This is a genomic window from Streptomyces sp. NPDC041200 (genome assembly GCF_055591805.1).
Genome location: NZ_JBVIZF010000003.1, coordinates 697,114 through 752,001, shown reverse-complemented (window position 1 = coordinate 752,001; position 54,888 = coordinate 697,114). Strand labels below are relative to the sequence as shown.

Annotated in this window: 58 protein-coding genes and 3 pseudogenes (2 of these 61 cut by a window edge); 37 read left to right on the top strand and 24 right to left on the bottom strand. The window is 70.9% G+C overall.

All coding sequences use genetic code 11. The features are described 5' to 3' along the window. The 11 genes from ACZ6CL_RS13200 to era all read left to right on the top strand — a co-directional run. On the top strand, positions 1-718 hold the 3' portion of the coding sequence (locus tag ACZ6CL_RS13200) for a 16S rRNA (uracil(1498)-N(3))-methyltransferase (protein ID WP_468935036.1). It extends 26 nt beyond the left edge of the window; the window shows 718 of its 744 coding nt (coding positions 27-744); its start codon lies beyond the left edge, outside the window; it ends in the stop codon at positions 716-718. Between the two features lie 59 nt (positions 719-777). Continuing rightward, positions 778-1,320 carry a hypothetical protein gene (locus ACZ6CL_RS13195; RefSeq protein WP_468935033.1) on the top strand — a complete coding sequence of 181 codons (543 nt, stop codon included), beginning with the start codon at positions 778-780 and terminating at the stop codon, positions 1,318-1,320. A gap of 169 nt (positions 1,321-1,489) precedes the next feature. After that, on the top strand, positions 1,490-1,849 hold the full coding sequence (locus tag ACZ6CL_RS13190; RefSeq protein WP_468935031.1) for a histidine triad nucleotide-binding protein: 360 nt from the start codon (positions 1,490-1,492) through the stop codon (positions 1,847-1,849). A gap of 5 nt (positions 1,850-1,854) precedes the next feature. Then, positions 1,855-2,775 carry a ribonuclease Z gene (locus ACZ6CL_RS13185; RefSeq protein WP_468935028.1) on the top strand — a complete coding sequence of 307 codons (921 nt, stop codon included), beginning with the start codon at positions 1,855-1,857 and terminating at the stop codon, positions 2,773-2,775. Positions 2,776-2,870: 95 nt separating this feature from the next. Beyond that, positions 2,871-3,983 carry a PfkB family carbohydrate kinase gene (locus tag ACZ6CL_RS13180; protein ID WP_468935025.1) on the top strand — a complete coding sequence of 371 codons (1,113 nt, stop codon included), beginning with the start codon at positions 2,871-2,873 and terminating at the stop codon, positions 3,981-3,983. A 171-nt stretch (positions 3,984-4,154) separates the two neighbouring features. Beyond that, positions 4,155-5,159, top strand: a complete 1,005-nt coding sequence (locus ACZ6CL_RS13175; protein WP_468935023.1) for a PhoH family protein — start codon at positions 4,155-4,157, stop codon at positions 5,157-5,159. A 38-nt stretch (positions 5,160-5,197) separates the two neighbouring features. Further along, positions 5,198-5,695 (top strand): rRNA maturation RNase YbeY, encoded by a 498-nt coding sequence (ybeY, locus tag ACZ6CL_RS13170; protein ID WP_123104078.1) that lies wholly within the window; start codon positions 5,198-5,200, stop codon positions 5,693-5,695. Then, entirely contained in the window at positions 5,692-6,999 is a 1,308-nt protein-coding gene (locus ACZ6CL_RS13165) for a hemolysin family protein (RefSeq protein WP_468935020.1), read from the top strand. Before ybeY ends, ACZ6CL_RS13165 begins: the two co-directional genes overlap by 4 nt. A 342-nt stretch (positions 7,000-7,341) precedes the next feature. Next, positions 7,342-10,305, top strand: a complete 2,964-nt coding sequence (locus ACZ6CL_RS13160; RefSeq protein WP_468935017.1) for a beta strand repeat-containing protein — start codon at positions 7,342-7,344, stop codon at positions 10,303-10,305. Positions 10,306-10,434: 129 nt separating this feature from the next. After that, positions 10,435-10,785 carry a cytidine deaminase gene (locus tag ACZ6CL_RS13155; protein ID WP_468935014.1) on the top strand — a complete coding sequence of 117 codons (351 nt, stop codon included), beginning with the start codon at positions 10,435-10,437 and terminating at the stop codon, positions 10,783-10,785. 59 nt (positions 10,786-10,844) lie between these two features. Next, positions 10,845-11,810 carry a GTPase Era gene (era, locus tag ACZ6CL_RS13150; protein WP_385436056.1) on the top strand — a complete coding sequence of 322 codons (966 nt, stop codon included), beginning with the start codon at positions 10,845-10,847 and terminating at the stop codon, positions 11,808-11,810. 51 nt (positions 11,811-11,861) lie between these two features. Here the strand turns inward: era and ACZ6CL_RS13145 are convergent, their stop codons facing one another. Together ACZ6CL_RS13145 and ACZ6CL_RS13140 are read right to left on the bottom strand one after the other, a co-directional pair. Beyond that, entirely contained in the window at positions 11,862-12,128 is a 267-nt protein-coding gene (locus ACZ6CL_RS13145; RefSeq protein WP_385436055.1) for a protealysin inhibitor emfourin, read from the bottom strand. A 27-nt stretch (positions 12,129-12,155) separates the two neighbouring features. Further along, complete coding sequence (locus ACZ6CL_RS13140; protein ID WP_468935011.1) at positions 12,156-13,238, bottom strand: M4 family metallopeptidase; 1,083 nt, start codon at positions 13,236-13,238, stop codon at positions 12,156-12,158. A 326-nt stretch (positions 13,239-13,564) separates the two neighbouring features. On the opposite strand from ACZ6CL_RS13140, the gene leuA reads away from it, so the two are divergent. Then, positions 13,565-15,343, top strand: coding sequence for a 2-isopropylmalate synthase (leuA, locus tag ACZ6CL_RS13135; RefSeq protein ID WP_468935009.1), 1,779 nt, complete (start codon positions 13,565-13,567; stop codon positions 15,341-15,343). Positions 15,344-15,509: 166 nt separating this feature from the next. Continuing rightward, positions 15,510-16,223: a TerB family tellurite resistance protein gene (locus ACZ6CL_RS13130; protein ID WP_468935007.1), complete on the top strand. Its 714-nt coding sequence runs from the start codon at positions 15,510-15,512 to the stop codon at positions 16,221-16,223. On the opposite strand, the gene ACZ6CL_RS13125 is transcribed toward ACZ6CL_RS13130, so the two are convergent. Beyond that, positions 16,220-16,720, bottom strand: coding sequence for a carboxymuconolactone decarboxylase family protein (locus ACZ6CL_RS13125; protein WP_468935005.1), 501 nt, complete (start codon positions 16,718-16,720; stop codon positions 16,220-16,222). The two genes, ACZ6CL_RS13130 and ACZ6CL_RS13125, sit on opposite strands and share 4 nt — an antisense overlap. Positions 16,721-16,756: 36 nt before the next feature. On the opposite strand from ACZ6CL_RS13125, the gene ACZ6CL_RS13120 reads away from it, so the two are divergent. Next, the gene (locus ACZ6CL_RS13120; protein ID WP_468935002.1) at positions 16,757-16,999 is read left to right on the top strand and encodes a MarR family winged helix-turn-helix transcriptional regulator; all 243 of its coding nucleotides are present in this window, start codon (positions 16,757-16,759) and stop codon (positions 16,997-16,999) included. Positions 17,000-17,018: 19 nt separating this feature from the next. Here ACZ6CL_RS13120 and ACZ6CL_RS13115 read toward each other — a convergent pair whose 3' ends face one another. The 3 genes from ACZ6CL_RS13115 to ACZ6CL_RS13105 all read right to left on the bottom strand — a co-directional run bounded on the left by ACZ6CL_RS13115 (position 17,019) and on the right by ACZ6CL_RS13105 (position 19,149). Beyond that, positions 17,019-18,125 (bottom strand): glycoside hydrolase family 18 protein, encoded by a 1,107-nt coding sequence (locus ACZ6CL_RS13115; protein WP_468934999.1) that lies wholly within the window; start codon positions 18,123-18,125, stop codon positions 17,019-17,021. 82 nt (positions 18,126-18,207) lie between these two features. Then, entirely contained in the window at positions 18,208-18,399 is a 192-nt protein-coding gene (locus tag ACZ6CL_RS13110) for a YegP family protein (protein WP_468934996.1), read from the bottom strand. A gap of 78 nt (positions 18,400-18,477) precedes the next feature. After that, entirely contained in the window at positions 18,478-19,149 is a 672-nt protein-coding gene (locus ACZ6CL_RS13105) for a GNAT family N-acetyltransferase (protein WP_468934994.1), read from the bottom strand. A 107-nt stretch (positions 19,150-19,256) separates the two neighbouring features. Between ACZ6CL_RS13105 and ACZ6CL_RS13100 the strand changes: the two genes are divergently transcribed. The 3 genes from ACZ6CL_RS13100 to ACZ6CL_RS13090 all read left to right on the top strand — a co-directional run bounded on the left by ACZ6CL_RS13100 (position 19,257) and on the right by ACZ6CL_RS13090 (position 20,596). Further along, positions 19,257-19,466 (top strand): helix-turn-helix domain-containing protein, encoded by a 210-nt coding sequence (locus ACZ6CL_RS13100; RefSeq protein WP_009718008.1) that lies wholly within the window; start codon positions 19,257-19,259, stop codon positions 19,464-19,466. After that, complete coding sequence (locus ACZ6CL_RS13095) at positions 19,466-20,014, top strand: Clp protease N-terminal domain-containing protein (protein ID WP_468934990.1); 549 nt, start codon at positions 19,466-19,468, stop codon at positions 20,012-20,014. The genes ACZ6CL_RS13100 and ACZ6CL_RS13095 overlap by 1 nt, the downstream gene beginning before the upstream one ends. A gap of 66 nt (positions 20,015-20,080) precedes the next feature. Continuing rightward, the gene (locus ACZ6CL_RS13090) at positions 20,081-20,596 is read left to right on the top strand and encodes a GNAT family N-acetyltransferase (protein ID WP_468934987.1); all 516 of its coding nucleotides are present in this window, start codon (positions 20,081-20,083) and stop codon (positions 20,594-20,596) included. Here the strand turns inward: ACZ6CL_RS13090 and ACZ6CL_RS13085 are convergent. Further along, positions 20,569-21,939, bottom strand: a complete 1,371-nt coding sequence (locus ACZ6CL_RS13085; protein WP_468934985.1) for a serine hydrolase domain-containing protein — start codon at positions 21,937-21,939, stop codon at positions 20,569-20,571. The two genes, ACZ6CL_RS13090 and ACZ6CL_RS13085, sit on opposite strands and share 28 nt — an antisense overlap. Here ACZ6CL_RS13085 and ACZ6CL_RS13080 point away from each other — a divergent pair. Both ACZ6CL_RS13080 and ACZ6CL_RS13075 read left to right on the top strand, forming a co-directional pair. Then, the gene (locus ACZ6CL_RS13080) at positions 21,928-23,256 is read left to right on the top strand and encodes a M20 metallopeptidase family protein (RefSeq protein ID WP_468934982.1); all 1,329 of its coding nucleotides are present in this window, start codon (positions 21,928-21,930) and stop codon (positions 23,254-23,256) included. The two genes, ACZ6CL_RS13085 and ACZ6CL_RS13080, sit on opposite strands and share 12 nt — an antisense overlap. Positions 23,257-23,418: 162 nt before the next feature. Continuing rightward, a complete protein-coding gene (locus ACZ6CL_RS13075; RefSeq protein ID WP_468934979.1) occupies positions 23,419-23,952 on the top strand; it encodes a hypothetical protein in 534 nt (177 codons plus the stop codon). A 132-nt stretch (positions 23,953-24,084) separates the two neighbouring features. On the opposite strand, the gene ACZ6CL_RS13070 is transcribed toward ACZ6CL_RS13075, so the two are convergent. Then, a complete protein-coding gene (locus ACZ6CL_RS13070; RefSeq protein ID WP_468934976.1) occupies positions 24,085-24,261 on the bottom strand; it encodes a hypothetical protein in 177 nt (58 codons plus the stop codon). Positions 24,262-24,634: 373 nt separating this feature from the next. On the opposite strand from ACZ6CL_RS13070, the gene ACZ6CL_RS13065 reads away from it, so the two are divergent. Continuing rightward, positions 24,635-25,375: a class I SAM-dependent methyltransferase gene (locus tag ACZ6CL_RS13065; protein WP_468934973.1), complete on the top strand. Its 741-nt coding sequence runs from the start codon at positions 24,635-24,637 to the stop codon at positions 25,373-25,375. A gap of 117 nt (positions 25,376-25,492) precedes the next feature. Continuing rightward, the gene (locus ACZ6CL_RS13060) at positions 25,493-26,278 is read left to right on the top strand and encodes a DJ-1/PfpI family protein (RefSeq protein ID WP_468934971.1); all 786 of its coding nucleotides are present in this window, start codon (positions 25,493-25,495) and stop codon (positions 26,276-26,278) included. A 33-nt stretch (positions 26,279-26,311) separates the two neighbouring features. Here the strand turns inward: ACZ6CL_RS13060 and ACZ6CL_RS13055 are convergent, their stop codons facing one another. Continuing rightward, positions 26,312-27,445 carry an FAD-dependent oxidoreductase gene (locus tag ACZ6CL_RS13055; protein WP_468934968.1) on the bottom strand — a complete coding sequence of 378 codons (1,134 nt, stop codon included), beginning with the start codon at positions 27,443-27,445 and terminating at the stop codon, positions 26,312-26,314. 187 nt (positions 27,446-27,632) lie between these two features. On the opposite strand from ACZ6CL_RS13055, the gene recO reads away from it, so the two are divergent. The 5 genes and pseudogenes from recO (at position 27,633) to ACZ6CL_RS13030 (ending at position 31,022) form a co-directional block, all read left to right on the top strand. Then, positions 27,633-28,379, top strand: a complete 747-nt coding sequence (recO, locus tag ACZ6CL_RS13050) for a DNA repair protein RecO (protein ID WP_063734250.1) — start codon at positions 27,633-27,635, stop codon at positions 28,377-28,379. Between the two features lie 83 nt (positions 28,380-28,462). Further along, positions 28,463-29,299: an isoprenyl transferase gene (locus tag ACZ6CL_RS13045; protein WP_468934966.1), complete on the top strand. Its 837-nt coding sequence runs from the start codon at positions 28,463-28,465 to the stop codon at positions 29,297-29,299. Positions 29,300-29,610: 311 nt separating this feature from the next. Then, a pseudogene (locus ACZ6CL_RS13040) lies at positions 29,611-29,931 on the top strand (DUF6531 domain-containing protein); the annotation flags it as partial. 194 nt (positions 29,932-30,125) lie between these two features. Beyond that, on the top strand, positions 30,126-30,344 hold the full coding sequence (locus tag ACZ6CL_RS13035; protein WP_468935241.1) for a hypothetical protein: 219 nt from the start codon (positions 30,126-30,128) through the stop codon (positions 30,342-30,344). 129 nt (positions 30,345-30,473) lie between these two features. Further along, the gene (locus tag ACZ6CL_RS13030) at positions 30,474-31,022 is read left to right on the top strand and encodes a hypothetical protein (protein ID WP_468934964.1); all 549 of its coding nucleotides are present in this window, start codon (positions 30,474-30,476) and stop codon (positions 31,020-31,022) included. A gap of 135 nt (positions 31,023-31,157) precedes the next feature. On the opposite strand, the gene ACZ6CL_RS13025 is transcribed toward ACZ6CL_RS13030, so the two are convergent. After that, positions 31,158-31,592, bottom strand: a complete 435-nt coding sequence (locus tag ACZ6CL_RS13025; protein WP_468934963.1) for a hypothetical protein — start codon at positions 31,590-31,592, stop codon at positions 31,158-31,160. A gap of 47 nt (positions 31,593-31,639) precedes the next feature. Here ACZ6CL_RS13025 and ACZ6CL_RS13020 point away from each other — a divergent pair, with 47 nt between their 5' ends. Next, a complete protein-coding gene (locus ACZ6CL_RS13020; RefSeq protein WP_468934960.1) occupies positions 31,640-31,906 on the top strand; it encodes a hypothetical protein in 267 nt (88 codons plus the stop codon). 128 nt (positions 31,907-32,034) lie between these two features. Next, positions 32,035-32,301 (top strand): hypothetical protein, encoded by a 267-nt coding sequence (locus ACZ6CL_RS13015; protein ID WP_468934957.1) that lies wholly within the window; start codon positions 32,035-32,037, stop codon positions 32,299-32,301. A 10-nt stretch (positions 32,302-32,311) separates the two neighbouring features. Here the strand turns inward: ACZ6CL_RS13015 and ACZ6CL_RS13010 are convergent, their stop codons facing one another. Next, a complete protein-coding gene (locus ACZ6CL_RS13010) occupies positions 32,312-33,139 on the bottom strand; it encodes a helix-turn-helix transcriptional regulator (protein WP_468934954.1) in 828 nt (275 codons plus the stop codon). A gap of 49 nt (positions 33,140-33,188) precedes the next feature. Between ACZ6CL_RS13010 and ACZ6CL_RS13005 the strand changes: the two genes are divergently transcribed. From ACZ6CL_RS13005 to ACZ6CL_RS12990, 4 genes are read left to right on the top strand one after another with little or no spacing between them, the layout of a single operon-like run. Continuing rightward, the gene (locus ACZ6CL_RS13005; protein ID WP_468934952.1) at positions 33,189-33,632 is read left to right on the top strand and encodes a DUF2000 family protein; all 444 of its coding nucleotides are present in this window, start codon (positions 33,189-33,191) and stop codon (positions 33,630-33,632) included. Between the two features lie 30 nt (positions 33,633-33,662). After that, positions 33,663-34,124 (top strand): hypothetical protein, encoded by a 462-nt coding sequence (locus ACZ6CL_RS13000; protein WP_468934949.1) that lies wholly within the window; start codon positions 33,663-33,665, stop codon positions 34,122-34,124. 10 nt (positions 34,125-34,134) lie between these two features. After that, complete coding sequence (locus ACZ6CL_RS12995) at positions 34,135-34,590, top strand: helix-turn-helix transcriptional regulator (RefSeq protein ID WP_468934946.1); 456 nt, start codon at positions 34,135-34,137, stop codon at positions 34,588-34,590. A 10-nt stretch (positions 34,591-34,600) separates the two neighbouring features. Next, positions 34,601-35,020, top strand: a complete 420-nt coding sequence (locus ACZ6CL_RS12990) for a VOC family protein (protein ID WP_385436033.1) — start codon at positions 34,601-34,603, stop codon at positions 35,018-35,020. On the opposite strand, the pseudogene ACZ6CL_RS12985 reads toward ACZ6CL_RS12990, so the two are convergent. The 7 genes and pseudogenes from ACZ6CL_RS12985 to ACZ6CL_RS12955 form a co-directional block, all read right to left on the bottom strand. Continuing rightward, positions 35,017-35,616 (bottom strand): annotated as a pseudogene (locus ACZ6CL_RS12985) (glycoside hydrolase family 18 protein); the annotation flags it as partial. The gene ACZ6CL_RS12990 and the pseudogene ACZ6CL_RS12985 sit on opposite strands and share 4 nt — an antisense overlap. 86 nt (positions 35,617-35,702) lie before the next feature. Next, positions 35,703-35,987 (bottom strand): hypothetical protein, encoded by a 285-nt coding sequence (locus ACZ6CL_RS12980; protein WP_468934944.1) that lies wholly within the window; start codon positions 35,985-35,987, stop codon positions 35,703-35,705. Then, positions 35,987-36,295: a hypothetical protein gene (locus ACZ6CL_RS12975; RefSeq protein WP_468934941.1), complete on the bottom strand. Its 309-nt coding sequence runs from the start codon at positions 36,293-36,295 to the stop codon at positions 35,987-35,989. Before ACZ6CL_RS12975 ends, ACZ6CL_RS12980 begins: the two co-directional genes overlap by 1 nt. Positions 36,296-36,502: 207 nt before the next feature. Further along, positions 36,503-36,931, bottom strand: a complete 429-nt coding sequence (locus tag ACZ6CL_RS12970; RefSeq protein WP_468934939.1) for a Fur family transcriptional regulator — start codon at positions 36,929-36,931, stop codon at positions 36,503-36,505. 98 nt (positions 36,932-37,029) lie between these two features. Then, entirely contained in the window at positions 37,030-37,917 is an 888-nt protein-coding gene (locus ACZ6CL_RS12965; RefSeq protein ID WP_468934937.1) for a metal ABC transporter permease, read from the bottom strand. 1 nt (position 37,918) lies between these two features. Further along, positions 37,919-38,785, bottom strand: a complete 867-nt coding sequence (locus tag ACZ6CL_RS12960; RefSeq protein ID WP_468934934.1) for a metal ABC transporter ATP-binding protein — start codon at positions 38,783-38,785, stop codon at positions 37,919-37,921. Between the two features lie 50 nt (positions 38,786-38,835). Beyond that, a complete protein-coding gene (locus tag ACZ6CL_RS12955; RefSeq protein WP_468934931.1) occupies positions 38,836-39,831 on the bottom strand; it encodes a metal ABC transporter substrate-binding protein in 996 nt (331 codons plus the stop codon). Positions 39,832-39,984: 153 nt separating this feature from the next. Here ACZ6CL_RS12955 and ACZ6CL_RS12950 point away from each other — a divergent pair, with 153 nt between their 5' ends. Continuing rightward, complete coding sequence (locus tag ACZ6CL_RS12950; RefSeq protein ID WP_063734267.1) at positions 39,985-41,367, top strand: glycine--tRNA ligase; 1,383 nt, start codon at positions 39,985-39,987, stop codon at positions 41,365-41,367. Positions 41,368-41,503: 136 nt separating this feature from the next. Further along, positions 41,504-41,806, top strand: a complete 303-nt coding sequence (locus tag ACZ6CL_RS12945) for a hypothetical protein (protein ID WP_468934926.1) — start codon at positions 41,504-41,506, stop codon at positions 41,804-41,806. Between the two features lie 161 nt (positions 41,807-41,967). On the opposite strand, the pseudogene ACZ6CL_RS12940 reads toward ACZ6CL_RS12945, so the two are convergent. The 4 genes and pseudogenes from ACZ6CL_RS12940 to ACZ6CL_RS12925 all read right to left on the bottom strand — a co-directional run. Next, positions 41,968-43,245: pseudogene (locus ACZ6CL_RS12940) on the bottom strand (IS200/IS605 family accessory protein TnpB-related protein); the annotation flags it as partial. 211 nt (positions 43,246-43,456) lie between these two features. Beyond that, on the bottom strand, positions 43,457-44,044 hold the full coding sequence (locus ACZ6CL_RS12935) for a TetR/AcrR family transcriptional regulator (RefSeq protein ID WP_468934923.1): 588 nt from the start codon (positions 44,042-44,044) through the stop codon (positions 43,457-43,459). A 7-nt stretch (positions 44,045-44,051) separates the two neighbouring features. Next, the gene (locus tag ACZ6CL_RS12930; RefSeq protein ID WP_468934921.1) at positions 44,052-45,074 is read right to left on the bottom strand and encodes an aldo/keto reductase; all 1,023 of its coding nucleotides are present in this window, start codon (positions 45,072-45,074) and stop codon (positions 44,052-44,054) included. Positions 45,075-45,233: 159 nt separating this feature from the next. Beyond that, complete coding sequence (locus tag ACZ6CL_RS12925) at positions 45,234-46,721, bottom strand: MFS transporter (RefSeq protein WP_468934917.1); 1,488 nt, start codon at positions 46,719-46,721, stop codon at positions 45,234-45,236. A 102-nt stretch (positions 46,722-46,823) separates the two neighbouring features. Here ACZ6CL_RS12925 and ACZ6CL_RS12920 point away from each other — a divergent pair, with 102 nt between their 5' ends. Continuing rightward, positions 46,824-47,738, top strand: coding sequence for a helix-turn-helix transcriptional regulator (locus ACZ6CL_RS12920; protein ID WP_468934914.1), 915 nt, complete (start codon positions 46,824-46,826; stop codon positions 47,736-47,738). On the opposite strand, the gene ACZ6CL_RS12915 is transcribed toward ACZ6CL_RS12920, so the two are convergent. After that, positions 47,705-49,204, bottom strand: a complete 1,500-nt coding sequence (locus ACZ6CL_RS12915; protein ID WP_468934911.1) for an MFS transporter — start codon at positions 49,202-49,204, stop codon at positions 47,705-47,707. The genes ACZ6CL_RS12920 and ACZ6CL_RS12915 overlap by 34 nt on opposite strands. Before the next feature lie 190 nt (positions 49,205-49,394). Between ACZ6CL_RS12915 and dusB the strand changes: the two genes are divergently transcribed. Continuing rightward, the gene (dusB, locus tag ACZ6CL_RS12910; RefSeq protein ID WP_468934908.1) at positions 49,395-50,534 is read left to right on the top strand and encodes a tRNA dihydrouridine synthase DusB; all 1,140 of its coding nucleotides are present in this window, start codon (positions 49,395-49,397) and stop codon (positions 50,532-50,534) included. A gap of 36 nt (positions 50,535-50,570) precedes the next feature. On the opposite strand, the gene ACZ6CL_RS12905 is transcribed toward dusB, so the two are convergent. Next, on the bottom strand, positions 50,571-51,890 hold the full coding sequence (locus ACZ6CL_RS12905) for an MGH1-like glycoside hydrolase domain-containing protein (RefSeq protein WP_468934905.1): 1,320 nt from the start codon (positions 51,888-51,890) through the stop codon (positions 50,571-50,573). A 491-nt stretch (positions 51,891-52,381) separates the two neighbouring features. Here ACZ6CL_RS12905 and ppdK point away from each other — a divergent pair, with 491 nt between their 5' ends. Continuing rightward, a protein-coding gene (gene ppdK, locus ACZ6CL_RS12900; RefSeq protein ID WP_468934903.1) for a pyruvate, phosphate dikinase crosses the window boundary here: on the top strand, positions 52,382-54,888 show its 5' portion. The gene runs 220 nt beyond the window's last position; only the first 2,507 of its 2,727 coding nucleotides appear in the window; it begins with the start codon at positions 52,382-52,384; its stop codon lies off the right edge, out of view.

Here is a 54,888-nt window from a genome sequence, read left to right as displayed (position 1 = left end):
CGACCTCGCGGGAGCGGCCACAGGGGCCCGTATCGCGCTCGACGGCCCCGAGGGGCGCCACGCGGTGTCGGTGAAGCGGCTGCGGGTCGGTGAGGCCGTCGTCCTCACGGACGGCGCCGGTACGGGCGTATCGGGCACCGTGGCGGCCGTCGAGGGCAAGGACCGGCTGCTGGTCGAGGTCGACGGCGTACGCCGGGAGGCGGCGCCGAGCCCGCGGATCACCGTCGTCCAGGCGCTGCCCAAGGGCGACCGCGGCGAGGTGGCCGTGGAGACCATGACCGAGACGGGCGTCGACGCGATCGTCCCGTGGGCGGCCGCCCGCTGCATCACCCAATGGAAGGGCGAACGCGGGCAGAAGGCGCTCGGCAAGTGGCGGTCGACCGCGCGCGAGGCGGGCAAGCAGTCCCGTCGGCTGACCTTCCCGGAGGTCGCGGACGCGATGACGACCAAGGAGGTTGCCCGGCTTCTCGCCGAAGCCGACCTCGCGGCCGTGCTCCACGAGGAGGGCAGCGTCCCCCTGGCGACGGCCCAACTGCCCCACGAGGGGCATATCGTGCTCGTCGTGGGCCCCGAAGGGGGCGTCTCGCCGGAGGAGTTGGCGGCCTTCGCCGCGGCGGGCGCGGGCCCGTACCGGCTGGGCCCCAGCGTGCTGCGTACCTCCACGGCCGGAACCGCCGCCGCCGCGCTGCTGTTGGGACGCACCGGCCGCTGGGGCTGAGGCCCGGGTGGCCGACGAAGGTCTTCCGGTTCGCCGTGGGTGATGGGAACCTGTCCTCTATGGGGGTATTAAGCCATCATGTACGGCACGGACGGCCGCTGCTGGCGGCCGTGGCCGCGGTCGTCGCGGCCATCGCGGTGACGGGCTGTGAGCCGAGGGACGGCGCGGTCACCGCGGTCGCCGTCTCGATCACCACGGACAAGGTCGGCACCTCCGCCCTGGAGCGGGGCGGCATCGGGGTGCGCTGGCTGACGTGCAACGCGGATCTGAAGCGCGGCCCCACGGCCGGGGCCTCGGCCTCGAGCACGGGTGACGCGGGCACCACGGACGCCTCGGTGGACTGCCGGGGCAGGACCGAGGACGACCAGGCCATCGGGATCAGGGGCAAGGTCACCTATGTGCGGGAGAACCACTGTGTGCGCGGCGATCTGACCGGCACGGTGGAGGGCCAGCGGGTCTTCCAGGCCAATGTGATCGGCGAGTGCGACGGCGACGGCGACACCGACGGCGCCCAGAGCCCCGCACCGACCCGCACTCATCCCTGGGACGAGGCCACCACCACCCACCCGTGGGACCAGAGGACCACGGCGCCCGGGAAATAGGCTCCCGCGGACGTTCCTCCAAGTCCTCACGACCGCGGGCCGTGTGCTTGTCTTGGTCACCATCTGGTTCGGGCCCACCGCCCGCGGGAGGCCCGGTAGCATCCCGTGCGGAAGCCTTGATGATCCAGAAGTGCCGATGATCCAGCCGACGATCCGTAAGGAGCCACCGGTGGCGGGAGAACCGCAGGCCGACTGCCTGTTCTGCAAGATTGTCTCGGGGGAGGTCCCGGCGACCGTCGTCCGTGAGACGGACACCACCGTCGCCTTCCGCGACATCAACCCCCAGGCGCCGACGCATGTCCTGGTGATCCCCAAGGTGCACTATCCGGACGCGGCGTCCCTGGCGGCCGCCGAGCCGCAGATCGCCGCGGACGTGCTGTGCGAGACGGCCACGGTCGCCGCCGACGAGAAGATCGACGGCACCGGCTACCGGGTGGTGCTCAACACGGGCTCCGGGGCCGGGCAGACCGTCTTCCACGCGCATGCCCACGTCCTCGGCGGCCGCGGCCTCAACTGGCCCCCCGGGTAGTCCCGTTGTCCGCACGTGAAGTGGTCGTCCTCGGCACCGCCAGCCAGGTGCCCACCCGGCACCGCAACCACAACGGCTATCTGCTGCGCTGGGACGGCGAGGGCGTGCTGTTCGACCCCGGTGAGGGCACGCAGCGGCAGATGCTGCGGGCCGGGGTCGCCGCCCATGACATCAACCGGATCTGCGTCACCCACTTCCACGGGGACCATTCGCTGGGGCTGTCCGGAGTCATCCAGCGGATCAACCTCGACCGCGTCCCGCACCCGGTGACCGCGCACTACCCGGCGAGCGGTCAGCGCTTCTTCGACCGGCTGCGGTACGCCACGGCCTACCGCGAGACGGTGCAGCTGACCGAGCAGCCGGTCAGCGGTGACGGCGGGGTGATCGCCCGTACCCCCGCGTACACCCTGGAGGCGGTCCGGCTCTCGCACCCGGTCGAGTCGTACGGCTACCGCCTCGTCGAGCCGGACGGACGCCGGATGCTGCCGGAGCGGCTCGCGGCGCACGGGGTGCGCGGGCCCGAGATCGGCCGGCTCCAGCGGGAGGGCGCGATCGAGCGGGACGGGCGCACGGTCACGCTGGAGGAGGTCAGCGAGGCCCGGCGCGGCCAGCGGTTCGCCTTCATCATGGACACCCGGCTGTGCGAGGGCGCGCACGCGCTGGCGGAGGGCTGCGATCTGCTGGTGATCGAGTCGACGTTCCTGGACGAGGACGAGCCGCTGGCGACCGAGCACGGCCATCTGACGGCCGGGCAGGCGGCCCGGATCGCGGCCGGGGCGGGCGTACGCCACCTGGTGCTGACGCACTTCTCGCAGCGGTACGGCGATCCGGCCGAGTTCGAGCGCCAGGCACGCGCGGCGGGCTTCGACGGGGAGCTGACCGTCGCCCAGGACCTGATGAGCGTCGCCGTACCGAAGCGGCGCTAGCGCTCTCCGGCCGCGCTCCGCCGCCATCGGGCACACTGGCCGCATCCGCCCCGCCCGCAGCAACAGAACAGAACGGTCCGACCTGGGAGCACACGGTGACGACACACGACGGTGACCAGCCCTCGGCGAGCTGCCCCCTGCTCGATCCGCTCGCGGGCGTCCGCGGCCCCGGAGACACGGGCTGTGACGTCTATCTCACCGGCACCGTCTTCCTCGACATCATCTTCACCGGCCTGGACTCCGCGCCCGTCCGCGGCACCGAGTCCTGGGCCCGCGGCATGGGTTCCAGCCCCGGCGGCGTCGCCAACATGGCCACCGCGCTGGCCCGGCTGGGGCTGCGCACCTCGCTCGCCGCCGCCTTCGGTGACGACCACTACGGCGACTACTGCCGTGACGCGCTGGAGCGCGGCGAGGGCATCGATCTGGCGCTCTCCCGCACCATTCCCGGCTGGCACTCCCCGGTGACCGTCTCCATGGCGTACGAGGGCGAGCGCACGATGGTCAGCCACGGCCACGAGGCGCCGCCGCCCGAGGAGGCCGCGCCCAGCAGCCCGCCCCCGGCCCGGGCCGCCATCGCCTCCCTGGTGCCCGGCCGCCGGGAGGAGTGGGTGGCCGAGGCCGCCCGGCGCGGCAGCCGGATCTTCGCGGACGTCGGCTGGGACGACACCGGCCGCTGGGACCCGGCGGACCTCGCCGACCTGGAGCACTGCGAGGCGTTCCTGCCCAACGCGGCCGAGGCGATGAGCTACACCCGCACCGAGTGCCCGCGGGCCGCCGCCCGCGCGCTCGCCGACCGGGTGCCGCTCGCCGTGGTCACCCTGGGCTCGGAAGGGGCGTACGCGGTGGACGGCCGCACCGGCGAGACCGCCGAGGTGCCCGCGATCGCCGTGGAGGCGCTGGATCCGACCGGCGCGGGGGACGTGTTCGTCGCGGGCTTCGTCACCGGCACGCTCGCCGACTGGCCGCTCGCCGACCGGCTCGCGTTCGCCGGGCTGACCGCCGCGCTGTCGGTCCAGGAGTTCGGCGGCTCGCTGTCCGCGCCCGGCTGGTGCGAGATCGGCGCCTGGTGGCAGCACGCCCGCTCGTACGACGACCAGTCCCCGAGCGCGCTGCGGCGGTACGCCTTCCTCGATCGTCTGCTGCCGACCGCCGCGCGCCCGGGCCTTTTGCGCCGGGCCGTCCCCACGATCGGTTTCCGCCGGGCGTGAACACCGGTGCCCGGTACCAGGCACGGAGCGCTGACGGGCCGGCGTGATGAATGGGAGGGAGTAAAAGCGCTCGGGGGTTGTCGGTGCCCCGTCGTACCCTGGTATCTCAAGGTTGTCGAGCAGCGAGAACCCTTGTCGCAGGAGGTAGGAGCAGGCCGCAGAGCCGAGCCCATGACGCAACCAACCACAGCACCGCAGGCGCACGCGCAGTTCACGGTTCCGACCAAGCACCCGATGGTCATGGTCCTGGGATCCGGTGACTCGTTGCTGCGTGTGATCGAAAAGGCGTTCCCGAAGACCGATATCCATGTCCGGGGCAATGAAGTCAGCGCGACCGGGGACCCTGAGGAAGTCGCCCTGGTCCAGCGTCTGTTCGATGAGATGATGCTGGTGCTCCGCACCGGTCAACCGATGACGGAGGACGCGGTGGAGCGCTCCATCTCCATGCTGCGCGCAGCCGAGAACGGCGAGGGCGAGGCGGCCGAGACGCCCGCCGAGGTGCTCACGCAGAACATCCTGTCCAACCGCGGCCGCACCATCCGCCCCAAGACGCTCAACCAGAAGCGCTATGTCGACGCGATAGACAAGCACACCGTCGTCTTCGGCATCGGCCCGGCCGGTACCGGCAAGACGTATCTCGCGATGGCCAAGGCGGTCCAGGCCCTGCAGTCCAAGCAGGTCAACCGGATCATCCTGACCCGGCCGGCGGTCGAGGCGGGGGAGCGGCTCGGCTTCCTGCCCGGCACGCTCTACGAGAAGATCGACCCGTATCTGCGGCCCCTGTACGACGCGCTGCACGACATGCTCGACCCCGACTCCATCCCGCGCCTGATGGCCGCGGGCACGATCGAGGTCGCCCCGCTGGCGTACATGCGCGGCCGGACGCTCAACGACGCGTTCATCATCCTCGACGAGGCGCAGAACACGAACCCCGAGCAGATGAAGATGTTCCTCACCCGGCTCGGCTTCGAATCCAAGATCGTGATCACGGGTGACATCACCCAGGTCGACCTCCCGGGCGGGACCAAGAGCGGTCTGCGCCAGGTGCGGGAGATCCTGGACGGCGTCGACGACGTCCACTTCTCCATGCTCACCAGTAAGGACGTCGTCCGGCACAAGCTCGTCGGCCGTATCGTCGACGCGTACGAGCAGTACGACAGCCGCAACGGCAAGTGACCGTCCCCGAAGAGACCCGAGAAAAGACGAACCACCCCATGGCGATCGACGTCAACAACGAATCCGGCACGGACATCGACGAGCGCGCGATCCTGGACGTCGCCCGCTACGCGCTGGCCCGGATGCGTATCCACCCGCTCTCCGAGCTGTCGCTGATCGTCGTCGACGCCGACGCCATGGAGCAGCTCCACATCCAGTGGATGGACCTGCCGGGGCCGACCGATGTCATGTCCTTCCCGATGGACGAGCTGCGGCCGCCCGCCAAGGACGACGAGGAGCCCCCGCAGGGCCTCCTCGGTGACATCGTGCTCTGCCCCGACGTGGCCAAGAAGCAGGGGGAGGAGGCGCCGACCGGGCACTCCATGGACGAGGAGCTGCAGCTGCTCACCGTCCACGGCGTCCTCCACCTCCTCGGCTACGACCACGAGGAGCCGGACGAGCGCGCCGAGATGTTCGGCCTCCAGGCGGCGATCATCGACGGCTGGCGGGCCGAGTACGGTCTGACCGGGCCCTCCCCGGCCCCCACCACGCGATGAACGGGCAGCTCCTCACGGCGGCGGTCCTGCTGGTGGTGGTCGCCTGGCTGGCGGCCTGCGCCGAGGCGGGCCTCGCCCGCACCACCCGGTTCCGCGCCGAGGAATCGGTACGGAACGGGCGGCGGGGCAGCGCCAAGCTGATGCTGGTCGCCGAGGACCCCACCCGCTACCTCAACGTGGCGCTGCTGGTGCGCGTCGCGTGCGAGGTGGCGGCGGGGGCCGTCGTCACGTACGGCTGTCTGCACGCGTTCCCGGAGACCTGGAAGGCGCTGACCGTCGCGATCGGCGTGATGGTCCTCGTGTCGTACGTGGCCGTCGGCGTTTCGCCGCGCACCATCGGCGCCCAGCATCCGCTCAACACCGCGACGGTCGCCGCCTATGTGCTGATCCCGCTGGCCCGGATCATGGGCCCCATCCCGCCGCTGCTGATCCTCCTCGGTAACGCGCTCACCCCCGGAAAGGGCTTCCGGAAGGGCCCGTTCGCCTCCGAGGCCGAGCTGCGCGCGCTGGTCGACCTCGCCGAGCAGGAGTCGCTGATCGAGGACGACGAGCGGCGCATGGTGCACTCCGTCTTCGAACTGGGCGACACCCTGGTGCGCGAGGTGATGGTGCCGCGCACCGATCTGGTGGCCATCGAGCGCTTCAAGACCATCCGGCAGGCCCTCACCCTCGCGCTGCGCTCCGGCTTCTCCAGGATCCCGGTCACCGGGGAGAACGAGGACGACATCGTCGGGATCGTCTACCTCAAGGACCTGGTCCGCAAGACGCACATCAACCGCGAGTCCGAGTCCGAGCTGGTCTCCACCGCCATGCGGCCCGCCGCCTTCGTCCCCGACACCAAGAACGCGGGCGACCTGCTGCGCGAGATGCAGCAGGAGCGCAACCACGTCGCCGTGGTGATCGACGAGTACGGCGGCACGGCCGGGATCGTCACCATCGAGGACATCCTCGAGGAGATCGTCGGCGAGATCACCGACGAGTACGACCGCGAACTGCCGCCCATCGAGGACCTCGGCGACGGCACCCACCGGGTCACCGCCCGGCTCGGCCTCGGCGACCTCGGCGAGCTGTACGGCACGGCCTTGGAGGACGAGGACGTCGAGACGGTGGGCGGGCTGCTCGCCAAGTCGCTGGGCCGGGTGCCCATCGCGGGCGCCACGGCCGAGGTCGACATCCCCGAAGGCGGCACCGACCCGGCCCTGAAGGCGTTGCGGCTGACCGCCGAATCCCCGGCGGGGCGGCGCAACCGCATCGTCACGGTGCTGGTGGAGCCGGTGCGGGAGACGGCGGCGGCCGAGTCGTAAGCCCTCTCCCCGGGACGGGCCGGAGGTGCTGGGGGCGTGGGGGCGCCCCGTATCACGCCCGCGCGGGGAGGCGCACGGACGCGGGGGGTCGCGCTGCGCCATACGGATGCATTCACCCTCTGCGGTCTGGCCCATCTGGCGTAGGCAACGGCTTACTTGCAGATACCGACCGGTGGGCCGCCCATACCCCTGGCGGGGGACAGTCGGCTTGTCGTTCTGACGTAGACAGGTCGGCCGTATGGGCACCCCCACGCAGGGCGAACAGGGTCTCCGTGGCACTCGGCGCGCAGACCCGGGCGGTCCACCCCTCCCCATACCGCACCCCGGGAAGGGGCCGCTCCCATGGCTTCCTCGACCACCACGGTCACCTCCACCCCGAACCCCTCCGTCCCCGGCCAGACCGTCACCTACACCGCGACCGTCGCCTCCGTCCCGCCGGGCGCGTTCACCCCGACCGGTACGGTCACCTTCACCCTGGACGCGGGTACGCCGGTGACCGTCCCGGTCGATGCCAGCGGGCAGGCCGTCTTCACCGACAGCACCCTCGCGGTGGGCTCCCACACGGTGACGGCCACCTACAGCGGCGACGCCAACCTGGACCCCTCGACGGGCACCAGCATCCAGCAGGTCAACCAGGGGGCGACGACCACCTCCCTGACGGTCTCGCCCAACCCCGCCGTCTGCGGCGAAGCGGTGACCCTGACCGCGACCGTGGCGGCCGTCCCGCCCGCCACGGGGGTCCCGACCGGCACGGTGACGTTCATCATCAGCGCCGACGGACCGGCCCCCACCGCGCCCCTCGACGCCACCGGCCAGGCGTCCGTCACGGTCGCCGATCTGGATGTGGGCCTCCATCTGGCGGTGGCCTTCTACGGCGGGGACACCGAGTTCTCCTCGTCCAACTCGCCCCTGGTCCCGCTCACGGTGAACCAGGCGTCCTCGACCACCGTCGTCACCGCCACCCCCGACCCGTCGGTGTGCGGCCAGTCGGTGACGCTGTGCGCGACGGTGACCGTGGACGAGCCGGGGACCTGTACGCCCACCGGGACGGTGACCTTCGCCGTCACCGGCGGCCCGACGCTCACCGCGCCGCTCGACGCGACCGGTCAGGCCTGTGTGACCAGCGACGAACTGCCCGGCGGCACCAGCACGGTGACCGCCACCTACTCCGGTGACACCGGTGTCGCGGGCTCCACGGGCACGTCGACGGTCACCGTCGACCCGGGCACGTCCACCACCACGGTCACGGCGACGCCGACCTCGTCCGTCTGCGGCGAGGCGGTCACCCTGTGCGCCCAGGTGACGGTGGGCGCGCCCAGTACCTGCGCCGCGACCGGTGACGTGACGTTCGTGATCACCGGCGGTCCGACGCTCACGGCGACCCTCGATGCCACCGGCCAGGCGTGCGTGACCACCACCGCCATCCCCGTGGGCACGCAGACGGTGACCGCCACCTACGCGGGCAACGCCGGGGTCGCGGGCTCCACGGGCACCACGGGCGTGACCGTGAATCAGGCGGCCTCGACCACCACCGTCAACTCCCCCGACCCCGGCGCCTGCGGCGAGCCGGTGACGCTCTGCGCCCAGGTGACGACCGTGCCGCCCGGCACCTGCCCCCCGACCGGCACGGTGACCTTCGTGGTCACGGGCGGACCCACGCTCACGGCCACGGTGGACGGCACCGGCCTGGCCTGTGTGACCACCGGCGCCATCCCCGTCGGCACCCACGTCGTGACCGCCACCTACGCGGGCGACACCGGCGTCGCGGGCTCCACGGGCACCGGGACGGTCACCGTCAGCCAGGGCACGTCCACGCTGACGGTCACGGCGACGCCGAGCCCGTCCGTCTGCGGTGAGGCGGTCACCATCTGCGCCCAGGTGACGGTCGCTCCGCCCAGCACCTGCTTCCCGACCGGCGACGTGACGTTCGTGATCTCGGGCGGTCCGACGCTCACGGCGACACTGGACGCCACCGGCCAGGCGTGCGTGACCACCACGGCGGTGCCGGTCGGCACGTCCACGATCACCGCCACCTACGCGGGCGACTCCGGCGTCGGGGGCTCGATGGGCACGACCTCGCTGACGGTGAACCCGGCGTCGTCCACGACCACGGTCTCGGTCACGCCTTCCCCGTCGGTCTGCGGCCAGACGGTCCTGCTGTGCGCCCAGGTGACCACGGTGCCGCCCGGCACCTGCGTCCCGACCGGCACGGTGACCTTCGTGGTCACGGGCGGTCCGACGCTCACGGCCACGGTGGACGCCACCGGTCAGGCCTGTGTCTCCACCACCGCCATCCCGATCGGCAACCACACGGTGACGGCGACCTTCGGGGGAGGCGGCGGCGTCGCGCCCTCCACGGGCAGCGCCTCGGTCACCGTCAACCAGGCCAGCTCCACGACGGCGGTGACGGTCTCGCCCACCCCGTCCGTGTGCGGCCAGCCGGTGACGATCTGCGCGCAGGTGACGGCCACGGCCCCGGGCACCTGCACCCCGACCGGCACGGTCACCTTTGTGATCAGCGGCGGTCCGACCCTGACCGGAACGCTCAACGCCAGCGGTCAGGCCTGCGTCACCACCAGTGCGCTGGCGGTGGGCTCGCACACCGTCACGGCCACCTACGGGGGCAGCACGGGCGTCGCGGGGTCGGCGGGCACCGCCACCGCCACGGTGAACACGGCCAGCACCACCACCACGCTCACCTCCACCCCCAACCCCTCCGCCCCCGGCCAGACGGTGACCTTCACCGCCACCGTGGCCCCGGTGGCCCCCGCGACCGGCACCCCGACCGGCACCGTCACGTTCGTGATCAGCGGCGGTCCGACCCTCACCGGAACGCTCAACGCGGCCGGACAGACGGCCGTGACCACCAACGCGCTCACCACCGGCTCCCACACGGTCACCGCCACCTACAGCGGCGACACCTGCTACGGCCCGTCGACCGCGTCGCTCACCCAGACCGTGTCCGGCTCGACGACCACCACGCTGACCGCCACCCCGGCCGTCATCCGGCTGCGGCTCAACGGGCAGCTCATCATCCCGACCCTCAGCGCCACCCTCAAGGACCAGGCCAACAACCCCGTCCCCGGCCGGTCGATCGCCTTCACGGCCAACACCGTGCTGGGCCCGATCGCCCTGGGCAGCGCGGTCACCAACGCGTCCGGCACGGCGACGCTGACCAACGTCACCGTCCCGGCCACCGTGCTGACCGCCAGCACCTACACCGCCGCCTTCGCGGGTGCCCCGGGTCTCAGCCCGGCCACGGCGTCGGCCTCGCTGACGTTCCAGCCGCTGCCGCTGCTCCCGTAGCGGAACCCGTAGCACCCCTCCCACACCCGCGCCGGGCCGTTGCCACTGCGGCCCGGCGCGGGCCCATGCGTACAACCGGTGTCACGCCCGGTCAGTGCCCCGTCAGTGCCCCGTCCTATGCTCATCCGTATGAGCGAAGCAGCACAGCTGGACCCCGAAGACCGCAAGATCATCACGCTGGCCCGCTCCGCGCGGGCCCGCAACGGCGTCGTGGAGGGCGCCGCCGTACGGGATGAGACGGGCCGTACGTATGTCGCCGGTACCGTCGCCCTCGACTCGCTCCAGCTCAGCGCGGTGCGTACCGCCGTCGCGATGGCCGTCGCCAGTGGCGCGAAGTCGCTGGAGGCCGTGGCCGTGGTGACCGACGCCGAGACCGCCACCGACGAGGACCGTGCGGCCGTACGGGACCTGGGCGGTGCCGGGACCCCGATCCTGCTGGCGGACACGGACGGCACCCTGCGCGCCACGCTGCCCGTCTGACCACGGCCGGAAACAGGGCGATGGGCGGCTGGTCGGAGCGGGCCGGGGCATCGGGGAGAATGGTGGCCATGACTGCCGGTACCCCCTCGTCCCCGACCGAGCAGCGGGAGACCCCGCACCGCTCGGGTTTCGCCTGCTTTGTCGGTCGCCCGAACGCGGGCAAGTCGACCCTGACCAACGCGCTGGTGGGGACGAAGGTCGCGATCACCTCCAACCGCCCGCAGACCACCCGGCACACGGTGCGCGGCATCGTGCACCGCCCCGACGCACAGCTGGTGCTCGTCGACACCCCCGGTCTGCACAAGCCGCGCACCCTGCTCGGCGAGCGGCTGAACGACGTCGTACGGACCACCTGGGCCGAGGTCGACGTCATCGGCTTCTGCCTGCCCGCCGACCAGAAGCTGGGCCCCGGCGACCGCTTCATCGCGGGCGAGCTGGCCGGGATCAAGAAGACGCCCAAGGTCGCGATCGTCACCAAGACCGACCTGGTCGAATCCGAGCAACTCGCCCAGCAGCTCCTGGCCATCGACCGGCTCGGCAAGGAACTGGGCATCGAGTGGGCCGAGATCGTCCCGGTCTCGGCTGTAGGTGACCAGCAGGTGGGCCTGTTGGCCGATCTGCTCGTCCCGCTGCTCCCCGAAGGCCCGACCCTCTACCCCGAGGGCGACCTCACCGACGAGCCGGAGCAGGTGATGGTCGCCGAGCTGATCCGCGAGGCGGCGCTGGAGGGCGTGCGGGACGAGCTGCCGCACTCCATCGCGGTGGTCGTGGAGGAGATGCTGCCGCGCGAGGACCGCCCGGCGGACAAGCCGCTGCTGGACATCCACGCGAACCTCTACATCGAGCGCCCCAGCCAGAAGGGCATCGTCATCGGCCCGAAGGGCCGCCGCCTGAAGGACGTCGGCTCCAAGTCCCGCAAGCACATCGAGGCGCTGCTCGGTACGCCGGTCTACCTCGATCTGCACGTGAAGGTGGCCAAGGACTGGCAGCGCGACCCGAAGCAGCTGCGTCGGCTGGGCTTCTGAGGGCGGGCCGCGTCGCCGGTCGTCGGCTGGGCTTCTGAGGGCGCTGGGGCGCTACGTGCCCTCCTTGAGCACCGTGCGCACCAGCTCGCGCTGGGCGTCGCTGAGGTGCGGGTCCGCGGCGTGGACCGTGCGGCCCTCCACCGTGATCTCGTAGTGGAAGCCGTCCGGGACGCCGCGGGTGGCCGCCGGGGCGCCGGATTCGACGGCCTGGTGGGCCAGGGCGGCCAGATGGGTGGCGTCGGGCCGTCCGGAGGTGTCCAGATCGGCCCGGCGCTCGATTCCGGCGAATCCGCCGGAGCGGGTCACGGAGATACGCATAGGTCCATCAGTACCCGAGGGTGAGGCTCATCGCGCGTCCAGATCGGTGATTCCCACGCCCTCCCAGGCGCCCCGCACCGCGTCCCGCTCCTCGCCCTCGCCGTAGCGGGCCTGCGCCGCGGCGACCGTGAGCCGGGCGAAGTCGTCGAACTGCGCCTCCGGGGACAGCTCGCCGCCGGTCAGCACGTCGTACCAGACCCGCCCGGCCTTCTCCCACGCGTTGCCGCCGAGCGCCGTGGCGGCCAGGTAGAAGGCGTGGTTGGGGATGCCGGAGTTGATGTGGACGCCGCCGTTGTCCCGCGAGGTGCGCACGTAGTCGTCCATCGTGCCGGGCTGCGGGTCCTTGCCGAGGACATCGTCGTCGTACGCCGTGCCGGGGGCCTTCAGCGAGCGCAGGGCCACGCCGGTGACCCGCTCCGCCAGCAGCCCGGCCCCGATCAGCCAGTCGGCCTCGTCGGCGCTCTGGCCCAGCGCGTGCTGCTTGACGAGCGAGCCGAAGACATCGGACATCGACTCGTTGAGCGCCCCGGACTGGCCGAAGTACTCCAGGTTGGCGGTGTACTGGGTGACGCCGTGGGTCAGTTCGTGGGCCATCACGTCGATGGGGATGGTGAAGTCGAGGAAGACCTCGCCGTCACCGTCGCCGAAGACCATCTGCTCGCCGTCCCAGAAGGCGTTGCTGTAGTCCTGGCTGTAGTGGACGCTCGCGTTCAGCGCCAGGCCCGCGTCGTCGATCGAGTGGCGGCCGTAGACCTTGAGGAACAGCTCGAAGGTCGCCCCCAGCCCGTTGTAGGCCCGGGTCACGGACTCGTCCGAGGTCGACGTGTCGCCCTCGCCGCGGACCTTCTTGCCCGGCAGCGTGGTCTGGTGCTGGGCGTCGTAGATCGTGCGCTTCGGCCGGTCGGAGGGCGCGCCCTCCAGGGTGGGGGCGGCGATCCCGCGGACGGTGGTGATCCGGCGGCGGGTGCGCTCCAGCGCGTCCCGCTGCAGGGTGCGGCGGGCGGGATCGGCGAGGGCGGAGTCCTCGTGCTGGGCGAGCTTGTCGAGGACATGCGGCGGCACGATCGTGCAGAAGACACCACGGCGGCGGGAGTTCGCGTTGACATCCATCCAGGCAATGTCGCACCGCGTCTACCGCTTGTCACGCCTTGCGGTCATGATTGATGAAATCGAGTGGTTGATGGCCATTCCTCCGCGTGAGATGCCGTGGTCCGCATAGTGATACGGGGTCTCGCGCCGCGCACCTCTTCCGTTAGGCTGCTCGGCATCATGCGTTTCGGGCTGCTTCTTCTTAGCTGCCGCGGCGAGGGCCTGTAGTCGTAGGCCGACCCCCTCCCCGCGGAGTTCGGTGTTGCGGTGATTACGCCCCGTCGGCCGCCCCATGGACTTTCGTCCCAGCGGACACCACGAGCGGATCCAAGAGGAGCCCACGCATCATGAGCACGTCCGACAATCCCGGTCAGCGCGCCGTAGGCCGCCCCACCCCCATCACCGCCGCGACCGTCACCCAGAAGCCCTCGGGGATGCCGATCCACAAGTACGGCCCGTACGAGGCCGTCGACATCCCCGACCGCACCTGGCCGGACAACCGGATCACCGCCGCGCCGCGCTGGCTGTCCACCGACCTGCGGGACGGCAATCAGGCGCTGATCGACCCGATGTCCCCGGTGCGCAAGCGCGAGATGTTCGACCTGCTGGTCCGCATGGGATACAAGGAGATCGAGGTCGGCTTCCCCTCCTCCGGCTCGACCGACTTCGACTTCGTGCGGTCGATCATCGAGGAGGACGCGATCCCCGAGGACGTGACGATCTCCGTCCTCACCCAGGCCCGCGAAGAGCTGATCGAGCGCACCGTCGAGTCGCTGCGCGGTGCGCACAAGGCCACCGTGCACCTGTACAACGCCACCGCGCCCACCTTCCGCCGCGTCGTCTTCCGCGGCACCCGTGAGCAGGTCAAGCAGATCGCGGTGGACGGCACCCGGCTGGTGGTCGAGTACGCCGACAAGATCCTGGGCGACGACACGGTCTTCGGTTACCAGTACAGCCCCGAGATCTTCACCGACACCGAGCTGGACTTCGCGCTGGAGGTCTGCGAGGGCGTCATGGACGTCTGGCAGCCCGAGGCCGGCCGCGAGATCATCCTCAACCTGCCCGCGACCGTCGAGCGCTCGACGCCCTCCACCCACGCGGACCGGTTCGAGTGGATGTCCCGGAACCTGTCCCGCCGCGAGCACATCTGCCTGTCGGTCCACCCGCACAACGACCGCGGCACGGCCGTCGCCGCCGCCGAGCTGGCGATCATGGCCGGGGCGGACCGCATCGAGGGCTGTCTGTTCGGGCAGGGCGAGCGCACCGGCAACGTCGACCTGGTGACCCTGGGCATGAACCTGTTCTCCCAGGGCGTCGATCCGAAGATCGACTTCTCGCAGATCGACGAAGTCCGCCGCACCGCCGAGTACTGCAACCAGATGCAGATCCACCCGCGCCACCCCTACGCGGGCGACCTGGTCTACACCGCCTTCTCCGGCTCCCACCAGGACGCCATCAAGAAGGGGTTCGAGGCGATGGAGGCCGGTGCGGCCGAGCAGGGCAAGACGGTCGACGACATCGAGTGGGCCGTCCCGTACCTGCCCATCGACCCGAAGGACGTCGGCCGCTCCTACGAGGCCGTCATCCGGGTCAACTCGCAGTCCGGCAAGGGCGGTATCGCCTATGTCCTGCGGAACGACCACAACCTGGATCTGCCGCGCCGCATGCAGATCGAGTTCTCCAAGACGATTCAGGCCAAGACCGACGCCGACGGCGGCGAGGTCACCCCGGCCCAGATCTGGGCGACCTTCCAGGACGAGTACCTGCCGACGGACGACAACCAGTGGGGCCGGATCGCGCTGCGCACCGCCCAGACGTCCACCACCAGCGAGGGCACCGACGCGCTCACCGTCGAGGCCGTCGTGGACGGCACCGAGACCGTCCTGACCGGCTCCGGCAACGGCCCGCTGGCCGCGTTCTTCGACGCCCTGGGCGCCATCGACATCGACGTACGGCTGCTGGACTACTCCGAGCACACCCTGAGCGAGGGCGCGGGCTCCCAGGCCGCCGCGTACATCGAATGCGCGATCGACGGGAAGGTGCTGTGGGGCGTCGGCGTCGACGCCAACATCGTGCGCGCCTCTCTCAAGGCCGTCGTCTCGGCGGTCAACCGCGCACGGCGGTAAACGCCTGCTGGGCTTGTCACCCACAAGGGGCCCCGTTCACCGCGTGAGGCGGGCGGGGCCTCGGGTTTGGCCTGTTGTCTCCGTTCGGGGTACTGACGGCACATCATAGATGTGGCTAGCATCACGTCAACGCGGCAACGTGGCCGAAGCGTTATGGAGGTGTGACGTGGTGCACTCGCGAGCCCGCCGTGACCGGGACCTGTGTGTGGTAGGCGTCCGCACTCTGTGGCGGACGGTCGGCGATGGTGAGTTCTTCTGCCCCGACTGCGGAGGCGACCGCAACTACCGCCGCCGCACCGGCCGCCGCCGCATCGTGGTGCTCGGCCTGCCGCTGCTGCCCCGCGGGCCGGTCGCGCCAGTCGTCGAATGCGCCGCCTGCGCGACCCAGTTCGGCACCGAGGCCCTGGATCACCCCACCACCACCCGCTTCTCCGCGATGCTGCGCGACGCCGTGCACACGGTCGCCCTCGCGGTCCTCGCCGCGGGCGGCACCGAGGCCACGGCGGTGCGGCAGGTCGCGGTCGGCGCGGTGCGTGCCGCCGGGTTCGCCGACTGCGACGAGGGCCAGCTCCTCGCGCTCATCGAAGCGCTCGCCGCCGACACCGGCCGCCTCCCCGGCGCCGCCACCGGCGAGCGCGACGGCCTCGACCCGTGCGGTACGGCGCTCGCCATCGAACTGCACGAGGCCCTCGAGCCCCTGGCTCCCCACCTCGCCCCCACCGGCCGCGAGGCGATCCTCCTCCAGGGCGCCCGGATCGCCGTCGCCGACGGCCCCTACCGCCCGGCCGAGCGCGCGGTCCTCGAAACGGTCGGCCGCGCCCTCATGATCTGCCCCGACGACACGGCCCGCCTCCTGGCCGCGACGCGCGCGGCGTTCTAGGCGGTCTGCGCGGTCCAGGCGAACGGCGCGAGCGGCGCGTCCAGGGGCGCCCGGGTCATGCGGTTGGCGTACGTGGACAGGGTGTACGCGCCGACGCCGAGCACGACCTCCAGCGCGTTGCGCCGGGTGAACCCCCGTGCCAGAAAGGCGTTGAGCACCTCGTCCGGCACGGCCCCGGCGTCGTCCATGACGGCGAGCGCGAACGCCCTTACGGCGTCCAGCCGTTCATCGGGCAACGCGCGCTGCTCCCTGAGCGCGGCGATGAGTTCGCCGTCGGCGCCCAGCGCGGTGAGCTTTCCGGTGTGCATGGCGACGCACACATGGCACGCGGTGCGCGTGGCGATGGTCATGATGACCACCTCACGGGCCAGTGGATCCAGCGTGGCCGCCTCGAACAGCCCGCTGAGCCTGAGGAATCCGTCCAGCAGCTCCGGCGATTCGGCCAGCCGTCCGGCGGGCGCCGGAAGGTAGCCGAGCCGCTGGATCGTCGCCTCCATGGACCGCCGCGCGGCGGGCGGCGCGGATTCCAGTGTGTGATCTGTGAAGGGTACGCCGTACGGGCCGACGACCCCGCCGACGCCCGTCGCAAGGTCATCCGGCTCACCCCGCACGGCGTTGACGCGCTGGCCCGCTCGGCGGCCATTTTCGAGGAGTTGCGCGACCGGTGGGCCGCCACGCTTGGGCCGGGCCGTCTGCGCGCCCTTGAGGCGGACTTGCGTGCCGTGAGCCCCGGAGTCGGCTTTCCCCTCGACGTGCCGGGCTGGTTCGGGGCGTGAGGGGGCGTGAGGGGGCGGCTCACTCCGTCCCCGGCGTGGCCCAATCCTCGCGGTACGCCGCCCAGTCCGCGTCCGTCGCGGCGAAGTCCACGTACAGGGCCACCCCGAACCGCTTCCGGTCGCGGTCCTCGTGGCCGAGGCCGAGGCGGGTGCCGCGGATGGCGGCGGTGACGGTCTCGGCCCAGGCGTGGTGGCCCCAGTTGTCGGTGTGGTAGCCGGGCAGGCCCATCAGGAGGTCCGTGCGCGGCGGGGTGGCCTCCAGGGCGAGTCGGGTCTGCTGGGCCACGTAGCCGCCGTACAGGCTCTCCAGCGGCATCGACGTGTCGTACGACATGACCGCGATCTGGTCGACCCGCCACGCCACCTGCCCGAAGAACGCCTGTGACCACCACTTGGGGTGGTTGAAGAGGAAGCCCGCCACCGAGTGCAGCGCGGGAAGCGGGTCGATCTGATGGGCGGCGACCGAGAGCGGGACGCGGCGGGCGCGGGTGAGGGCGTGCAGGCCGTCGAGGAGGGTGAGGTAGTCGCGGTCGCCGGAGTGCAGCGGCTCCAAGTCGAAGTGCACGCCGTCGAATCCCGCGTCCAGCACCTGGCGGGCGGATTGCACCACATGGGCGCGGCTGCGCGGGTCGGTGAGCCGGAGCCCGGTCGGGCCCTCGGTGGCCAGGACGTCGCCGAGCCACGCCTGGACGCGTACGCCGGGCAGTTCGCGGTGGACGGCCTTCAGCAGCCACCCGGCGCGCGGGTAGCGCTTCGCGCTCAGGGTGCCGTCGTGCTCCAGGGGGCCCGCGTGGACGTACAGGTCGCGGATGCCGGTGCCGCGTATCCGCCGGGCCAGGGTGGCCAGTTCGGCGTCGCCGTTACGGCCGTCCACCCAGGCGTGACCGAGCCACACCGCGTCCCGGCCCCGGGTCTGGGTGCCGGGCTCGGGGTCGCCCGCGTACTGGAGCCGCAGGGCGATCCCGGCGGCCAGCAGGGACAGCACCAGGCACCCCGCGAGGGCGGCCACGGCGCGCTTGGGCCACCGCAGCCGGGGGTGCGTCCACTGGCGGACGGCTCTGGCGCGGGCCCGGCTGAGCCGCGTGCGCGCGGCGGCCAGGGCCCGGGATATCGGAGGTTTGGTCACGAACGGGAGGGTAGCGAGCGCCGTACGGACACCGTTGGCCGTACGGCGCGGCTACCGCGGTCCCTGGACCCCGGTCCCCGGCCTATGCCTTCTCGGTCGGGATCTCCTTGACCTCGGCCGTGGGCGCGTTCTTCTTGACCGACTCCACGCCTTTCTGGGCCGCGGTCCTGGAGTCGTACGATTCGCCCACCGCGATGATCTCGCCGTTGCCCGATTTCAGGCGGAAGCGGTGCTTGCCGCGCTTGTCCTCATAGATCTCGAACTTGCCCGCCATGTGGTGCCACCTCCACGGGTCGTCGTGACCCCCTCGAACCACCGTAAATCGGGCCCCGCGCCCTCGCATCAGGGATGTTCAGGGGGCCTCGGGCGCGGGCGCGCCGAACATCTCCCGGCACGGCTCCAGCCCCCGCACCTCGACGGGGACGGTGCGCCGCTCCTCCCAGGCCGCGCGGTCCAGCCGCAGCCGCTGGAGCGTCCGGGGCTCGCCCCGTACGGCGACCGTCTCCAGGCCGTCGGGGCGGTAGCCGAGGCGGCGCGAGACGCCGAGCGAGCGCCCGTTCTCCACGAACGCGCCTGACGTCAGGCTGCGCGCGCCCAGCCCGGCGAACGCCAGATGCGCCACGGCCGCGCGCATCTCCGTACCGAAGCCCTGCCCCTGGTGGGCGAGGCCCAGCCAGGACCCGGTCTGCGCCTCCCGCGTCACCGCGAAGTTGGTCGCGCACAGATCCTGCCGTCCGATCGTCGCGCCCTCGTGCAGTACGACGAGGCTCAGCACCCAGTCCTCCGGCCGCCACTCGGCGATCGTCCGCAGGACGTGCTGGAACGTCGCGCGGCCGCGATCTTCCGGGGCGGTGTCGGACCACGGCACGCTGAACGGCATCTCCGCCGGGTCGTGCACCCCGCCCGCGGCGACGGCGGCCACCTCGTCGGTCAGGGGGATGTCGGGAAGCCGCAGCTCAAGGCGGGGGGTGTGGAGGCGGAGCCCGTAAAGGGGCCAGTGATGGGGCTGGTGATGGGGGTCCATGGCGAGAGGTTGCCGGAGCCGCCGAGGCCGCGTCGAACCAATTACGACCGGATGGCGGACGTCAATCAGGGTTGACGCTTGCGGTGCTGTCAACATACATTGACAACATGACCGAAGCAACGGATCTCGCCGAGCGCGCCGGCGACCGGGACCCCCGTGTCGGACTGCGCGCCGTCGCCGCGCTGCGCCGCCTGCTGGAGCAGCTGGAGGCCGTACAGGTGCGCAGCGCCCGCGCCAAGGGCTGGTCGTGGCAGGAGATCGCGGCCGAACTGGGCGTCAGCCGTCAGGCCGTTCACAAGAAGCACGGGAGGCGTTGATGTTCGAGAGGTTCACCACCAGTGCCCGCGAGGTCGTCCGCGGAGCCGTCCGGCAGGCGGACGAGACGGGCGACGCCACGGTCGGCGAGTCCGAGCTGCTGCTCGCGCTCCTGGACCGTACGAACACCCCCGCCGCCCACGTCCTGACCACCCTGGGCGCCACCGCGCGCCGGGCCTCGATCGAACGCGCCCTGGCCGACGTCCGCCGTCGCGGCGGCATCTCCCACGCGGACGCGGAGGCGCTGGCGGGGCTCGGCATCGACGTGGACGCGATCGTCTCCCGCGTGGAGGAGGCGCACGGTGCCGGAGCCCTGGCCACCCCGCGCCGCCGCCGTCGCTCCCGCGCCCGCTTCGCCCCCGAGTCCAAGTCGGTCCTGGAGCGGTCGCTGCGGATCGCGGTCGGCCGCGGCGACAAGACCATCGGCGACGAACACCTCCTGCTCGCCCTCCTCGCCCGCCCCGGCGTCGCCGCGAACGTCCTCGCCGATCACGACGTGACGTACGTCCAGGCCGAACAGGCCCTCGCCGCCCGCGCGCGCTCCGCCTGAGGCGGATCCGTTGCGTACCGCACAAATGGGTTGCCCCGAGCTTGATCCGCCGCGCATCCTGTGCCGATGCTGATCCGACGAGAAACCCCCTCCGACATCGCCGGTGTACGCGACGTCACGGCGGCAGCGTTCGGCAAGTCGGAGGCCGCGGTCCCGGTCGAGGTCACCCTCCTCGGTGAACTCCGCACCTGTGATGCCTGGTTGCCCGCCCTGTCGTTCGTAGCGGCCGGTGACCGCGGGGATGTGATCGGCCATGTGGTGTGCACCCGGGGCCATGTCGGCCCCGACCTCGCCCTGGGGCTCGGCCCCCTCAGCGTCCACCCGGCCCACCAGCGCCGGGGTGTGGGCCTGGCGCTGATGCACGCGATCCTGGGCGCGGCGGACGCGTTCGGCGAATCCCTGGTCGCGCTCCTCGGCAGCCCCGCGTACTACGGCCGCTTCGGATTCCGTCCCGCGGCCGCGTACGGCGTCACAGCCCCCGACCCGGCCTGGGGCGACTATTTCCAGGTCCGCCCCCTGACCGCGTATCAGCCCACCCTCAAGGGCCCGTTCGCCTACGCGGAGCCGTTCGACCGTGTCTGAGGCCGGATCTGAGGCCGGGCCTGAGGCCGCGTCTGATCGACGGGCAGGAACGCGGCCATGAGCAGCTTGTTGAGGTACGGGCCCTCGACGCCGCTCTGGGTCGTGGGGTTGATCGAGTAGACCATGCGACGGCTGAGGTCACGGGTGGCGAACATGCCGCTGGTGTAGCCGGGGCGGGATCCGGTCTTGCCCCATATCTCCTGGCCGTCCTGCCTGACCCTCATCAACCCCATGCTGTAGCAGGCCCTGTTCTGCTCGGGGTCGGGGTTCTGCGCGCAGTTCTTGTTCTCGACGTTGGGGACATCCGGGACGGTGAACAGCAGCTTCTGCTGGGCGGGCGGCAGCAGGCGGCCCCGGAAGAGCGCGGTCATGAAGCGGTCCAGCTCGGCGGCGGTGGAGATCATGCCGCCCTCGGCCCACGGCCAGGCCGCCTGCTCGGTGATGTCGGCCCGGCGGCTGCCGCCGTCCTCCCCGGTGACCGTGAGATAGCCATGGGAGTGCGGCCCGGGCAGCCGCGCGTCGCTGATGTCGGGGACGTAGGTGCGGTGCAGCCCGAGCGGCCGAGTGATCCGGGACCGCACCTCCTCGGTGAACGAGCGCCCGGTGACCTTCTCGATGACGAGCCCGGCGACGAAGGTGTTGACCCCGTTGTAGGTCTGGGCGCTTCCGGGCGCGTACATCGGCGGAGCGTCCTCGGGGACGAGCGTCTTGACGATGCGCTCGATGGGCCAGCTCTCGAAGCGGTGGTCCACGAACCACTCGTTCGTCGTGTCGCCCCAGAACTCCTCGCCGCCCTCCGACGGAAGACCGCTGGTGTGGTTCAGCAGCTGACCGATGGTCACCTTGTCGAACGCGGCGGGCAGCAGGTCGGGCAGATGGTCTTGTACGTAGTCGTCCACGCTCAGCCGGTGCTCGGCGGCGAGCTGGAGCACCACGGTCGAGGTGAACACCTTGGAGGCGCTGCCGATCCGGAACGACCCGTTCGACGGCACGGGCTCCCCGGTCCGCAGATCCCCGACCCCGGACGTCCCGGTCCACCGCCCGTCACGGCCGGAGACCCGGGCGAGCGCCCCACTGACCTCGTGCTTCGGCAACTCGTCCAGCGTCTGCTGGAGCGCCTTTCCGTCCAGCGGCGGCACGGGCGCCTGGCGGGTGGCCACGGGCGCCGCCGCGGCCGTGGCCGGTGCGGCCGCCCCGGCCGATACGACGGCCAGCAGCGCGGTGGCGGTCGCCAGGGCTCTCCACGAGGTACGGCGTGCGGGGCTGCCCCCACCCCTGAGCGGCGGCCTGCCGGATGGGCGGCGGGGTGTGGGTGCGGCGATCGTGTCGTCATGACCGATCACGGACAGAGAACGGTGAAACCCCTCATGGAGCGCGCTCCCGCCCGCCGTACGCTGCTGGCCGCCGCTGCGGCAACCGGCGGGGGAGTGGTGTGGGGAACCGCGGGGCGGGCCGCCGCGGGCGGCTGGGAGCCGCCGGTGGCGCAGGGGGCCGTGGACGCCGAGGTGGCGCGTCTGGAGCGCGGGCTGATCGCGCTCCGGCGGGACATCCACCGGCACCCCGAGGCGCCGGGGCAGGAGCGGCGCACCGCCGGTGTGGTGGCCCGGGAGCTGCGGGCGGCCGGGCTGGACGTCGCCGCGGGGGTGGGCGGCCACGGTGTGGTCGGTGTCCTGCGGGGCGTACGTCCGGGCCGGACCGTGGCGTACCGGGCGGACATGGACGCGGTGCCGCCCAGGGACATCGTCGGGGGCGGCCCGGCGGTGGCCCACCTCTGCGGGCACGACATCCACACCACCGTGGCCCTCGGCGTCGCGCGCGTCCTGGCGCGCCTGCGGCGGCACCTGGGCGGAACGGTGGTGTTCCTCTTCCAGCCCGCCGAGGAGAGCCTGTCCGGGGCCCGCGCGCTGATCGACGCGGGGGTGCTGGAGCGCACCGGCGTCGAGGAGATCCACGCGCTGCACTGCGGGCCGTTCCCCGTCGGACGGTTCGCGGTGACACCGGGCTATGGGATGCCGGGCCAGGACAAGGCCGTGGTGACGCTCTCGGGGCCGGACGCGCCGGAGGCCGCGAAGCGCCTGGCCGCGCAGATCGCCGCGCTCGCGACGGTGGCCGTGCCGCAGACCCCGGCCGACCTGGAGCGGCTGGTCGCCGACGCCCAGGTGCCCGGCGGGCCGCTGGCCCGCTTCGTGGCCGTCCGGGTCACCGCGCAGGAGAACACGGTGAGCGTGGCCTACCGCTGCTGGCCGGAGGAGCGGTATCGGGCGGTGCGCGCGGACATCCGCCGCCTGGCCGCCCCCTACGCCGTGAGTTTTCCCGCCGAGCCGTTCCCCGCCATGATCTGCCCGGAACGCGACGGCCGCAGGCTCGCCCGCCATCTGCGCCACACCGTCGGCCGGGGCGCGGTGGCCGAGCTGCACGCCGCGTTCCCGCCCTTCAGTGGTGAGGACTTCGCCCTCTACCTGGACCGTGTCCCCGGTACGTACACCTTCCTCGGCGTCCGCACCCCCGGCGCACCCCTCACCACCGCCTATCCGCACCACCCCGACTTCGCCCCGGACGAGCGCGCCATCGGCCTCGGCGTACGGGCGATGGCGGGCTGGCTCGCGCAGCGGACCCTGCCCAGCCAGTGGCCCGCCTCGCAGCGTCGCCCGGCCGCGTGACAAGCCACTGGCTCCGCCTGGACCAGGGGGCGTGCGCCCGCTCGTGAGTGGCTGCCTCGGGAGCTGTTGTCACTCTTTCAGGGACTACATCCTTCATATAAGGATTTCTATGGTGACGGGGCACATCGCATCGGCCTACGTCCGGGAGGAACCATGCCGACCATGCGTACCGGCTTCACCGCCATCGCAGCGGCAGCATTACTTGTGGGCGCCACTACCGCGGTAGCCGCGCAGAGCGACGCCGAAGCGGCTTCGCCCGCAACATCCGCGGTCTCAGGAATCGAGCATCTGCACACCCAAGTCGACCTGCCGGCCGGTCCCTGGACCAACACTCCCCTGGAGGTCACCCTTCCCAGGTCCGGCACCTACGAACTCGACGCGGATGTCCGCGGGCGCCTCGCAGGCTTTCCCCCGATCAACACGTACATCACCGCACGGCTGTGGAACGTCACGTCCGGCACCGCCGTGCCGACGAGTGGGCGACTCGTCAACCAGATCATCGACCTCAACACGGGTGATGCCCAGGCGGGTGGCAACCAGACCGCACCCATCAGCGAGCTGATCAAAGTGACGAAGCCGACGACGATCCGGCTCCAGGCCCAGCGGATCGACGCCGTCGGGACGGCAACCGTCGGCCAGATCTACTCCGATGGCCACGGCTACACCTCCCTCCGCTATGAGCGGGTCGGCCGCTGACGGAGGCATCCAGAGAGACGTGTGGTCCCCGCTCCGGGCAGTCCGGGGCGGGGACCACGCGGTGGTGAAGTAGTGGCCGTCTTCGAGGTCGGCGATCAGGCCGGGGTCGACCGGATCCCACGTTTTCAGTCCCTAGTCCCGGAACGAGCCGTCCGCCCTGCGCGCGTGCCGGGACAGCAGGTGCCCGTACTGGGGGCAGTGCCGCCGGAAGCCCCGCTTGATCAGATAGCTGATGCCGATCGTCCCCGGCGTCGCTTCTCCGCAGGTCAGCTGTGCACTGACCCGCCCCGTGGCATCCAGTGCTCGCAACCCTTCCCGCCCTGCCGCCCCCAGCTCCCGCCCCCGGACCGGGTCTGGCCCAACCAGACCCGGTCCAGCACAGGGCTGTGACATCGGGGCAGGGGGAGGGGCGGTCCGTACGGCGTTTGCCACGACCCGTGCGTACCGTCGGGTAGTGGTCACGGGCGGTCGACCCACGGCCCGAGTGTGACGAGCGCCACTCGGCCGTGGCGCCCGCCCGCGCCCCCGCCGGTGTTCCGCGTCAACTCGCCCCGGAACACGCGGCAGTCGGCCCCTCGGCGGCCGTTCACCGGCCTTCCGCGCCGCCGCCCCGCCGTCATGGGTGGGCACCGTCACACGGAGAAGGATCGGCCGCCGCGTGGGCTGTTTGTAGCGTCGTGCCATGGACGACTCGATCACCCCCTCGCACAAACGTGTCCTCGCGCAGAGCGGTGCCGGGAACTGGATGTTCCTGCTCGAGGCAGCCCGCGACATGCGCACCACCGGGGCCCTCGCCCCCAGTGGCAGGGCGCTGGCCCATGCGCTGACCGAGCCGGTGCGCTCACAGGCGGGGCGGCGGCTGAACGTCCTGGAGGTGGGCGCCGGTACCGGCTCCGTCACCCGCTCCCTCATCCACCAGCTCCCGGCGGGCAGCCGCCTGGACATCGTCGAGGCCAACTCCCGCTTCACCGACCGGCTGCGCGACCTCGTCCGCACCCACCCGCGCCTGGCCGGGGAGCCCGGGCAGGCCCGGGTGCACCACGCGTACGTCGAGGAGCTGGACATAGGCCGCCGCTACGACGCGATCATCTCGGGCCTGCCCTTCGCCAACTTCGACCCCCACCAGGTGGAAGCGATCATGGGCCGGTACCTGGAGCTGCTGCGCCCCGGCGGTCTGCTGACGTACTTCGCCTACCGCGGCACCCGGCAGGCCCGCCCGCTGCTGGCGCTGGCGTCCCGTGCCCAGGCGCGGCGGCAGCAGGCCTCCGAAGAGGTGCTGGCCGACTACCAGCGCCACTACGCCACCGGCCGCAGCGCGGTGTGGGCCAACCTGCCCCCGGCCCACGTCTGGCAGCTGCAGCGCCCTGTGGAGAGGACCCCGGGTGCGGTCCGGACGTCCGCCGGAGCCGCTGTCGCCCGCTGACCCGGATCATCAGCCCGGGAACCCGTCCGGAACCCGCCCGGGAACCCGGGCGCCCTCCGGAACGACTACCTGTTTCGCCGACGCCCGTCGGCTCATCCACGGATCAGGGAGTCACCCATGGCGGAAGAGGTGGACCGCAGCCGCCGCAGGCTGCTTCGTACGGCGGCGGCGAGCGGACTGGGCGCGGGGCTGCTGACGGTCGGCGCGGCGGCACCGGCGCGCGCCGAGGGGGAGGCGGCGGAGCAGGTGGACGAGGCCGGGGTGCGGGTGGCGGTGCTGCTGTACGACGGGTTCACCGCGCTGGACGCCGTCGGGCCGTACGAGGTGCTGTGCCGGGCACCCGGGGTGACCGTGACCACGGTGGCCGAGAAGGCCGGAGAGGTCCGTACCGACACCGGGGAACTGGGGCTGGTGGCCGAGCGCTCCCTGACCAGCGTGACGCGGGCCGATGTGCTGCTGGTGCCCGGAGGCGGCGACCGCGGCGTGACGGCCACCATGGCCAACACCGCGGTCCTGGAGTGGATCCGCCGCGTCCACCGCGGATCGCTGTGGACGACCTCGGTGTGCACCGGATCCCTGATCCTGGGCGCCGCCGGGCTGCTGCGCGGTCTGCCCGCCACCACCTACTGGGCCTCCCGCCCCTACTTGGCGGACGCCGGTGCCATCTACACCCCGGGCCGCTTCGTCGAGGCCGGGAAGATCCTCACCGGGGCGGGGGTGTCCGCCGGTATCGACATGGGCCTCCACCTCGTCGCCCGCCTCTCCGACGAGCGCACCGCCCAGGCCATGCAACTCGCCGTGGAGTACGACCCCGACCCGCCCTTCGACACCGGCAGCCCGGAGAAGGCGGACCCGGAGCTGCGGCAGCTCGCGCTCACCCTCATCGCGGACGCCGCCCGCTAGCACGGCCTGGCACGCCTAGCAGCCCATAGCGGCTCATGGCCTCTGCTCGTCCTCGACGAACGCGGCGACCAGGCTGTGGGGTGTGTTGTCGCCGAAGAGGTACTCGTGGAGCCGGGTGCCCTCGTCGGCGGCTTCGGCGCCACGGGGGAACATGGCCTGCTCGTACTCGGCGAGGGCGGCTTCGATGTCGCCGGGGTGCGCGGCGATCGCCTTGCCCAGTTCGGCGCCGTCGTACATGGCCAGATTGGCGCCCTCGCCGTTCGGGACCGAGAGATGGGCGGCGTCGCCGAGCAGGGTCACCCCCGGCACCCGGTCCCAGCGGTGCCCGACCGGCAGCGCGCACAGGGGGCGCAGGACCGGCGCGGTGTCGCTGTCGGCGATCAGCGCGGTCAGCTCCGGCGCCCAGCCGCTGAACTCCTCGGCGATCCGGTCTGCGGCCGTGGCGGAGTCGGTGAAATCGATACCGGCGAACCACTCCTGCGGTTCGGTGAGCGCCACATAGGTGTGCAGGGTGTCGCCCCTCTCCCGGTGCGCCTGGATCCCCTTTCCCGGCGCGAGCGCGAGCATCGACCCGCCGCCGACCACCTTCGCGGCGGCGGGGTGCCGGGTGTCGCCGTCGAACAGATAGGCCTCGACGAACGACCTGCCCGTGTACGCGGGTGTGGCGTCGGAGAGCAGCGGCCGCACCCGTGACCACGCGCCGTCCGCGCCCACCAGCAGGCTCGTGACGACGGTGGTGCCATCGGCCAGGGCCACCTCGTGGCGCCCGTCGCCGAGGGCACGGGCCCCGCTGACCTTGTGCCCCCAGCGGACGGTGCCTGCCGGGAGCGAGTCGAGCAGGATCTGCCGCAGCTCGCCGCGCTGCACCTCGGGGCGTCCGCCCGTGCCGTCGTCGGGCTGGTCGAACAGGACGGTCGCGTCCCGGTCGAGGATCCGCATCGCCTGGCGGCCCTCCAGGATGAGCGCGCGGAACTCGTCCATCAGGCCCGCCGCTCGCAGCGCCAGTTGGCCGTTGTAGTCGTGGATGTCGAGCATTCCGCCCTGCGCGCGCGCCGTCGGTGAGGGTTCCGCCTCGTAGACCGTGGACGGGATGCCGTGGACGTGGAGGACGCGGGCGAGCGTCAGTCCGCCGAGCCCGGCGCCGATGATCGTGATGTCAGTGGTCATGGTGATTCCTCGCGTGTCGCACGCCTGCCGGGTGGGCTCCCGGCCGGATCTCTGGAAACGTCCCAGGCCCGGCCGACATCGGACCGACAGCCCGACCACAGCCCCGATATATGACCGACACCGATCGCGCGGGGCGCCCAGGGGTGGGCGGCTGGACCACCTGTCCCGCTGAGGGACAATGAGCCGCATGAGTCTGTTCCGCGACGACGGCATCGTGCTGCGCACCCAGAAGCTGGGCGAAGCGGACCGGATCATCACGCTGCTCACCCGCAACCACGGCCGCGTCCGCGCCGTGGCCCGCGGGGTGCGCCGTACGAAGTCGAAGTTCGGCGCGCGCCTCGAACCGTTCTCCCATGTGGACGTGCAGTTCTTCGCCCGCGGCGGGGAACTGATCGGCCGCGGTCTTCCGCTGTGCACACAGAGCGAGACGATCGCTCCGTACGGCGGCGGCATCGTCACCGACTACGCCCGCTACACCGCCGGGACGGCGATGCTGGAGACGGCCGAGCGGTTCACCGATCATGAGGGCGAGCCCGCCGTACAGCAGTATCTGCTCCTCGTCGGCGGGCTGCGTACGCTGGCCTCCGGGGAGCACGAGCCGCATCTCATCCTGGACGCGTTCCTGCTCCGCTCACTCGCCGTGAACGGCTACGCGCCGAGCTTCGACGACTGCGCGAAGTGCGGGATGCCCGGTCCGAACCGGTTCTTCTCGGTCGGCGCGGGCGGGGTCATCTGCGGCGAGTGCCGGGTGCCGGGAAGCGTCGTACCCTCAGCGGAGTCGCTGACGCTGCTGGGCGCGCTGCTGACCGGCGACTGGGAGACGGCGGACGCCTGTGAGCTGCGCCACGCCCGGGAGGGCAGCGGGCTCGTCGCGGCGTACTTGCACTGGCACCTGGAGCGGGGCCTGAGATCGCTCCGGTACGTAGAGAAGTAACCCCACAACAGCACAGCACACGCACACACGTACACGCCCACGCACACACGCATACGCATACGCACTTGAGGAGACGCGAAGCCATGGCACGACGCGGGATTCTGGGCCGACAGCGGCGCGACTACCGGGCCCCGGACCCGCACCCGTCCGGCGCCTGCCCGCCGAAGATCCCCGGCGAGCTGGTGCCGAACCACGTGGCCTGCGTGATGGACGGCAACGGCCGCTGGGCCAAGGAGCGCGGGCTGCCGCGTACGGAGGGGCACAAGGTCGGCGAGGGCGTCGTACTGGATGTCCTCAAGGGCTGCCTGGAGATGGGCGTCAAGAACCTCTCCCTCTACGCCTTCTCCACCGAGAACTGGAAGCGCTCGCCCGACGAGGTGCGCTTCCTGATGAACTTCAACCGTGACGTCATCCGCCGCCGCCGCGACGAGATGGACGAGCTGGGCATCCGCATCCGCTGGGTGGGCCGGATGCCGAAGCTGTGGAAGTCGGTGGCGCAGGAGCTCCAGGTCGCGCAGGAGCAGACCAAGGACAACGACGCCATGACCCTGTACTTCTGCATGAACTACGGCGGCCGCGCGGAGATCGCGGACGCGGCGCAGGCACTGGCGCGCGACGTCCAGGCGGGCAAGCTCGACCCGTCGAAGGTGAACGAGAAGACGCTCGCCAAGTACCTCTACTTCCCCGACATGCCGGACGTGGACCTCTTCCTCCGCCCCTCGGGCGAGCAGCGCACGTCGAACTACCTGATCTGGCAGAGCGCGTACGCCGAGATGGTCTACCAGGACGTGCTGTGGCCGGACTTCGACCGCCGCGACCTGTGGCGCGCCTGCCTGGAGTACGCCTCCCGCGACCGCCGCTTCGGCGGGGCGATCCCGAACGAGGACCAGCCGAAGAAGGACGACCCGCAGGGCGTCTGACCTGGTCAGCGGGGACTTTTACCTGCTGTAAGGCCCACATTGAACAGGTCATGATCACGCTCCCCCTAGCCTGGAGGCTTTGCGCCGTGCGGGCCGGAGGGGGAGACGTGGCATGGGTGACGGCCATGGCAAGGGCAAGGTCCTGGACATCAAGGTGGCGGACGTCAAGTCCGTCTCACCGACGTTCCACCACCAGGCGGTCAAGCTGAGTGACGCGCTGACCACGCTGATCAACACGCTGGACGGCTACGGCGAACCGTGGGGGGACGACAAGCCGGGCAAGGAGTGTGAGCGCCGCCGCCAAGGACGGCATGATCTACGGCGGCCTCTTCGGCGCCGGTGCGGGCGTGGTCAAGTCCGGCGTCATCCCCAAGACCGGCGGTGTCCCCAGCCTGCTGAAGCCGCCCGGCATCCGCCCCAACCTCATCGAGGTACCCCGCGCCGGCCGCCCGACGAAGGAGTGTCCGAAGTGCGGTGAACCCATCGACATCGCGACCGGCGCGATGCTCATGGAGCAGACCGACCTCACCCTCCCCGGCTCGCTGCCGCTGGTCTTCGAACGCACCCACCTCTCCTCCTACCGGGGCGGCGTCAGCTTCGGCCCGACCTGGTCCTGTCTGCTGGACGAGCGCATCCAACTCGATTCCGAGGGTGTCGTGTTCGCCGCGTCCGACGGCATGCGGCTCGTGTACCCGGTGCCGGAGCCGGGCGTTCCCACGCTGCCGGAGAAGGGCGCCCGCTGGCCGCTGGAGTGGGACGGGGAGCCGGACGGCGTCATGACCGTCACCGACCCGCAGACCGGTGTCGTACGGACTTCACCCGCCCGGTGCCCACCGAGGAGTCCGGCGCCGTCCACCTCTGGCTGGACAGCCTCCAGGACCGCAACGGCGCCCGCGTCGACATCGAACGCGCCCTGTCGGGCAACCCGCTCGCGATCCGCCACTCCGGCGGCTACTACGTGGCCATCGACACCGACGCGCACCGGCGCGTCACCGCCCTGCGGCTGCTCGACGAGGCGCCCACATACCCAAAAGGGCCCCAATAATATGTACGAGAAGGACGGGGCAAGGTATTTCCTCCGCGGGAAAGCAAATAGTCACGAGGGATGGACTGCGGACTACTACAATCCAGGGTCCAAGAAAGTCGACATCAAAATTAGGCTAGGGGAAGATTGATGGCAGGGGACGATTGGATCGTCAAAGATCGCGAAGGGTATCGAGAAATCTGCTCCCGCGCTTCAGCTACCTTCGACCTTGATGTCAGATTGCCCGAAAATGCCTTCAGGCGGGGTGGTGAGGGCTCTCTTTTCTGCGAGTTCGACGTAGTCCTCACCCCTGAATTCTGGCCAGCACTGAGCTCGATGGCCCGGTGGCACGGTGATACGCGCGTGGAACTCATGGTTCTGGAGCCTGATTGCGATACTTTCTATCTTTCGGATTACCGGATTTACCCGGCAGTTTCACTTCCCGTCGAGGCTGACGAGGATGAATACTGGGCGGCTGTCGGTCACGAACCCGGCGGCGACATTATGGGATCACTGGCGATTTCAGCGAACGTCATCGCTTTGACCGGCCCCTCTGGGAAATGGGGATGCTGGGGTGAAAGGGACCCTGAGGTGGCGGTTTTCAGGGATTTCCGGATGCGGCTACGCGAAATGACTGGCGTACACGCTTTGGTCCTTTTTTGGAGGTTGAGGGGGCGCTGGAGTCGTACCTTCCACTGACCTTTGCAAATTGGGCCGTCCCGCAGGAGTACGCCGCGACTCTGACCGCGAACTACGGTCTCCCGAGGCAGACGTAGCGTCGTTTACGTGAGGCCGGACTGGTTCCTCAATCCGATAACCAGGTCGGCGTCTGGATCACTTGATGGACAAGCGAAGGTCCCCGGCCCAGCTCTCGCACCGTACGCTGCCGGAGGAGAACGTGATCTCCAGCATGAGGCGGCCCGTCTCCGGGGCTCCCGCTTCTCGCACTGCGAGGATCGTCTCGCCGAAGTGTTCCGCGAAAGGCGTCTCGCCGTTGGCCGGGGTCACTTCGACGTGGCCGCCCTGTCCCATGTCGTACTGCTCGTACGGGGGTGAGATCTCCGTGATCAGGCACCAGTCCGAGCTGGTCGTGATGTGGGTGGAGACCTGTGCGCTGTCGGTCAGCCATACATCCAGCGGGCCTGAGCGCGCGTCGGCGTCGTGCAGATGCCAGGCTGCGAAGACTTGCTCAAGACGTCGTCCGGCCAGGTAGTCAGGACGCTCGCCGGGCCCGTGCAATGGGCACTGGTTCAACCGTATGGGCTCCACCCGGTGACCGTATCTTGTCGTCAGAAATAACACGTTCGGGAGGTGCTGTGAAATTCGACCGTGCCACCGTCGCGGCCGCGCTGGAGAAGGTCGTGGAGGGGTTGGTAGAGCCCAGCGAGATCTCCCTCTGGGCGCAGGCCGTGCACTTTCGCGAAGACGTGGAGGTCGAAGAAGGGCATGATGATCTGCTGACGCAGTTCCTGTTGGAGATCTCAACACCCGAGCTGTTCGAGGCCGTCACGCCCGACCTCTGTTACCGCTGGCTGGGGAGAGTCCGCGCGTCCCTGGCGACGACGCCGGTGGTCGGCCCGTGATGGGCGGGCTGGAGGCGGCCTTGGCCGCGGCTTCGTCTCCTTCGTGGTCACAGCGTGTTCGTGCTGGGTGTGACCTTGCTGGCTTCGCCAATGTTCCGGAGGCCGCGGATGCGTTGATACGGCTGTTGTTGGACGTCGAGGACACGGCGGTGACTCGATGGACGGCAGAGGCCCTGACTCGGGTGGGCACGGTGGCAGCCGTGCGGCTCATCGCTCTCGCCGTTGTCGAGGCTGACGACAATCACGCCGACTGGCTGCAGACCGGGGTGCATGACGCGCTCGTGGGACCGGACAGCGCGTCGGACGTCGCAGCGGTCTGCGGGCAGCTCGCGCACCACCCGGAAGAAGCTGTTCGCCGGGGCGCCTCGGAGATCCGGGCATGGGCGGGCGGTTGAGGCAAGGTGGCTATCTGGCATTCCGGGGGAGCGCCCCTCGGCTGATGGCCCCCGTACGGGCGTACCGGCCCGGGGCGATCCCCACCACCCGCTTGAAGTGGCGCGTGAGGTGGGACTGGTCGTAGAGGCCCACCGCGCCCGCCACCTCCCCCGGTGGCTGCCCGTCGAGGAGCAGGCGGCGGGCGAGGTCGATGCGGCGGGACGTCACGTACTGGTGCGGTGCGATGCCGTACGCCGTGCTGAAGGCGCGTACGAGATGGGCGGGATGGGCGTGGAGGAGGCGGGCGGCCTCTTCCAGGGTGGGGGCTTCGCGGAATCGCTCGTCGAGGAGGTCGCGGAGGTTCTGGGCGATGCCGGGGCGGGGCGCCCAGGGGGCGGCCAGCCTCGGGCGCAGGTGCTCGCGCAGGCGCTCGCTGATGAGGGCCAGGCGGCTCTCCGCCTCCAGCTCGTCGCCCGGGGCGGCGAGCGCGGCGTGCAGCTGGGCGACGCGGCGGCGCAGGAGGGGATCGGTGAGGTCCGGGCCGTCGACCGCCGGTCCGATGAGGCTCGCGTCCAGCTGCGTCATGTCGAGGTAGATCACCCGCTTGCGGAAGCCGTCAGCGGTGGCGGGTGAGCCATTGTGCGGGACGTGCGGCGGCAGCAGGCTGACGGTGTCGTTCGGGGTGCCCCGCTCATGGCGGTCCAGGTCGTAGCGGACCGCGCCGTCGTCGACGATCAGCAGGGTCCAGGCGTCATGGACATGCATGGGGTACGCGTGCTCGGTGAAGTGCGCGTGGAAGACCTCGCTGATGCCCGGGACCGACGGGCGCCAGGCGGAGATTTCCTGTCGGGACGCCATGCAAGGAACGTACAAGACGGCGAGGGCGTGCGGCCTGCAGTCTCACACCATGAGCACGAGCACCAATGATGAGAACGCCCCCGTCCGCTTCGACACGAAGATCGCCGTACTCCTGCGCGACGACCTGGAGACCTGGCAGCGGCTGAACGTGACCGCCTTCCTCGTCAGCGGGCTCGGCGCAACGGCACCGGAGGTGATCGGCGAGCCGTACGCGGACGCCGACGGCACCGCGTATCTGCCGATGTTCCGCCAGCCCGTGCTGGTCTTCGAGGGGACGAAGGAGACGCTGACCACCGCGCACGGCCGGGCGCTGTCCCGCGCGCTGCCGAGGGCCCTGTTCACCTCGGACCTGTTCAGCACGGGCAACGACCGGGACAACCGGGCGGCCGTACGGGCGGTGGGCACCGACCAGCTCGACCTGGTGGGTCTGGCGGTCTACGGCCCGCGCAACGCGGTGGACAAGGTCCTCAAGGGCGCGCGGATGCACCCCTGAGTGACGGCCTTCGTCGCTAGCCTGGGGATCATGGAATTCGCGAGGGCTGAGTGGGACTCCGAGTGGCATGGGTTCCGGGTGGACGCCTCCGCCTATCTGGCGGAGCTGCCGCGGCTACGGGACGCCCTGCCGCCCGGGGCGTGGGCGTTCGTCTCCGACGCGGCGCATTTCGACTTCGGCAGCGGCACCCGGTGCGTGAAGGACCTGGGACTGGCCGGGGTCGACATTCCCGGCGGTAAGACCGGCGGGCTGACGCTCACCTTCTCGCCCAACCAGTGGAAACATGATTCCGGTCTGCGCATCCGTTATGCCGGGGTCAGGCACTTCTCGATCGACTACGCGCACGCCATCGACTGGATGGATACGGACACGGTCCTGCTCGACGAGATCCTTCCGCATGACGCCGGATGCAGCCATGAGATCGCTCTGACCGACGCGGTGATCACCGTCCACTGTCGGGATCTGGAGGCCGTATGGGGCGGCGGCGTGTGATGCTGGTCCGGTGAATCTGGATGACCTGGTCCGGTTGCGGCAGGCGCGGGACCGGATGGACCGGGACTACGCGCAGCCGCTCGACGTCCCGGCGCTGGCGCGCGGGGCGCTGATGTCGACGGGGCACTTCGCGCGGAGCTTCCGGGACGCCTTCGGGGAGACCCCGTACAGCTACTTGATGACGCGGCGGATCGAGCGGGCCAAGGCGTTGCTGCGGCGCGGGGACCTGTCGGTGACGGACGTCTGCTTCGCGGTGGGGTGTACGTCGCTGGGGTCGTTCAGCTCGCGGTTCACGGAGCTGGTGGGCGAGAGCCCGAGCGCGTACCGAGCGCGCGATCATGAGCATGGCGCGGAGATTCCGGCGTGTGTCGCCAAGGTCTTCACCAGACCGGTCAGGGAGCCGGTCAGGGATCCGGTCAGGGATCCGGTCAGGAATGGAGAAGCGAAGCCCGCCGCCCAGCCGTAGCGTGACAGACATGAACACCAACATCACGCTTTCGACCTGCTTCATCGCCGTCGACGACCACGACAAGGCCCTCGCCTTCTACCGCGACATCCTGGGGCTGGAGGTGCGCAATGACGTCGGGTTCGAGGGAATGCGCTGGGTGACCGTCGGGTCGCCGTCGCAGCCCGACGTCAACATCGTCCTCGAACCGCCCGCCGCCAATCCCAACGCCTCGCCCGCCGACAAGCAGACCATGGCGGAACTCCTCGCCAAGGGCATGCTGCGTGGGGTCCTCTTCGCGACCGACGACGTGGACGCCACGTTCGAGCGCGTCCAGGCGGCGGGCGGCGAGGTGCTGCAGGAGCCGATCGACCAGCCGTACGGCGTCCGCGACTGCGCCTTCCGCGATCCGGCGGGGAACATGCTGCGGTTCACCCAGCCGAAGCGCTAGCCGGATTCCGGCCCGGCCCAGCCCCGCCGGTACGCGGCCCAGCCACTCGGCGTCGCCGCGAAGTCCACGTACAGCGCGACGCCGAACCGCTCTCGGCGCGCGTCCTCGCGGCCCAGCCCGAGGCGGAGGCCCCAAACGCCCGCCGCCACCGTCTCGGCCGATTCGTGGTGTCCGATGTCGTCGGTGTGGAAGGCCGGGAGGCCCATCAGCAGGTCGGTGCCGCGCGGGGTCGCCTCGAGGGCCAGGCGTGTCTGCTGGGCGACGTAGCCCCCGTACAGGCTCGCCAGCGGCATTGCCGTGTCGTAGGACATCACCGCGATCTGGTCGACCCGGCGGGCGACCGCGCCGAAAAACGACTGCGACCACCACTTGGGGTGACCGGTGACGGAACCCGCGACGGAGTGGAGGGAGGGGAGGGGATCGGTCTGGTGCGCCGCCACCGACAGCGGCGGGCGGTGGGCGCGGGTGACGGCGCGCACATCGTCCAGCAGCGACAGATAGGCCCGGTCACCGGAGTGCAGGGGTTCCAGATCGAAGTGGACACCCGCGAACCCCGCGTCCAGGACCTGCCGCGCCGAGCGGACGACCCGCTCGCGCGTCGTTCGCTCGCCGAGGTCCATGCCGACGCGACCGCTGTCGTCGACGGTCAGCTCATGGTCGCTCGCGTAGTCGAGCGCGCTGTTCAGATCGCGCTGGGCGGCCCGATCTCGTCGGCCAGGTCGTCGTAGACGCGGCACAGCTCGCGCAGCGCCAGATTCGCCGCTTCGTAGTCATCGGCGTGCTTGACGAAGGTGCGGCGGGCGGCGAGCCCCGCGTCGGACTTCCACTGCTTCTCGATGGTGCGGGCCACATCGTCGCGGGCGGCGGTGCCGATCTCGTCGCAGTGCTTGGCCGCGCTGAGGGCGTCGGTGGCGGCGTCGCGCCAGGCTTGCGGGCTCGCGGACCGGAGGTCGGGTACGGAGACCATCAGGCTCCCTCCAGCCAGCGGGCGTCCTTGCGGAGTTCCGCCTCGATGGAGAGGTCGGTGTCCATGTAGTCGTCCATGGCATCGGTGATGGCGGCGGCCTCCCTGGCCGATTTGCCGAGTTCGTGCAGCCGGTCGCGCCACGCCGTGACGCACTCCTGGTTGGGCCGCGCGACCGCCCAGCCCGCATGGGGCTTCCCGGCGGCCTCGGGGTCGTTCAGCTTGGTCTTGTTCTGCCCCGTCGCGCTGGTGGTGTGGAAGGCGCCCGCGGTCTTCTTCGGAGAGGGCGGATCGATGAAAAGATCCGGCATTCCAGGCAGGTACGAGGACATCAGGCTTCCCCCAAGCAGCCGTAATGTGCATGTACTTGACACCGTACTCAGCAAACCGCCGCAAGACAGGGTGCGTGCGCATACGGGGGTGGTTCCAGTACAAAGCCGCGACGGACCTGGAGGGGGGGGAAGCCGGGAACGTCAGCGGGGACCAGTCCCGCACCGGCCCCGCGAAAAAATGGGGGGCTAAGCCTGCGCGTCCTTCGCGGGAGCCGCGCAGTCGCCGCAGGTGCCGAAGATCTCGATCGTGTGGGCCACGTCCACGAAGCCGTGCTCGGCGGCGATCGCGTCGGCCCACTTCTCGACCGCCGGGCCTTCGACCTCGACCGCCTTGCCGCAGGAGCGGCAGACCAGGTGGTGGTGGTGCTCCTCGCTGTTGCAGCGGCGGTAGACGGCCTCGCCCTCGGTGGTGCGGAGGACGTCGACCTCACCGGCGTCGGCGAGGGACTGGAGGGTGCGGTAGACGGTGGTCAGGCCGACGGAGTCGCCCCGGTGCTTGAGCATGTCGTGAAGCTCCTGCGCACTGCGGAACTCGTCCACCTCGTCCAGCGCCGCCGCCACCGCGGCGCGCTGCCTGGTGGACCGGCCGCGTACTGGGGGACCCGCGGTCGCCACAGTTGCCTCCTCAACCTCGCTTGCCCGTAGCGCTCTGTCTGCCGCTCTCTGCTTGGCCATTGTGCCAGCTAACGGATGCGCTACGGACTAGCTAAGCATCACACGAGTACGTCGTCCTTGAGGGTGCACCGCCCCTCGGCGGCCGAAGCGGCCCGCCCGGCGCGCTGTTTGGCGCGCCGTTTGGCCAGGGGCGCGGCGAGCGCGGTGATGACGGCGAAGACGCCGATGGCGAGGACGACGATGCTCGCGCCGGGCGGCACGTTCCGGTAGAAGGAGAAGACCGTTCCGGACAGGGTGACCACGACGCCGATGCCGACCGCCAGCGCGAGCGTCATCGCGAAGCCGCGGGTGGCCTGCTGGGCGGCGGCGACCGGGACCACCATGAGGGCGCTGACCAGCAGCAGGCCGACGACGCGCATCGCGACGGTGACGGTGACGGCCGCGGTGATGGCCAGCAGCAGGTTGAGCGTACGGACCGGCAGCCCGGTCACCCGGGCGAACTCCTCGTCCTGGCAGACCGCGAACAGCTGCCGCCTCAGCCCGAGGGTGATCAGCACGACGAACGCGGCGAGCAGGCTGATCACGACGACGTCCTGCTGCGACACGGTGGTGATCGAGCCGAAGAGATACGTGGTGAGGTTGGCGTTGGAGCCGGTCGGCGAGAGGTTGATCAGCAGGACGCCGCCCGCCATGCCGCCGTAGAAGAGCATCGCGAGCGCAAGGTCGCCGCGGGTCTTGCCGTACCAGCGGATCAGCTCCATCAGCACGGCGCCGAGGGCGGAGACCAGGACGGCGGTCCAGACCGGGTTGGTGCCGGTCAGGAAGCCGAGGGCGACACCGGTGAGCGCGACGTGGCCGATGCCGTCGCCCATGATCGCCTGGCGGCGCTGGACGAGGTAGATGCCGACGGCGGGGGCGGTGATGCCGACGAGGACGGCGGCGAGCAGGGCCCGCTGCATAAAGGCGTAGTCGAGGACTTCCAGCATGTCAGGTCAGCAACCCTGTCCGGATCGGTTCGGCGTCGGGCGCCGCGTGGGGATGGACGTGATCATGGCCGGGCAGCGCATGCTGGCCGACGGCCTTGGGCGGTGGGCCGTCGTGGACGACACAGCCGTCGCGGAGCACCACCGCGCGGTCGATCAGCGGCTCCAGCGGGCCCAGCTCATGGAGGACGAGCAGGACGGTGGTCCCCGCGGCGACCTGCTCGCGCAGTGTCCCGGCGAGGATCTCCTGGCTGGCCAGGTCGACCCCGGCCATCGGCTCGTCCATGATCAGCAGTTCGGGTTCACCGGCCAGCGCGCGGGCGATCAGGACTCGCTGGTGCTGGCCGCCGGAGAGCGCGCCGACCGGGTCGCGGGCGCGGTCGTCCATGCCGACCAGCTCCAGGGCGCGGTGGACGGCCGCCCGGTCGGCCTTGCGCGGCGGCCCGAACCGGCGGCGCGCCAGCCGCCCGGCTGAGACGACCTCGCGGACGGTCGCGGGCACGCCGCTGGCCGCGGTCGTGCGCTGCGGTACGTAGCCGACGCGGGCCCAGTCGCGGAAGCGGCGCCCCGGCGTGCCGAACAGCGCCAGCTCGCCGCCGGTCAGCGCCACCTGGCCGACAACGGCGCGTACGGCGGTCGACTTGCCCGAGCCGTTCGCGCCGAGCAGCGCGACCACCTCGCCGCGGCCCACGGCCAGGTCGATGCCGCGCAGGATGGGGCGGCCGCCGAGCGAGGCGGTGGCGCCGCGCAGGGATATGACCGGGTCGGCGTCGGCCGCCGCTGCCGGGGCGGATGCCTCGGCGCTGTCGGCTGCTCGCCCGCGTATCGCCGGGTCACCGGATCGTGCGCTGCCGTCGGGTTCCTTGGCCATGGATTCCTCCGTCGTATCGCGCGTCGTCGTATCGCGCGTCATCCCGCGTGTCATCCCGCGCCCAGCGCCGTGCGCAGGGCCTTCAGGTTCGACCGCATGACCTCGAAGTAGTCGCGGCCCTTGGACTTCTCCCCGATCCCCTCGATGGGGTCGAGGACGTCCGTCTTCAGATGGAGATCGCCCGCCAGGGCCTTCGCCGTCTTGTCGCTCACCAGCGTCTCGAAGAAGACGGTGTTGACCTTGTCCTTCTTGGCGATCGTGTGCAGCCCCCGCATCCGCGCCGGGCTCGGCTCGGATTCCGGGTCGACCCCGGAGATGGCCTCCTGGCGGAGCCCGTAGCGCTCGGAGAGGTAGCCGAACGCCGCGTGGGTGGTGATGAAGGTATCCGTGCCGCGGCCCTTCAATCCGGTCTTGAAGTCGTTGTTGAGGGCGCCGAGCTGCTTCACCAGGGCGGCGGTGTTCTTCTTGTACGCGGCGGCGTGGTCCGGGTCCGCCTTCTGCAGGGCCTTGCCGACGCCCTCGGCGACCTGGGCGTAGCGCACCGGGTCCAGCCAGATGTGCGGGTCGGCGGCGGCGTCGCCCTCGTGGGCCTCGTGCGCCTCGTGGCCGTGCTCACCGTGCTCCGCGCCCTCGCCGTGCTCGTGGCCTCCGTCCCCCTCCACCTCCGTCCCGTGGTCCTCCAGGGAGGTGTACGCGGCGGCGTCGGCGACGTGCCGGGGCTCGGCCTGGCCGATGGCGCGGTCGACGGACGGCTGGAGCCCCTTGAGGTAGACCACCAGCCCGGCCTTGCTGAGCTGGGCCGTCTGCCGGGGGCTGATCTCCAGGTCGTGCGGTTCGACGCCCGGCTTGGTCAGGGTGGAGACATTCACATGGCTCCCCCCGATGCGCTGCGCGAGGAACTGCATCGGGTAGAACGACGCCACCACATCGAGCTTGCCGTCCGTCCTTCCGTCCCCAGAGTTGGAGGAGCAGGCTGTGAGGGTGGTCAAGCCCATCGCGGCGGCCCCGACGAGGGCTGCTGCGGGGCGGAGGCGGCGTATGTTCATGACTCTCATTTTCAACAAAAATGGAAACGGTTGTCAACAAGGGTCTTGTTCTTGATCAGTTCCGGTATCGATTTGATCCGGGGGGTGCCGCCGCCGGTAACCTGAAGCATTCGCTTCGCGTCCTCCAATGTCGTCATCAATGAAGAGAGCACCGTGGCCGCCGACAAGATCGACACCATCGTCAGCCTGAGCAAGCGCCGTGGCTTCGTCTATCCGTGCAGCGAGATCTACGGCGGCCAGCGTGCCGCCTGGGACTACGGACCGCTCGGCGTGGAGCTGAAGGAGAACATCAAGCGCCAGTGGTGGCGTTCCATGGTCACCTCGCGTGACGACGTCGTGGGACTCGACTCGTCCGTGATCCTCGCCCGCGAGGTCTGGGAGGCGTCCGGCCACGTCGCCACCTTCACTGACCCGCTGACCGAGTGCACCTCCTGCCACAAGCGGTTCCGCGCGGACCACTTGGAGGAGGCCTACGAGGCCAAGCACGGCAAGCTGCCCGAGAACGGCATGGCCGACCTCAACTGCCCCCACTGCGGCAACAAGGGCAGCTTCACCGAGCCCAAGCAGTTCTCCGGCCTGCTCTCCACCCACCTCGGCCCGACCCAGGACTCCGGCTCGGTCGCGTACCTGCGCCCCGAGACCGCCCAGGGCATCTTCACCAACTTCCTCGCCGTGCAGCAGACCTCGCGCCGCAAGCCGCCGTTCGGCATCGCGCAGGTCGGCAAGTCCTTCCGGAACGAGATCACGCCGGGCAACTTCATCTTCCGCACCCGTGAGTTCGAGCAGATGGAGATGGAGTTCTTCGTCAAGCCGGGTGAGGACGAGAAGTGGCACGAGTACTGGATGGAGCAGCGCTACAACTGGTACCGGGACCTCGGTATCCAGGAGTCCAGCATCCGCTGGTACGAGCACCCGAAGGAGAAGCTCTCCCACTACTCGAAGCGCACCGCCGACATCGAGTACCGCTTCAACTTCGGCGGCTCCGAGTGGGGTGAGCTGGAGGGTGTGGCCAACCGCACCGACTACGACCTCAAGGCGCACTCCGCGGCGTCCGGCCAGGACCTGTCGTACTTCGACCAGGAGGCCGGCGAGCGCTGGACCCCGTACGTCATCGAGCCGGCGGCGGGCGTCGGCCGCGCCATGCTGGCCTTCATGCTCGACGCGTACATCGAGGACGAGGCGCCCAACGCCAAGGGCAAGCTGGAGAAGCGCACCGTGATGCGGCTCGACCCGCGGCTCGCCCCGGTCAAGGTCGCGGTGCTGCCGCTGTCCCGTAACCCGCAGCTCTCCCCGAAGGCCAAGGGCCTCGCGGCCGACCTGCGCAAGCACTGGAACATCGAGTTCGACGACGCGGGCGCCATCGGCCGCCGCTACCGCCGTCAGGACGAGATCGGCACGCCCTTCTGCGTCACCGTCGACTTCGACACCCTCGACGACAACGCCGTAACCGTGCGCGAACGCGACACGATGAAGCAGGAGCGGGTCTCTCTCGACCAGATCCAGTCGTACCTGGGCGGCCGACTGATCGGCTGCTGACCAGCGCGTACGGCAGGACGCACAGCACGAGGACGGGCTCCGGCACCGCGGATAGAATGCCGCGGCGCCGGAGCCCGTCGTCGGCTTGGCAGGTTCGGTTCGGCAGGGGTTCGGCAGGAACGGGGGTTCACCAACCATGCGCAGCGTGACGCACCACATCACCGCCACCAGCGAGGACGGCACCGTCTTCGAGGTCAGCTATGGCTACGGCCGGGGGCAGCGGCGACTCCTCGGCTGCCTGCACTGTGACTGGCAGGAACAGATCACCTACGGCGGCGCCCGCCACAAGGGCCTCGACCACCTCGCCCAGGCCCACGGCGCCCTCGGCTCCCCGAGCATGACGGCCGACGCGGCGGCCCGCCGCCAGGCCCTGCTGATCATGTTCGCGTGCTTCGCGGCGGCCGCGGTGATGCTGTGGTGGGCGGCCTCCCAGGGCTGACCCGCGGGGCGCCCGGTGGGACGCCCAGTGCGAGCGCCGCGCATACCGCGGCCAGCGGCAGTTCCGCGCCCAGCGCCACCCCCGAGGCGAGCAGTACCGACTCGGGGCGTACCCGGGTGATCCACGCCAGGCGGGGGTGTAGACGGCGGTCATGGCACGGATGTGGTTCCGGACGGCCCGCATGCCGGGCATGTGATGCCGAGTTCGGCGGCCATTGATGCCAGTCGTGCCCGTAGCTTGGCGGTGGGCATGCCGGAGATCAGCTTGCGGAACCGCTTCCTGCGCCCGTGCTTCTCGCGCGTCTTCTCCGCTGCGAAATCGAGGTCCTCGACCGCGATGGCCACCCCGCGACGTTGGGCCCAGCGCAGGAGGCGGATGAGGGCGTGCCGCACCTGCGCGTCCCGGTGCGATGCACGGCCGGACAGGTCGTAGTCGAACTGGCGCGGTTCACCGACCGGGTTGCCGTGGGCGTCCAGACGCCAGGCGGCCAGGTGGTCGGCGTTGGTGTCCACACCGATCAGGCCACCGGACCGGACTGCCTCCAGCAGTACCGTCCTGACCGGAGGGATCTGCCAGGAGGCGGTCAGGTACCAGCGGTCACGCTCCACGTCGTAATGGATGCGGTACGCCACGGCGCCGTTGGCCGTGATGCGGTCAGCCCACTCCTCGCCCCGGTGCCGAAAACCGACCCGGCACGCCAGCACATACCGGCCACGGGGCGCGTTCGCCAGCCCGGCCAGCGGAGCTGGAAGCTTGATGCTCACCTCACCGGCCGGGCTGACGCGGATCGTCTCGTTCCCGTACCGCTTGCCTGATTCGCCGTCGGCGGCGAGGAACCAGCGCTTGGCTTCCCACCGTGCACGCCACTGGGCCTCGGTCAGCTGGGTGGCGTGGAGGTTGTGCCGGTTGCGCAGCAGCTTCTTGCCGCCCCGCACCACACGCACACGTCCGGCCTCACGGTCGGCCCGCTCCCGCTCCAGCCGCTCTTGCAGCAGGCGCAGGCGCCGGGACTTGGCGAACCACTCCTGCCGGGAGCGGTAACCACCCGGCAAGCCCCGAGAGCCCTTCGCCCCGACCGGCAGCGACAGCCGGCGAGCAATGGTGAGGACACCGGCCTCAAGGGACTGGATATGTGCGAGCTGACCGCGACGGGCCAGCGCCCACTGATCATGCGTGGCCTGGGTGATACTGCCCGCCCAGCGCGAGGAGCACTGCCCGGTCAAAGCCAGCTTCCGCCGCGCCCACTGGTCACTGTCGTGATCCAGCCCGGCCGCGCAGCGGGCCTTCCAGTCCCGGGAGGCCAGGGAGCCCAGCACGTCACCGACTAGGCGCAGGACCTTCTCGTCCTGCCCGGTCAGCCCCTTGAGACTGGCGCGGATGGCCACCCCGGTCGGGCCGGGCACCACGAACGGCGCCACCACCTCACGCAACCCGCCCACTCCGCGCTCCCCCGGACCGAACTTCTCCCGTCACCACACCCAACGAGCACCACCCGCGAAGGTCACGCGTGCGATGCAAGTACTCCAGTTCGCTTCCCAAGCTCGTCGCACAGTCGTCGCTACTCACTCGCGCACACCACAACGCACCCGAGTGTCTTCTATCGACACCAGCTCCCGCCCCCTGTCTGCGGACGGGCGGTGACCGTGGTGGCTACGCCCGCAGGCCGTTCAGCAGGAGTTCGAAGAGGTCGGCGAAGGCCAGCTCCACGTCCGGGGCCGACCACTCCCCGGCGTACACCGGGTCGTGGAAGTGGGCCGTCGCCGACCAGAGGGACTGGGCTGTTCTGCGGGCGTCGGGCGTCCTGAACTCGCCGTTCGCGATGCCGGTTTCGACGATTTTCGTGAGGTGGCCGACCATCGTCTCGATGTGGCGGGCGACGGTGGAGCTGTTCTCGGAGGCCAGGGAGAAATAGGTGGCGAACAGCTCCGGATCGTCGCCCGCCTTGCCCCGCTTGGCGGCGAAGAGGGTGGCCAGCCACTCGCGCAGCCGGTCGGCCGCCGGGCCCTTGGCGTCAGCGATGGCGGACAGTTCGTCCTGGGCCTGGTCGAGCCACCGCTCGGTGACCGCCTCGCGCAAGGCCGCCTTGGTGCGGAAGTGGCGGTAGACACTGCCGTGGCTGACTCCGAGCGCGCGGGCGACGTCCACGACCGTGGCCTTGGCCGGGCCGTAGCGGCGCAGGACGTCCTCGGTGGCTTCGAGGACGCGGTCGGGGGTCAGGGGCGTCTCGGGCGGCGGCATCGGGTCCCTACTTCTTCTTCTCGCTGTCGAGGAAGGCCATTTGCGCCTCCCGGTAGCGGTCGCCCGCTGCGGCACCAGCCGGAACGGCCTCCTCGATCGCGGCCAGGTCGTCGGCGTCGAGCGTAGCGTCCAGGGAGCCGAGCGCTTCGGTCAGCTGCTCACGTGTGCGGGAACCGATCAGCGGGACGATGGCCGTGGCGTGCTTGGGGCCCTGGGCGAGCACCCAGGCGATGGCGGTCTGCGCGACGCTGATGCCCTTGTCGTCGGCGACCTTGCGCAGGGCCTCGACCAGGCTGAGGTTGCGGTCGATGTTCTCGCCGCCGAAGCGCGGGCTGAAGCTGCGGAAGTCGGTGTCGGCGAGCTTGCGGTCCCGGCTCCAGTGGCCACTGATCAGTCCGCGGGAGAGCACGCCGTACGCGGTGATGCCGACGCCCAGCTCGCGGCAGACCGGCAGGATCTCGTCCTCGATGCCGCGGGAGATCAGGGAGTACTCGATCTGCAGATCGCAGATCGGGGCGACGGCGGCGGCCCGGCGTATGGTCTCCGCGCCCGCCTCCGAGAGCCCGATGTGCCGTACGTACCCGGCCTCGACCAGCTCGGCGATGGCGCCCACGGTCTCCTCGATCGGGACGTCGGGGTCGACGCGGGCGATGCGGTAGACGTCGATGTGGTCGGCGCCGAGGCGCTGGAGGGAGTAGGCGGCGAAGTTCTTGACGGCGGCCGGGCGGCCGTCGTAGCCGGCCCAAGCGCCGTCAGGGCCGCGCAGTGCGCCGAACTTCACGCTGAGCAGGGCGTTTTCGCGGTGGGCTGCGGGTGCGGCGCGCAGGGCCTCGTTGATGAGCAGTTCGTTGTGGCCCATGGCGTAGAAGTCGCCGGTGTCCAGCAGGGTGATCCCGGCGTCGAGCGCGGCGTGGATGGTGGCGAGGGACTCGGCGCGGTCGGCGGGGCCGTACAGGGCGGACATGCCCATGCATCCGAGACCGAGTGCGGAGACGTGGGGACCGGTGGTGCCGAGCTGGCGCAGCTGCATGGTGGCGCTCCTTGCGGGGACTCGGGGATGAGGGATAACGGGTATGCGCTGACAAGCGTGGCAGATGCGATGACAGATTTCAATATCTGTCATCGCATGCCTGTCACCGCGTACCTGCCATCACCTGTCTGTCACCCCATAGACCCCCGTGGCCCCCGCTCAGGCCACCACGCGCGGCAGCCGCAGGCTCAGCGCCACCGTCAGCGCGACCGCCGCGAGCTGGGCCGCGAGCGTGATCGCCAGCGCGTCGCCCATGCCCATCGACGGTGCCAGCGCGAGGAACAGCGTGCCGAGCGTGGCCACGCCCAGGGCCAGCGAGGACTGCTGAGTCGTGACCATCACGCCGCTGCCCACCCCGGCCCGCTCGGTCGGCACCTCGGACAGCACGATCCGGATCAGCACCGGCAGCTGCAGTCCCTGCCCGAGACCGGCCAGCGCGACCCCCGGCAGCAGCCCGGCCAGGGACAGGTCCGGCCAGTCGCGCGCCACAGCCAGCATCAGCAGCCCGAGGCCCGCCGCCTGGAGCAGGCCGCCGGTGGTCACCACGCGGCTGCCGTACCGGCTGACCAGACGCGGCCCCATGAGCGAGGCCACGAAGAACGCGATGGCCATCGGTGCCAGCGCCATGCCGGCCGCGATCGGCCCGTACCGCAGGCCCTGCTGCAGCGCGACCGCGATGACGAACATGAAGCCGCCGAAGCCGATCGAGAACGGCACCAGAATGGGCAGTCCGCGCCGCACCCCGCGCAGCACGAACAGGCTCGGTGGCAGCAGGGGAGTGGTCCCGGCCCGGTCGGCGCGGCGCTCGATCACGTAGAACGCGGTGGCCGCGAAGGGGGACGCGCCCAGCAGCAGCCAGGTCCACAGGGGCCAGCCTGCCGCCCGGCCCTCGGTCAGCGGCACCATCAGTGTGATCAGCGAGACGCCCAGCAGGACCGTGCCGGGCACATCCACCGGCGCGGGCCGGTCCGAGCGGGTCTCGGGCACCGTACGCACCGCCAGCACCAGGCCGATCAGCGCGACCGGGACGTTGACCAGGAAGACCGCGCGCCACCCGGTGCCCGCGATGTCCGCGGCCACCAGCAGCCCGCCCAGGATCTGCCCCGCCACCATGGCGAGACCGGCCGTCGCGCCGTACATGCTGAGCGCGCGGGCGCGGTGCGAGCCGCTGGTGGAGGCGTGGATGGTGGCGAGCACCTGCGGCAGCATCAGCGCCGCCGCCGCGCCCTGCGCGACGCGCGCCGCGACCAGGGTCCAGGCGTCCGGGGCGAGCCCGCAGGCCAGCGAGGTCAGCCCGAAGGCCGCCATTCCGGCGAGGAAGAGGCGGCGCCGTCCGAAGGAGTCGCCCAGCCGTCCGCCGAGGACCAGCAGCACCGCGTAGGCCACGCCGTACCCCGCGACGATCAGCTCCAGGACGGCCGGGCCCGCGGCCAGGTCGCGGTCCATGGTGGGCAGCGCCACGTTGACGATGAAGAAGTCGATCAGAGGGAGGGCCGCCCCGAGCAGCAGGGTGAACAGCCCGGGGCCGCTCAGACGGTCACCCGGTGCCCCGCCGGGCGTCGTCGCGGCGGCACCCCGGGCGGGGTTGCCTCCGGCGGCCGGGGCGGCCGGGGCCAGGGTTCTGGTGGGGATCTCGGTTTCGGTCACGCTCACGACGATCCCGCCTCGCTGAGACGGGTACCAGAGTGTCTTTATCCTGGTACAAGAAGTACCTGGCAACCGGATGAGCCCGTGAGGCACTCTGGAGCCATGACCATCACGGTGCAGAGTGCCACGGGGGCCACGGGTGTGACGGGTGCCACCGGTGCCACGGTCGGCGGCGGGGCCGACATCAGGCGGACCGAGCTTGCGGCCTTTCTGCGCAGCCGCCGCGAGCGGATCACCCCCGAGCAGGTCGGGCTGCCCCGCGGCCGCCGCCGGCGGACCCCCGGGCTGCGCCGCGAGGAGGTCGCCCAGCTCTCCACGGTGGGCGTCACCTGGTACACCTGGCTGGAGCAGGCCCGGGACATCCATGTCTCGGTGCAGGTCCTCGACGCCATCGCCCGCGCGCTGCTCCTGGACCGCAGCGAGCGCGCCCATCTCTTCGTCCTCGCCGGGCAGGTCGATCCGAGCCCCGCGAACGAGTGCTCCGGGGTGTCGCAGTCGCTCCAGGTGATGCTGGAGCAGCTGGAGCCGTTCCCGGCGTGCGTACAGAACGCCCGGTTCGACCTCCTCGCGTACAACCGCTCCTACCGGCTGCTGATGTGCGATCTGGACGCGCTGCCGCCGGAGGACCGCAATTGCATGTGGCTGGCCTTCACCAACGACGAGTGGCGGGCGAGCCTGGTCGAGCGGGAGGAGACGACCCGGCTGATGGCCGCCAAGTTCCGCGCCGCGATGGCCGAACACGTCGCCGAGCCCGCGTGGAAGGCGATGCTGAGGCGGCTGGAGGAGGCCTCACCGGAGTTCCGGGAGATCTGGGCGCGCCATGAGGTGGTGCGGCCCGGCGACCGGATCAAGGTCTTCCGGCAGTCGAAGGTGGGCGTCGTGCGGCTGACCTCGACCAGCCTGTGGACCGGCCCCAACGACGGGCCCAAGCTGCTCACGTACACCCCGGCGGACGAGGAGTCCCGTGAGCGCCTGGACCGGCTTCACGCCCTCGCGCTCGAACTGGCCGAGGTCTGACCCGTCGGCCCGCCCTCCTCGAACAGCGCGGCGGCGTGCTTCGTGGTGGCCAGCGCCCAGCGGCCGGTGGTCAGAGCGCCCAGCAGCAGGATGGCGGCACCGCAGCCCGCGATGATCCACCAGGCGGGCCGGGCGGCGTCCACGAACGCGGCGGCGGCAGCGGCCGAGGCCTTGTGGCCCGGCACCGCGTCCGCCGCCCCGGCCGCCGCGCCCGCCGCCAGCACGGCGCCGATCACCGCGACCCCCAGCGACTGGCCCACCTGGCGGCTGGTGGAGGCGACGGCGGAGGCGACCCCGGCCTGCGAACGGGGCATCCCGGAGACCGCCGTATTGGTGATGGGCGCGTTGACCAGGCCGAATCCGATACCGAACAGCACATAGCCGATCAGCAGCAGCACATTGGTGGACTGGGCGTCGAAGACCGCGAACAGCACCCCGCTGGCCGCCATCGTCACCCCGGCCAGCAGCAGCGGCAGCCGGGGCCCGCCGTGGCCCACCAGCCGCCCGGACAGGGGCGCGCAGATGAAGCACATGAACGCCATCGGCAGCATCCACAGCCCGGCGTGCAGGGCGTCGAGCCCGCGGACGTCCTGCAGATAGAGCGTGTTCAGGAAGAGGAAGCCGCCGAGCGCCGCGAACGCGCTCACCGCGATGACCGTCGCCCCGCTGAAGGGGGCGCTGTGGAAGAAGCGCACATCGATGAGCGGTTCGGCGCGCCGCCGCTCGTAGCGGATCAGCGCGACCAGCCCGATGACGGCGACCGTCGCGCAGGTGGTGATCAGCGGCGAGTCCCAGCCGTGCCCCGGCGCCTCGATGATGGCGTACGTCAGGCAGCCGAGGACGGTGATGACCAGCAGCTGGCCGATGGGGTCGGGCCTGCGGGGCTTCGGAGCCCGCGACTCCGGTACGAAGCGGGCGGTCAGTGCCATCGCCGCGAGCCCGACCGGAAGGTTTATCCAGAAGATCGAGCGCCAGCCGATCGACTCCACCAGCACCCCGCCGACGATCGGTCCGGCCGCCATGCTGATGCCGACGACCCCGCCCCACACCCCGATCGCCCGGGCCCGCTCCCGGGGCTCGGTGAAGGTGTTGGTGATGATCGACATGGCCACCGGGTTGAGCATCGAACCGCCGATGGCCTGCACCATGCGGAAGCCGACCAGCGCCCCCAGGTTGGGCGCGAGGCTGCACAGCGCAGAGCCGAGGGTGAAGATCACCAGCCCGGTCTGGAAGACGCGCTTGCGCCCGATCCGGTCGGCCGTCGACCCGGCGAGCATCAGCAGCGCGGCGAGGACGAGCGTGTACGCGTCGATCGTCCACTGCATCCCGGAGACGGAGGCGTTGAGATCGCTGCGCATCGAGGGCAGGGCGACGTTCAGCACGGTGTTGTCGAGGCTGACGATCAGCAGGCTCATGCAGCAGATCGCCAGCACGAGCATGCGCCGCCTATAGCTCAGCTCAGGCATGGTTGAACGCTACAACGATGTCGGGGGTACGGCCGTATGAACCGCCCGGCCGATCCTCTGCGCGGGTGCGGGACAATGAGAGGTCCGGTCCGTACGACGCCGCGCGTGGCGACACCCACGACGACGCGTACGACGACCCGGTACGGCCGCCCATACGAACGTCCTACCCGCACCGCGAGGAAGCTCACCCATGACCCAGACACAGCTGCAGATCGGCCCGCACACGGTCCAGCCACCGGTCGTCCTCGCGCCGATGGCCGGGATCACCAACGCGCCGTTCCGCACCCTGTGCCGGGAGTTCAGCGGCGGCAAGGGGCTCTTCGTCAGCGAGATGATCACGACTCGCGCGCTGGTCGAGCGGGACGCCAAGACCATGCGGCTGATCCACTTCGACGGCACCGAGAAGCCGCGCTCCATCCAGCTGTACGGGGTTGACCCGGTGACCGTCGGCAAGGCCGTACGGATGATCGTGGACGAGGACCTGGCCGATCACATCGACCTCAACTTCGGCTGCCCGGTCCCCAAGGTGACCCGTAAGGGCGGCGGCTCGGCGCTCCCGTACAAGCGGAACCTGCTGCGCGCGATCCTGCGCGAGGCCGTGACGGGCGCCGGTCCGCTGCCGGTGACCATGAAGATGCGCAAGGGCATCGACGACGACCACATCACCTATCTCGACGCGGGCCGGATCGCGGTCGAGGAGGGCGTCACCGCGATCGCGCTGCACGGTCGCACCGCCGCCCAGCACTACGGCGGCACGGCGGACTGGGACGCCATCGCGCGGCTCAAGGAGACCGTCCCCGAGATCCCGGTGCTGGGCAACGGCGACATCTGGTCCGCCGACGACGCGGTGCGGATGATGAGCCGCACCGGATGCGACGGCGTGGTCGTCGGGCGCGGCTGCCTGGGGCGGCCGTGGCTCTTCGGCGACCTGGTCGCGGCGTTCGAACCGGGCGGCGGTGCCGGTTCCGTCCGGCCCACGCTGAAGGAGGTCGCCGCGGTGATGCGCCGCCACGCCGAGCTGCTCGCCCAGTGGCTGGAGGACGAGGAGCGCGGCGTGATCGACTTCCGTAAGCACGTCGCCTGGTACACCAAGGGCTTCTCGGTCGGCTCCGAGATGCGCAAGCGGCTCGCGATCACCTCGTCCCTGGCCGAGCTGGACGAGCTGCTGGCCGGCCTTGACCTGGACCAGGAGTGGCCGCCCGGCGCCGACGGCCCCCGCGGCCGCACCTCCGGCCGCAACCGTGTGGTGCTCCCGGACGGCTGGCTGGCGGACCCGTACGACTGCGCGGGCGTGACGGCGGACGCGGAGCTGGACACCTCGGGCGGCTGAGCCGTCAGGGGAGCGAGCCGTCAGGGGAGTGAGCCGTCAGGGGAGTGAGCCGACCGCCAGGTCCAGGGCCAGCGCCGCCGTCCAGCTGAAGTCCCGGGTGCCGCGCGCCTCCTCCGTGTACGGGTCGACGTACTCGGCGAACCCGGTCGCGGCGGCCGCCTCCAGGGCGGCGTCCCGCAGCGCGTCCGCCTCGTCCACCGCGCCGTGGAGCCGCAGGCCGCGCTCCAGCAGCCAGTTGACGTTGAACCAGGCGGGGCCGCGCCAGTAGCGGGACGGGTCGAAGGCGTGGCCGCGCAGGTCGTAGCTGGGCACCAGGCGCACCGAGGTGCCCAGCCCGAAGTGCTCGCCCGCGGCCGTACGGAGCAGCGCGCCGACCGTGGCCCGGGGCAGCTCCGGGACGAGCAGCGGCAGCAGTCCCGCCGCGCTCCGCTCGGGGATCAGGCCGCCGCCCACCCCATCGCGGCACAGGAAAAGCCCGGCGGCCGGGTCCCAGAGGCGGTCCAGCAGGGCGGCCGTCAGACGGGCGGCCCGGGCGCGGTGCGGCCGGGGGTCCGCGCCGAGGTGCCGCGCGATCTCGGCCAGGGCGTGTTCGGAGGCGATGAGCAGGGCGTTGACGCCGGGGTCCTCGACGGCGAAGGCGTGGGTGCCGGGGCGGTCCTCGTAGCCCCCGTCCCGGTAGTCCGCCGCGAGCCGTACGTAGCGCCCGTAGTCCAGATCGGTCGGACGGTCGGCGGCCGCGCCGTGGTCGAGGTCGGCGCGGCGGAACTTCTCCGGCGGGACGGGCTCGACGCGGGCCAGCGGGGCGTCCCAGCAGGGGCTGTTGTCCATGCCCGGCTCCCAGGGATGGACCACCGACACCAGCCCGCCGCCGCCCAGGTCACGCCGGTCGGTCAGATAGCGGTGCCAGGCGGCGAGCCGGGGGTACGTACGGGCCAGGAAGCCGGACCGCGCCGAGGCGCGCGGGTCGGCGCGGTGGACGAGCAGACAGGCGAGCGCGTGCACCGGGGGCTGGATGATCCCGGAGGTCGCGACGCCGGGAGGGGCGCCGCTACCCCCTGGGGACGGGCGCCAGAAGTCCGGGCCGGGGAAGTAAGCGCCCGGCGGCACCGCCGGGTTGTACACGATGTGGGGGACGCGTCCATCGCTCCACTGGGCCGTGAGCAGGGTTTCCAGCTCCCGCTGGGCGCGGCGTACCGAAAGATGACGCGATCCGATCGCGATGAACGCCGAATCCCAGCTCCACTGGTGTGGATACAGACCGCGCGAGGGGACCGTGGAGGAGCCGGTCCAGTTCTCGTCGAGGACGCGCCGCGCGCCGGGCACCACCTGCGCGAGCGCGGGCCGGGCGCTGGTCACGGGCCCTCCTCGTCATCGCCTATGACGGCACGATACCGGGCCCGCGACGCCGCTCACCTGCGAATCGCTCATCTGAGCGAGCCCCCTCTCGTTAGGTCCAAGGAGTGAGATGAGGCACCCTGGAGGGGGGTGATTCTCGCCACTCTGATCACCCCCTCGCTCAGATGAGCGGAAGAATGGAGGGGGTTCGGTGGTCGTCCGCTGTGCTCATCTCCTCAATGCATGGCACTCAGTGCCATGCTCTCGATGTTCGAGTCCTCGAACCAGGGCTAACGGAGGGTAGTGAATGGCCGTCGCTTCATATGCGTGGCGTGTGCATGTGTTCGACTCTTGAAGGAGTGACCCGCGCCACTCCCTTTCGCAGCGCACTTTCGAACACGTGGCAGGCGGGTGGTTACAGCCCGATGACGGTGGAGTGGACATACTCAGGAGCCTTCGATCTGGGTACGCTCCCCGCCGTCAGGGCAGCCGAGCCGAGGAGATCGAGTCCCGTGCCGGAAACACAAGATCAGCAGAAGTTCGTTTACGACTTCACCGAGGGCAACAAGGATCTCAAGGACCTCCTCGGCGGGAAGGGAGCGAACCTCGCCGAGATGACCAATCTCGGTCTCCCCGTGCCACCGGGATTCACCATCACCACCGAGGCGTGCAAGGTCTACCTCGACAGCGGTACCGAGCCCGCGGCCCTCCGCGACGAGGTGAGTGCGCACCTCGAAGCCCTCGAAGGGAAGATGGGCAAGAAGCTCGGCCAGGCCGACGACCCGCTCCTGGTATCCGTACGCTCCGGCGCGAAGTTCTCGATGCCCGGGATGATGGACACCGTCCTCAACATCGGCCTCTCCGACGAGTCCGTCGCCGGGCTCGCCGCGCAGGCGGGCGACGACCGGTTCGCCTGGGACTCCTACCGCCGCCTGATCCAGATGTTCGGCAAGACCGTGCTGGGCGTGAACGGCGACCTCTTCGAGGAGGCCATCGACGCGGCCAAGCAGGCCAAGGGCGTCACCGTCGACATCGACCTCGACGCGGCCGACCTCAAGAAGCTGGTCACCGAGTTCAAGGGGATCGTCTCCCAGGAGACCGGTCGCAGCTTCCCGCAGGAGCCGCGCGAGCAGATGGACCTCGCCGTACGGGCCGTCTTCGACTCCTGGAACGGCGACCGCGCCAAGCTCTACCGCCGCCAGGAGCGCATCCCGCACGACCTGGGCACCGCGGTCAACATCTGCTCCATGGTCTTCGGCAACCTCGGCCCTGACTCCGGCACCGGCGTCGCCTTCACCCGCGACCCGGCCAGCGGCCACCAGGGCGTCTACGGCGACTACCTGCAGAACGCCCAGGGCGAGGACGTCGTCGCGGGCATCCGCAACACCGTCCCGCTCGCCGACCTGGAGCAGATCGACAAGCGCTCGTACGACGAGCTGATGCAGATCATGGAAACGCTCGAAACGCACTACAAGGACCTGTGCGACATCGAGTTCACCATCGAGCGCGGCAAACTGTGGATGCTCCAGACCCGGGTCGGCAAGCGCACCGCCGGTGCCGCCTTCCGGATCGCCACCCAGCTGGTCGACCAGGGCCTGATCGACGAGGCCGAGGCGCTGCGCCGGGTCAACGGCGCGCAGCTCGCGCAGCTGATGTTCCCGCGCTTCGACGACGAGGCCGCGGCGAGCGACGCCGTACGGAAGATCGGGCGCGGCATCGCCGCCTCCCCGGGCGCCGCCGTCGGCAAGGCCGTCTTCGACTCGTACACCGCCGTCAAGTGGTCCCGCTCCGGTGAGAAGGTCATCCTCATCCGCCGCGAGACCAACCCCGACGACCTGGACGGCATGATCGCCGCCGAGGGCATCCTCACCTCGCGCGGCGGCAAGACCTCGCACGCCGCCGTCGTCGCCCGCGGCATGGGCAAGACCTGTGTGTGCGGCGCCGAGGACCTGGAGGTCGACACCAAGCGCCGCCGCATGATCGTGCCGAGCGCGGACGGCAAGGACGACCTGGTCATCGAGGAGGGCGACGTCGTCTCGATCGACGGCTCCTCCGGCAAGGTCTACCTCGGCGAGGTCCCGGTCGTCCCGTCCCCGGTGGTCGAGTACTTCGAGGGCCGGATGCACGCGGGCGCCGACGACGCCGACGAACTGATCGGCGCCGTCCACCGGATCATGGCGTACGCGGACCGGGTCCGCCGCCTGCGGGTACGGGCCAACGCGGACAACGCCGAGGACGCCGCCCGCGCCCGCCGCTTCGGTGCCCAGGGCATCGGGCTGTGCCGCACCGAGCACATGTTCCTCGGTGAGCGCCGCGAGATGGTCGAGCGGTTGATCCTCGCCCACGGCGAGGAGGAGCGCGACGCCGCCCTCGGCGAGCTGCTGCCGCTCCAGAAGAAGGACTTCGTGGAGCTGTTCGAGGCGATGGACGGGCTGCCCGTCACCGTCCGGCTGCTCGACCCGCCGCTGCACGAGTTCCTGCCCGACATCACCGAGCTGTCGGTGCGCGTCGCGCTCGCCGAGTCCCGCAAGGACCACAACGAGAACGACCTGCGGCTGCTCCAGGCCGTCCACCGGCTGCACGAGCAGAACCCGATGCTGGGCCTGCGCGGCGTACGCCTCGGCCTCGTCATCCCCGGCCTGTTCGCCATGCAGGTCCGGGCCATCGCCGAGGCCGCCGCCGCCCGCCGGAACGCCAAGGGCGACCCGCGCGCCGAGATCATGATTCCGCTCGTGGGCACCGTCCAGGAGCTGGAGATCGTCCGCGAGGAGGCCGAGCAGGTCATCGCCGAGGTCGAGCGCGCCCACGGCGTGGACCTCAAGCTCTCCCTCGGCACCATGATCGAGCTGCCCAGGGCCGCGCTGACCGCCGCTCAGATCGCCGAGTCCGCCGACTTCTTCTCCTTCGGCACCAACGACCTCACCCAGACCGTGTGGGGCTTCTCCCGCGACGACGTCGAGGGCAGCTTCTTCACCGCGTACCTGGAGAAGGGCATCTTCGGCGTCAGCCCCTTCGAAAC

Excerpts from the sequence above, each read along its gene's own strand:
- ACZ6CL_RS13055 (WP_468934968.1), bottom strand. The coding sequence starts at position 27,445 with ATGACCACTGACATCACGATCATCGGCGCCGGGCTCGGCGGACTGACG.
- ACZ6CL_RS13175 (WP_468935023.1), top strand. The coding sequence starts at position 4,155 with ATGACGCAACCAACCACAGCACCGCAGGCGCACGCGCAGTTCACGGTT.
- ACZ6CL_RS13045 (WP_468934966.1), top strand. The coding sequence starts at position 28,463 with ATGGCACGACGCGGGATTCTGGGCCGACAGCGGCGCGACTACCGGGCC.
- ACZ6CL_RS12955 (WP_468934931.1), bottom strand. The coding sequence starts at position 39,831 with ATGAACATACGCCGCCTCCGCCCCGCAGCAGCCCTCGTCGGGGCCGCC.
- ACZ6CL_RS13155 (WP_468935014.1), top strand. The coding sequence starts at position 10,435 with ATGAGCGAAGCAGCACAGCTGGACCCCGAAGACCGCAAGATCATCACG.
- recO (WP_063734250.1), top strand. The coding sequence starts at position 27,633 with ATGAGTCTGTTCCGCGACGACGGCATCGTGCTGCGCACCCAGAAGCTG.
- ACZ6CL_RS13100 (WP_009718008.1), top strand. The coding sequence starts at position 19,257 with ATGACCGAAGCAACGGATCTCGCCGAGCGCGCCGGCGACCGGGACCCC.
- ACZ6CL_RS12960 (WP_468934934.1), bottom strand. The coding sequence starts at position 38,785 with ATGGCCAAGGAACCCGACGGCAGCGCACGATCCGGTGACCCGGCGATA.
- ACZ6CL_RS12930 (WP_468934921.1), bottom strand. The coding sequence starts at position 45,074 with ATGCAGCTGCGCCAGCTCGGCACCACCGGTCCCCACGTCTCCGCACTC.
- ACZ6CL_RS13195 (WP_468935033.1), top strand. The coding sequence starts at position 778 with ATGGGGGTATTAAGCCATCATGTACGGCACGGACGGCCGCTGCTGGCG.
- ACZ6CL_RS12915 (WP_468934911.1), bottom strand. The coding sequence starts at position 49,204 with ATGCCTGAGCTGAGCTATAGGCGGCGCATGCTCGTGCTGGCGATCTGC.
- dusB (WP_468934908.1), top strand. The coding sequence starts at position 49,395 with ATGACCCAGACACAGCTGCAGATCGGCCCGCACACGGTCCAGCCACCG.
- ACZ6CL_RS13145 (WP_385436055.1), bottom strand. The coding sequence starts at position 12,128 with ATGCGTATCTCCGTGACCCGCTCCGGCGGATTCGCCGGAATCGAGCGC.
- ACZ6CL_RS13065 (WP_468934973.1), top strand. The coding sequence starts at position 24,635 with ATGGACGACTCGATCACCCCCTCGCACAAACGTGTCCTCGCGCAGAGC.
- ACZ6CL_RS12975 (WP_468934941.1), bottom strand. The coding sequence starts at position 36,295 with ATGCCGGATCTTTTCATCGATCCGCCCTCTCCGAAGAAGACCGCGGGC.
- ACZ6CL_RS13010 (WP_468934954.1), bottom strand. The coding sequence starts at position 33,139 with ATGGCGTCCCGACAGGAAATCTCCGCCTGGCGCCCGTCGGTCCCGGGC.
- ACZ6CL_RS13160 (WP_468935017.1), top strand. The coding sequence starts at position 7,342 with ATGGCTTCCTCGACCACCACGGTCACCTCCACCCCGAACCCCTCCGTC.
- ACZ6CL_RS12965 (WP_468934937.1), bottom strand. The coding sequence starts at position 37,917 with ATGCTGGAAGTCCTCGACTACGCCTTTATGCAGCGGGCCCTGCTCGCC.
- ACZ6CL_RS12990 (WP_385436033.1), top strand. The coding sequence starts at position 34,601 with ATGAACACCAACATCACGCTTTCGACCTGCTTCATCGCCGTCGACGAC.
- ACZ6CL_RS13030 (WP_468934964.1), top strand. The coding sequence starts at position 30,474 with ATGGCAGGGGACGATTGGATCGTCAAAGATCGCGAAGGGTATCGAGAA.
- ACZ6CL_RS12935 (WP_468934923.1), bottom strand. The coding sequence starts at position 44,044 with ATGCCGCCGCCCGAGACGCCCCTGACCCCCGACCGCGTCCTCGAAGCC.
- ACZ6CL_RS13110 (WP_468934996.1), bottom strand. The coding sequence starts at position 18,399 with ATGGCGGGCAAGTTCGAGATCTATGAGGACAAGCGCGGCAAGCACCGC.
- ACZ6CL_RS13095 (WP_468934990.1), top strand. The coding sequence starts at position 19,466 with ATGTTCGAGAGGTTCACCACCAGTGCCCGCGAGGTCGTCCGCGGAGCC.
- leuA (WP_468935009.1), top strand. The coding sequence starts at position 13,565 with ATGAGCACGTCCGACAATCCCGGTCAGCGCGCCGTAGGCCGCCCCACC.
- ACZ6CL_RS13000 (WP_468934949.1), top strand. The coding sequence starts at position 33,663 with ATGGAATTCGCGAGGGCTGAGTGGGACTCCGAGTGGCATGGGTTCCGG.
- ACZ6CL_RS12920 (WP_468934914.1), top strand. The coding sequence starts at position 46,824 with ATGACCATCACGGTGCAGAGTGCCACGGGGGCCACGGGTGTGACGGGT.
- ybeY (WP_123104078.1), top strand. The coding sequence starts at position 5,198 with ATGGCGATCGACGTCAACAACGAATCCGGCACGGACATCGACGAGCGC.
- ACZ6CL_RS13125 (WP_468935005.1), bottom strand. The coding sequence starts at position 16,720 with ATGGAGGCGACGATCCAGCGGCTCGGCTACCTTCCGGCGCCCGCCGGA.
- ACZ6CL_RS13140 (WP_468935011.1), bottom strand. The coding sequence starts at position 13,238 with ATGGATGTCAACGCGAACTCCCGCCGCCGTGGTGTCTTCTGCACGATC.
- era (WP_385436056.1), top strand. The coding sequence starts at position 10,845 with ATGGTGGCCATGACTGCCGGTACCCCCTCGTCCCCGACCGAGCAGCGG.
- ACZ6CL_RS12945 (WP_468934926.1), top strand. The coding sequence starts at position 41,504 with ATGCGCAGCGTGACGCACCACATCACCGCCACCAGCGAGGACGGCACC.
- ACZ6CL_RS13080 (WP_468934982.1), top strand. The coding sequence starts at position 21,928 with ATGACCGATCACGGACAGAGAACGGTGAAACCCCTCATGGAGCGCGCT.
- ACZ6CL_RS12980 (WP_468934944.1), bottom strand. The coding sequence starts at position 35,987 with ATGGTCTCCGTACCCGACCTCCGGTCCGCGAGCCCGCAAGCCTGGCGC.
- ACZ6CL_RS13060 (WP_468934971.1), top strand. The coding sequence starts at position 25,493 with ATGGCGGAAGAGGTGGACCGCAGCCGCCGCAGGCTGCTTCGTACGGCG.
- ACZ6CL_RS13075 (WP_468934979.1), top strand. The coding sequence starts at position 23,419 with ATGCGTACCGGCTTCACCGCCATCGCAGCGGCAGCATTACTTGTGGGC.
- ACZ6CL_RS13090 (WP_468934987.1), top strand. The coding sequence starts at position 20,081 with ATGCTGATCCGACGAGAAACCCCCTCCGACATCGCCGGTGTACGCGAC.
- ACZ6CL_RS13165 (WP_468935020.1), top strand. The coding sequence starts at position 5,692 with ATGAACGGGCAGCTCCTCACGGCGGCGGTCCTGCTGGTGGTGGTCGCC.
- ACZ6CL_RS13105 (WP_468934994.1), bottom strand. The coding sequence starts at position 19,149 with ATGGACCCCCATCACCAGCCCCATCACTGGCCCCTTTACGGGCTCCGC.
- ACZ6CL_RS13005 (WP_468934952.1), top strand. The coding sequence starts at position 33,189 with ATGAGCACGAGCACCAATGATGAGAACGCCCCCGTCCGCTTCGACACG.